Below are 56,445 nucleotides of genomic sequence, written 5' to 3'. Positions count from 1 at the left end.
CAGGTAGATGCCCGGTTCGATCGAGAAGCCCACGCCCGGTATCAGCAGACGATCATCACGTGATTCCAGGTTGTCGATCTGCGGACCCGAGCCGTGCAGTTCGCGCGAGTCGATGCTGTGCCCCGTGCGATGCCAGAACTGCGGGCCGAAGCCGCGCGCTTCGATCACCGCGCGCGCTGCATCGTCGGCTTCACCGCCGCGGACCGGCAGGCCGGCCGTGATGCGGCTCTGCAGCAGCGACAGCGCGGCATCACGCGCATCGCGCACCGCTTCCCACACCGTCACCACGCGCTCCGTCGGTGCGCCCATCGACGCCATCCACGTTTGGTCGGCGTACACTCCGCCGTGCTTCTCGCGCGCCCACAAGTCGATCAGCAGCGTATCGCCGCGCTGAATGAGACGGGGCGAGGCGGCCGACGGCATGTAGTGCGGATTGGCCGCGTTCTCGCTAGCGGCGACATCGGGGCCGTGATGCGTCTCGAGGCCGGCGCGCTCGAACGCTTCGAGAATGCGCGCCTGCAGCTCATGCTCAGCCACCGGTGTGCCCAGCGCGACCATGTCGCCAGCATACACGATCGCGCCGTGCGCGATGTGCATGATGCGTTCGGCGGCCCGCTCGTGCGACAGCAGCTGGTCTGGAGTCCACGTGGCGTAGATCTGCGACACGAGATCACCAGAGCAGACCACCGTTGCGCCCGCCGCACGCACCATCTCCAGCACACCCGCGGGCACACGATCGAGATACGGAATCGCGTCACCCGGCGAGTACTCCATCGCCACCCGCTTGCCCTGCACCAGCGACGCCACTCCCGACTCGAGCGCGCGCCAGCCGCTGTAGGTGCGCAGCGGCCATGCCTTTGGCCACTGCGCCCACGGACCGGGTTCGATCGCATGTGCGATACCGATCGGCAGGCCTTCGCGCGGAATGAGCGCGAACACGCGACGCGATACGAGGCCGTCGAAGCCGAGCAGCCCGGAGGCGATGGCGTTTGTACCGCGGAAGTCGTAAAGCAACCATCCGTCGAGATCGGCGTCGGCAAGCAACTGCTGCAGACGCGGCAGCATTTCGGGGGTCAGCATAGCAGTCGGGAGGTCAGGAGCAGTGCACCATCGACGCCCGCCGACGATTCGGCGGGGCCTGTCATCAAATCAGCGGCGACGCCACTCGGCGCGCCACTGACAGTGGCGATCCCCGCGCGTGCGGCACATCACATGCTCGATCGCTCCATCGGCGTCGGCGAGCAGGAGCAGGGCTTCCCGGAAGGCCGCCTCGTAGAGACCGCAGCCGACGGCACGCGCCGCCGCATCGGCAGACACGGGCGATTCCACGTCGAGCAGCAACGTGCTGCCCTGGCGCACGAGCACGCCATTCATGTACCGACGCGAGAGGTTGCGGAGCAAGCGTAACGCGATCGGACGTCCGATCAGCGACGGCAGCGATCGGGCCCCTCCGCGCTGCAGCCCGCTGATCGTCATCACGTAGGAGCGCGCCCAGCGTCGTCCGGCTTCGCGGAACGCCAAGTCGGCATCGGGACGGCGGCCGATGAGCCGCGCGAGGGCGAGCACCTCATCGAAGCCCACGCGCTGACGAGCCCGGACGGCGTCGCTGTAGCGACGGATCTGCTGGTAGACCGTGTCGCTGAGGCCGAGTCGCTTGTTGCGCAGCTCATGCACCAGCTCGGCATCGAGCTCCGCCTCCGGCGTGTCGATCGCCTTGACGGCCTCGAGCAGCGCCAGCGGGAGCCGCGCGTCGAGCGGCTTGCCGGACAGCACCAGCGTGAGATCAGCGGGGACAGTGGCGCGGGCGGGCCGGCCGTCAATCAGAGAGGACACAGGGAGGATGCTAACGTGTCCCCGGTCACGATTACAAGCGCACACGGTCGCAAAGAGACGGCGAACATGACGAGATCGATGCGACCGACCGTTCCATAGTTCGGCTCGTCATCTTGCGCGCCGGCGATGCGACAAGCAGCGTGTTCCGTAGATGGCTCAGCACCTCCCGCCCGACGCCCCCGCGGCGCCTCTCATCGACTGCGCGCACATCCGGCTGCATCTGGATGCCTTCGTGGATGGTGAGCTCACCGCCTTCGATGATCGCGACCGCCCGCTGACGCAGGTAGTGGGCGCGCATCTGCGCGAGTGCGTGTCCTGTGCGCGCCTCGAACGTCAGCTGCAGGCGCTGCGCACCGCGTTGCACGCCTTTGGGCAACGGGAGCAGGCGACGATGCGCGCGAGCGACGAGCTGCGACAGCGCGCAGAACAGATCCTCTCGTCACGCAGAGCGAGATCACGCTGACCGACATCACGCTGACCCAGATCGTGCCGGCGGCCGTGCCCGCGTGGTTGAGCGTGGCCGGTCCGTCCGCGTCGGTAGCGCTGGGCCTCGCGATACTCATCGCCGGAGCCGCGTGGCGCTCCGGCAGCCTGCGAACCAGCGGGGCGCTCGCCGCGTCGGCGGTGGGAGCGATCGCCCTTCGCGCCGGCTGGCCATGGGGCGGCTTTCTGATCTGCTGGTTCGCGTGGGCCACACTTGGCTCACGTTTGGGACGCGCCCGGAAGGAGCAACGCACGGCCGGTGTGGTGGAGAAAGGCGCGCAACGCGACGCCGTCCAGGTGCTGGCCAACGGCGGCGTCTTCGCGATCGCGGCAGCAGTGGCCCTTTTTCGCGGAGATCCTGCCTCACAGGCGGCACTATGGGGCACAGCCGCCCTCGCCGCGGCCGGTGCCGACACGCTCGGTACGGAAATCGGCACCTGGATCGGCGGCACGCCGCGCTCCGTTCGCAACTGGCGTCAGGTGCCCACCGGTACTTCCGGTGCGGTGAGCGCGGCGGGAAGCGCGGCCACGGTGGTGAGCGCGCTCGTGCTGACCGCCATCGCGGTGGCCATCGGACTCGTACCGGCGGCGCGGTGGTGGATCGTGGCCGTGGCGGCAGTGTTCGGGGCGATCGTCGACACCGTCGCCGGTGCCCTCGTGCAGCAGAGACGCTGGTGTCCCTCGTGCGAGACGGCCACCGAGCAGGCGCGCCACTCGTGCGGCACGGACACCCGGCACCGGGGTGGCTGGCGATGGCTTGGCAACGACGAGGTGAACTTCGTGTGCACGGCGTCGGCGGCCCTGTTGGCCTGGCTGACCGCGGGCGCGTCCGCATAGCGACGCCCGGCTGGCCCTTCGCTTGCACACGGGATCTGTGTGCCCGCTCGGGGAGTTAGGTTCTCAGGATTCCTCTGGTTTTGCGATGCCTCCTTCCGAGCCCCATGTCCGACTACTCGCGCGCCTGGCAGGTGATCGTCGTGGGCGGAGGCCCCGCCGGCAGTTCGGCGGCCTGGCATCTCGCCACGGCGGGGCTCGAGGTGTGCCTGCTCGACCGGGCTCGGTTTCCACGGGCCAAGCCGTGTGCTGAGTACGTCAGCCCGGAGGCCAGCCGCATTCTCGACGCGATGGGCGCGCTGGGCCATCTTGAGCAGGGTGGCGCGGCGGCGTTGACCGGCATGGTGGTGCACGCGCCATCGGGCGACCGCATTCATGGCGAGTTCGTGGCGCGTCACGGTTTTCGCGGCTTCCGCGATCGCGGGCTCGGCGTGCGACGCGAAATTCTCGACACCCTGCTCGTCGAGCGCGCGCGAGCCGCCGGCGTGTGCGTGCTCGAAGACGCCAAAGTCGAGGGCGTGACGCTCGACGCGAGCGGTACCGTGTGCGGTGTGGACGTGCGTACGCCCGACGGCATGCGCGCGATGCGCGCGTCGTTGGTGATCGGTGCCGACGGCTTGCGTTCGATCGTGTCGCGCCGACTGGAACTGGCGCATCAATCGCGGTGGCCTCGGCGCGTAGCGCTGGTGGCGCACTACCGCGACGTGGAGGGCATTGGCACGCTTGGCGAGATGCATGTGACGCGAAACGGCTATGTGGGGCTCGCCGCAGTGTCCGGTGGACTCACCAACGTGGCCTTAGTCGTGCCGCGACGCGCGGCGCAGGGGATGGCCGGCGATCCGACGGCGTTTCTCGAGGCATGGATTGCCGAACAGCCCGCGTTGCATCCGCGCTTTCGCGATGCGGTGCGGGAAACACCCGTGCGCGCGACCGGACCGTTTGCGTCGCACGCCACCCGTGCTTGGGCGCCGGGCGCGATGCTCACGGGCGACGCGGCCGACTTCTACGATCCGTTCACCGGTGAAGGCATCTATGCCGCCCTGCGCGGTGGCGAGCTGCTGGCCCCGTACGCGGTCGACGCGGTGCATGCCCGCGAACAGGCTGACTCGCGCGGAATGCGTCGTGCCCTGCGGGCCTACGAGCAGGCGCGGAAGCACACCTTTGCCGGAAAGTGGCGCGTCGAAAAGCTCATTGGAGCCGCCGTGGCTTTTCCGACGTTGATGAATCACGCCGCGCGGGTGCTGACGCGCGATCGCGATCTCGCTGACCTGTTGATCGGGGTCACGGGCGACTTCGTGCCGCCGTCGGCGGTGCTGCGCCCGCGCACCCTGCTCCGATTCCTTTCCTGATGATCGATCAAGATTTGTTCCGCGCCGTTCTGGGCCGCTTCGCTTCCGGCATCACCGTCATCACCACGCATGATGTGAACGGGACGCCGCACGGCATGACGGTGAGTGCGTTTTCCTCGCTCAGCCTCGATCCGCCGCTGGTGCTAGTGTGCATCGGCAACGACGCCACGATGGCGCCGGTGATGGCAGATGCCACGAGCTTCGCGGTCAATGTGCTCGCCGATTCGCAGGAAGCGCTCTCCCGCCGCTTTGCCGGCAAGGTGGACGATCGCTTTGCGGGCGTGGGATACGTGGACGGTGAGCTGGGCGATGCCGTGCTCGATGATGTGTTGGCATCAATGCAGTGCCGTATCGTGGCCCGCCATCCGGCCGGCGACCATGTCATTGTGGTCGGACATGTGGAACAGGCCGCGGCGCGCGATGCGAAGCCGCTGCTCTACTATCGCGGTGGCTACGCGCAGTTGGAACGATAGACTCGCGCCTCGCCTCCATGTTCACGCCGGCGCGCCGACGCGGCAGTGAGATCCTCGACGACCCCGGAGAGGATCCCGCGCTCGCGTTGCGCTCGCTGCGTGATGTCGCTTTGGCGAATCGTTTCTTTGGCGGGCGCCGCGTCGTGTTGGTCGAGGTGCGACGGGTACTGCACGCACAGCGCGCCATCGGCTCGGCGACGGGCACGCTCACCTTGCTCGACATCGGCACCGGGTTAGGCGACATCCCCCGTGCCGCGGAGCGTATGGCACAACGCATGAACGCGGACAGCGCCGTCGCACTCACCACCATCGGTGCCGAGCTCGTTCCCGCACTGGCCCGTGCAGCCAGCGCCTCGTGTACGCACGCGCTCGCTACCGACGCCATGGCGCTGCCATTTGCCGACGGCAGCATTGATATCGTGACCTGTTCGCAGGTGTTGCACCACTTCGACGGCCCGGAGGCCGATCGCCTGCTTCAGGAATGCACGCGTGTCGCACGCTCAGCGGTGATCATCGGCGACCTGCGTCGCAGCTGGTTTGCGGTGGCTGGCCTCTGGGCGGCATCGTTCCTGCTCCGGTTTCACCCCGTGAGCCGGCACGATGGCATCGTGTCGATCCTGCGCGGATTCACGCGCGACGAATTACAGTCGCTTGTGGAACGGGCCACCGGTTGCGCCGTACAGGCCCACCGAGCCCCCGGGTTCCGGGTCGTCGCCGTGTGGGCGCCGTCGCCGCGTGCCGGCGCCTGCCCGTAAATGTCCATGCCTTTTTCCTCAGCCTCGCCCATGCACGCGAACTACGAACTGGGTCCGCCACCAGCGGACCAACTGGTGACACAGATCGACGAGCGGATCGTGCGCGCCCCGGTGGCGCGCATTTTCGAGATTGCGCGCGAGGTCGAGCATTGGCCGGCGTATCTACCGCACTACCGGCTCGTACGGTTTCGTCATCGTACGCCCGATGGCGGTGGCATGGTGGAGATGGCGGCCAATCGCCCGTTCGGTCAGTTCAACTGGCCCACGTGGTGGCTGTCGGAGATGGCGGTGAATCATGACGTACCGTGGGTGCGGTTCAAGCACGTCGGTGGCGTGACCACGCGGATGGACGTGGAGTGGAGTTTCACGCCGGTCGAAGGCGGCACCCTCACGCGCATCGTGCACGTGTGGAACGGCCCGCTATGGCCGTTGATCGGACGGTTCGCGGCCACGCAGGTGATCGCTCCGGTATTCGTGCACGGCATCGCGTCGCGCACCCTGGCGGGTCTGGCCGCCGTCGCTGAACGGAATCCTTCATGACCAATCCGCCGCCGTCCTACACGACGCCCGAATCCTCCCCATCCCGACGTCGGGTGGCGATCACCGGCATCGGGTGCGTCACACCGATCGGCACAGGCGTCGAAGCGCTGTGGCAAGGGCTGCGCGCCGAGCGCTCGGCGGTGGTGCCGGCCACGCGGTTCGACGCGTCGATTTACCGTTCGCAGTGCGCGGCGCAGATCGACGACTTCGACGCTACCAAATGGATCGACGCGAAGCGCGTGAAGCGTCTCGACCGCTTCAGCGAGTTCGCGGTCGTCAGTTCGATACTGGCCCTTGAAGACGGAAAGCTCGATCTGGCCAACGAAGATCGTGATCGCGTGGGCGCGATGATGGGTACCGCACTGGGCGGCGTCGGCTACGCCGAGGAACAGGCCGCCCGCTTTTTGCACGGCGGACTGCGCGCCGTCGATGCCACGCTCGCTCTCGCCGTATTCGGCGGCTCGGCCAGCTGCAACATGGCCATCGAGTTCGGCGTGTCGGGTCCCAACTCCACCAACGCGATGAGCTGTGCGTCGGGCTCCATGGCGATCGGTGAAGCGTTCCGACAGATCCGCGACGGCTACGCCGACGTGATGCTGGCCGGCGGATCGGAAGCGCCACTGGCCACCCTATGCTTCGGTGCCTTCGCGCTCATTCGCGCGATGTCTACGCGCAACGACGATCCGGCGCGCGCGTCGCGGCCGTTCGACAAACACCGCGATGGATTCGTGATGGGCGAAGGCGGCGCCGTACTGTTGCTGGAGGAGTGGTCACACGCGGAAGCGCGTGGCGCCCGCATTTATGCGGAGCTGAGCGGCTACGGCACCACCAACGACGCGCATCACATGACCGCCCCGCGCCCCGACGGCGCGCAGGCCGCGCGATGCATGCGCAACGCGCTGCGCGATGCGTCGGTGAGCGTGGAACAGATCGACTACATCAATGCTCACGGCAGCAGCACACCGCTGAACGATCCCACTGAAACCATGGCCATCAAGCAGGTGTTCGGCGAGCACGCGTACCGTGTTCCGGTGTCGAGCACCAAGGGTTACTACGGCCACGCCCTCGGTGCTTCCGGCGCGTTCGAAGCGGCGATCAGCGCGCTCACGATTTCACGCGGCTGGATCCCGCCCACGCTCAATCTGGAAACGCCCGACGACGGCTGCGATCTGGACTACGTGCCGCAGCACGGCCGCGAGCTGAGTCCCAAGGTGGTGCTGTCGAACAGTTTTGGATTTGGCGGGATTAATGCGGCGTTGGTGATGAAGCGGGCGGCGGCCTTCTGAACTGCAAACTCCCAAGTGAGCAGGGGGGAGGGTATCAGGATGGAGGAAGCAGGTGAACAGCGCGCGGTTTACCTCCCTCCTGCCCCCTGATACCCTCCCCCCTGCTCACCTGGGAGCTTACCGTCCCCATCACGCACCCTTCAAGTACACCTCTGCATACCGCTCAATGGATCTCTGAATCACCTTGAACGCCACCTCACTTTTCTCCCATCCCTGAATCTCGACGCGCTTGCCCTCGAGATCCTTGTAGATGCCGAAGAAGTGTTCGATCTCCTTCAGGTAGTGCGCCGGCATGTCGGCGATGTCGTAGATGTCGTTGTGGTACGGATCATCGCTGGGCACGGCGAGGATCTTCTCGTCGGGCTCACCCTTGTCCAGCATCTTCAGCACGCCGATCGGGCGGCAGGTGATCTGGCACCCCGGAAACGTGGGCTCGTTGATGCGCACGAGAATGTCGAGCGGATCATTGTCCTCGTGCAGTGTGCGCGGAATGAAGCCGTAGTCGCCCGGATAGTGTACGGCCGAATACAGCACGCGATCGAGCTTGAACTGTCCGGATTCCTTGTCGAGCTCGTACTTGTTGCGCGAGCCCGCGGGAATCTCGATGATCGCGGTAACCAGCTCCGGCACATGCGGACCGGGGGGCATGTCACGCCAGGGATTGTGCATCGACGATGGGCTGTTAAAAGAAGGCAGGTCAGCGGTTGCGCAGAGCAGCGGCCGCTTCGAGTGCGAAATAGGTGATCGTCATGTCGGCACCAGCGCGTGCGATGGCCACCAGAGACTCCATCATGGCGCGATCGCCGTCGATCCAGCCGCGTTCGGCCGCGGCCTTGATCATCGAGTACTCGCCACTCACCTGATAGGCCGCGAGCGGCATCTGTGTCTCACGCTTCACGGCCGCAATGATGTCGAGATACGCGCCGGCCGGCTTCACCATCAGAATGTCGGCCCCCTCCTCCACGTCGAGCTTCACTTCGCGCAGCGCTTCGCGGCCGTTGGCCGGATCCATCTGATAGCTGCGACGATCGCCGAATGCCGGCGTCGATTCCGCCGCCTCGCGAAACGGGCCATAGAACGCCGACGCGTACTTGGCGGCGTAGCTCATGATTGGCGTCTGCGTGAAGCCACCCATGTCGAGGGCTCGGCGCATATGACCGATGCGCAGGTCCATCATGTCACTGGGCGCCACGATATCGGCACCGGCCTCGGCGTGCGCCAACGCTTCACGGGACAACAGTTCGAGCGTGGCGTCGTTGTCCACCTCGCCCGAGGGCGTGAGCAATCCGCAGTGCCCGTGATCGGTGTACTCGCACATGCATACGTCGGTCACGACCACGAGATTCGGGAACTCGCGCTTCACGGCGCGTACAGCGGCCGGCACCGGACCCTGCGGGTCCCACGCCGACGAGCCAGTCGCGTCCTTCGAGTCAGGGATACCGAATAACAGAATGCCGCCGATCTGCGCCGCGACCGCTTTCTCGGCGTCTCGCAGCATCTCATCAACCGACGTCTGCGACACACCCGGCATCGACCCGATCGGCGCACGAACGCCGGTGCCCGACCGCACGAACAGCGGCCAGATAAACTGCGCGGGATCGAGGCGCGTTTCGCGCACCATGCGACGGAGCGCCTCGGTACGCCGCAAACGACGCATGCGCATCGGCATCAGCTGGCTCCCTGCGCGGCAACCTTCTCGGCCGCCTTGGCCGCGGCCGCTTCGGCCAGCTCTTCGCGCAGCTCTTCCAGAATGCCGGCACCACCCGCGGCGTGCAGCTGCCGGGCGAGTTCGCGCCCGCTCGACGCCGGATCCTCGGCGTTGATCGGCAATCCGCCGCGCACTACGGACACGCCGTCGATCGACGCGATGATGCCGTGCAGCATCGGGCCGTATTTCGCTTCGTACGTGGTGCACGCGCCGATCGGCACCTGACAACCGCCCTCGAGCGCGGCCAGCAGCGCGCGTTCCGCCGTCACCGCCGCACGCGTGTGCGCGTGATCGAGCACGGCGAGAATCGCCGTCATGCGCTCGTCGTTCGCGCGCGCCTGCACGGCGATGGCCCCCTGCCCTGGCGCCGAGATCCAGTCGGGTGGATCCATGAACGCGACAATGCGATCGCCGAGTCCGAGGCGGCGCAATCCGGCGGCCGCGAGCAGCGCGGCGTCGACTTCACCGGCGTCGATCTTCCGCAACCGCGTGCCCACGTTGCCACGCAGTTCGCGCACGTCGAAGTCGGGACGCAGCGCGCGCAGTTGGGCGCGACGACGCAGCGACGACGTACCCACCTTGGCACCTTTCGGCAGATCCAGCAGCGTGCGCGCCGTCGTGTTCGGACCGACGACCAGCGCGTCACGCGGATCTTCCCGCTCGAGCAACGCCACGATGGTCAGCCCTTCGGGATCGGCCGTGGGCAGATCCTTCAGCGAGTGTACCGCGCAATCGGTGCGACCGGCGATGAGGTCCGCTTCGAGTTCGGCGGTAAACAGCCCCTTCTCACCGATCGCGTTGAGCGGGCGATCGAGAATGCGATCGCCGATGGTGGTGTACTCCACCAGTTCACTCGCCACGCCACGCACGGCCAGCGCAGCAGCAACTTGGCGCGCCTGACGCAGCGCCAACTCAGAGGAACGGGTTCCGATGCGGACGACAAGATCAGTCATCCTACAACTTATTGGGGCAACCGCTGGTTCAGTTAGCCCCGCAGGCCTTCACGATGCTGATCACCCACCCCTCCATCGTGGCAGCCCCCGATTCGACCTTCACGGGAAAGCCGGCCACCTTCGCGGCGCGCGCGGTCACGGGGCCGATACAGGCCACCGGCAGTCGGCCAGCATGCTCGGCCGGAAGGGCATCGAGTAACGCATCAACGGCGCTTGGCGCCGCCACCGTGACTAGATCGATCTCCCCCGATTTCACGAGCTCGCGTACCCGGGCCTGCCCCTCGGGATCGGGGGCGCTGCGATAGGCCGGCACGCTCTCCACCACGGCGCCCAGCGCCCGCAGACCGTCGGGGAGCACATCGCGGGCGGTGGCCGCGCACGGGTACAGCATGCGGGCGCCCTCGATGTCCGATCGCGACGCCATGGCATCCAACATCCCGACCGCCTGCGCGTTGTCGGGCTGCACGGTGGGAGTTCGCCAGCCGCACTTCTCCGTCGCGACCGCCGTGGCGGTGCCCACAACGGCCAAGCGCCGCGTGGCCATGGCCGCCTCGGCTCCCCGCTCGGTCACCACCCGCGCTAGGTGTTCGACGGCGTTCACACTGGTAAGCAATACCCAGTCGAATTCGGCCAATCGCCGCACGGCATCGTGCAACGGCGCGAGCTCCAGAGTTTCGATGCGGGTGAGCGGCACTTCGTACACGGTCGCTCCCTTGGCCCTCAGCGCATCGGCCAACGGCGATCCACGCTCACCGGCGCGCGTAACCGCGATGCGCACCCCCTCGAGCGGCCGCGGCTCGGGCGCGCGCGCCACCTTGATCATCGGCCGACTACCGGTTCATCATCGACCGTGCTTTGCCCGCGCCATGCGACGCAGCAGCAGCACGATGTATCCGCCGTAGGCCACCGCCGTGATCGCGTAGCCGGCCCACATATAGCCGCTGCTGTCGGGCGGGCCACCGGCCTTGGGCACATAGGCCACCTTCCCGGCCGTGTCCTGTACGGTGGCATCGGTCAACCTCGGCGCCGCGGACATCAGCGCACTGACATGCACGATCACGCCGCCTCCATCGCCGCACGCGCGTCTCGCAGCGTGGCCCAGCGGAAGCGCAACCGCAGCAACGCGAGGAACAGCAACAGGAACGCCGCCATCGACAGCCCGAACGACATCAGCATCTCGGGGGGCATCTTGGGCTTCTCCGGCGCGAGCACGACAGCCTCCGGATGCATACCGCGAAACAACTTCACCGTGAGGTGAATGAACGGCACCAACAACGCGGCCAGTGTGCCCATCACCGCCGACAGCCGCGCGCGCACTTCGACCGACTCCACGCCGCTGCGCAGCACGAGATAACCCACGACCAGCAACCAAAGGAACAGCGTGCTCGTGATGCGCGCTTCCCACACCCACCACGTGCCCCAGCTTGTGCGTGCCCACACCGGTCCCGTCACCAGCACGATGCCCATGAACACCAAGCCGACTTCGGCCGACGACTCCGCCAGGCGATCGAGGCGCTCATCCTTGATCCACAGGTACATGATGCTGCTGATGAACAGCAGGCCGCAGGCGAAGTACAACCCGATGATCGCCGCCGGCACGTGCACATAGAAGATCTTCTGCGCCGCGCCAAGCATCGCATCGATGGGCGTGAAGAAGAGCGCACGCGCACACGCCGCGATCACCGCCACGATCGCGATGGCGAGGAACGCATCGAATCCCTTCGGCGCCGGCAAGGTGGCCGAACGCGGGGCAGCAGACGACACCGACGACATACCTACTCCTCGATCGTAAACGGAAATACCACGATGCACGCGGAGACGAAGACGAGATCGAAGGCGACCAACACCTTGAGCCACGCCATGCCATCGGCGATCGGCTGACCACGCAACACCACCGCCGTGGCTTGCGCCGCGGGAATCACGAGCGGCACGAAGAAAGGCAGCGTCATCATCGGCAACAGCAACTCGGCCAGGCGCGTGTTTGAGGCGATCGCCGCGAACAACGTACCAACCGCCGACAACCCGAGGGACGCCAGCACCACGATCCCCACGATGATCCCCCACGACGGGCCGACCGAAAGATCGAAGAAGAGCGCCACGGCGGGAAGCGCCAACGCTTGAACGCACATCACGAAGACGAAGTTCGCGATCACCTTGCCCGTAAAGATGGCCTCGCGCGACACCTGCGACGCGAGCAGGCCGTCATAGGCCCGTTCCGCCAGCTCCAGTCCGAAGGAGCGGTTGAGCCCGAGCAGTCCGGAAAAAGTGAAGATGACCCAGAGCACACCGGGGGCGAGATCCATGGCCGGAATGGCCGTGGGATCCCACGTGAAACGGAAGATCACGACAGCCAGCACCGCAAAGACGGTCGCCGCCAGAAACGCGCTCCGGGTCCGGAACTCGATCAGCAGGTCTTTCCGGGCAATGCGCCAGGCGTCGGCCAGATACGACGGCGCCTTGTGGGTGGGGTCGCGATGAGTCGAACCAGCGCGCACAGCGCTCACGCCAGCCCCTCGTGCACGAGGGCGCGATACTTCGCCTGATACCCCGGCACGTCGAAGCCGGACGGCGACACCGTCTGTTCATCCACGAACTTCCCGCTCTGCATGATCGCCGAGTGGGTGGCCAGCGCGAGTCCTTCGCTGAGGTTGTGCGTGACCAGCACGAGCGTGGCCCCATCGGCCTTGAGTGCGCCCAGCGCATCGGTGAGCGCCTGCGCGCCGGTTTCGTCGAGTCCCGTGTACGGCTCGTCGAGCAGCACCAACTGCGGCCCATGCACCAGCGCGCGCGCGATCGAGACACGCTGCTGCAGTCCGCGACTGAGATAGCGCACCGCGGTGTCGGCCCGATCGAGGACACGCAACTGAGTGAGCACGCGCGTGGTGGCCCCGTCGGCGTCGATCACGCCCTGACACTCGGCGGCGAAGCGCACGTTCTCGCGCACCGACAGCGCCGGGTACAGCATGGCGTGATGTGAGATCAATCCGACCAGTCGACGCGTCTCGGCATCACCGGGTAGCGGCTGACCATGCAAACGGGTGGTCCCGGTGGTGGGCTTGAGCAGCCCACCCAGCAGGCGCAGCAGTGTGGTCTTGCCCGCGCCGTTCGGGCCAAAGAGCGCCAGACACGCGCCTTCGTGCAGCGTGATCGACACCCCATTCACGGCGCGGCGGCCGCCAAAGGCGCGCACCAGCGCCTCGGCCGTGAGCGCCGGCCCCGCGGCATTCGCGGACGCGACACCTGTCGCACCTGTTTCGTGGGGTGACTGCATCGCTCTACATTAGCAGGACGCCCGCGATCCGCGCACTCCCCCGTCGGACACCCCACCGCGCCGGTTCGTACCGGACACCAGGTCTCCATGAGCGATATCGACGTTCTCCTGCAGGAAACGCGCTCCTTTCCGCCGCCGAGCGCCTTTCGCGCCACGGCCCGTGTCCACGATTCGCGCGTACAAGAAGACGCGGCGATGGACCCGCTCAGCTTCTGGGCGCGCGAAGCCGGCGAACTGACCTGGAGCAAGCCGTGGGATTCGGTGCTGGAGTGGACGCCGCCCCACGCCAAGTGGTTCCAGGGCGGGCAGCTCAACGCCTCGGTGAATTGCGTCGATCGCCACATCCACGGGCCGCGCCGCAACAAGGCCGCGATCATCTGGGAAGGCGAACCGGGCGACCGTCGCACGTTCACGTATTGGGACATGTACCGCGAAGTCAATCTCGCGGCGAACATGCTCAAGAAGCTCGGCGTCGTGAAGGGCGATCGCGTGGCGATCTATCTGCCCATGATTCCTGAAGCGATCTTCGCGATGCTGGCCTGCGCGCGCATTGGCGCCGTGCATACGGTGGTCTTCGGTGGCTTCTCACCGGAATCGCTGCGCGACCGCATCAACGATTGCGGGTGCAAGGTGCTGATCACCGCTGACGGCGGCTATCGTCGCGGACAGATGCTGCCGCTCAAGCGCAACGCTGACGAAGCGATCAAGGAGTGCCCCACCATCGAGCATGTACTGGTGGTGATGCGTCGTCGCAGTGGTGTGGGCGACGAAACGTTCGCCGAGATGGAGGAAGGTCGCGATCACTGGTGGCATCGCATGAAGCGGCAGGTGCCGAAGTATTGCGAACCCGAAGTGATGGACGCCGAAGACCTGCTGTTCATTCTCTACACGTCGGGCACCACGGGCAAACCGAAGGGCATCGTACACACGACCGGCGGCTACATGACCGGCGTGGCCAGCACCACCAAGTACGTGTTCGATTTAAAGGAAGAAGACGTGTACTGGTGCACCGCCGACATCGGCTGGATCACCGGGCACTCCTACATGGTGTACGGTCCGCTCGCCAACGGCGCCACGCAGATCGTGTACGAAGGCGCGCCCGACTGGCCTGACAAGGATCGCTTCTGGCAGATCTGCGAACGGTATGGCGTTTCCATTTTCTACACCGCCCCCACGGCGATTCGCGCGTTCATGAAGTGGGGTACGCCGTACGTCGAGAAACACGATCTGTCGGAGCTGCGCCTACTGGGATCGGTGGGCGAACCGATCAATCCGGAAGCGTGGATGTGGTACCACAAGCACATCGGGCAGGAGCGTTGTCCGATCGTGGACACGTGGTGGCAAACGGAAACCGGCGCGATCATGATCACGCCGCTGCCGGGTGTGACGGCGACCAAACCCGGCTCGGCGACCACACCATTCCCTGGCATCAAGACGGCGCTACTCGACAGCGCCGGCAACGAGATCGGCGTCGGTGGTGGTTTGCTGGCGATCACGCATCCGTGGCCGAGCATGCTGCGCACGATCTGGGGCGACGACGCGCGCTATGTCGACACGTATTTCACCAAGTGGCCGAACCGTCCCGACGTGTACTTCCCGGGCGACGGTGCCAAGCGCGACGAGGACGGCTATCTCTGGATTCTCGGTCGCGTGGACGACGTGTTGAACGTGGCCGGTCATCGCATCGGCACGATGGAAGTGGAGAGCGCGCTGGTGGATCACCCGGCGGTGGCGGAAGCCGCGGTGGTGGGCAAGGCGCACGAGATCAAGGGTCAGGCGATCGCGGCGTTCGTGTCGCTGCGCGCCGGGTTCACACCGAGCGGCAGTTTGCGCGACGAACTGCGCGAGCATGTGGCGATGAAGATCGGCGCGCTCGCTCGGCCTGACGACATTCTGTTCAGCGCGGATTTGCCGAAAACGCGCTCAGGCAAGATCATGCGTCGCCTGCTGCGGGACATCGCTGAGGGTCGCGCGCTTGGTGACACCACGACGCTGGCCGATCCTTCCGTGGTGGCCTCGCTGAAAGATCAGTATGAGGCGCAGGAGTCCTGAGTAACTGCACTTGAACTGCGCGGGTGTGCGGGAACGCCCGGGCCGCTCCGGGTCGATCCCGTTCGCCGCTTGGCTAGCGGGGGGACGGGCTTGGGTTTGCCGCGCCGGTGAGGGGCGGCCCCCCGCAGAGATCGGCTCACGGGACGCCCGTCGCGCCCGTGCTCGCGCCGGCGCGGGGGGCGGGCGGACTCCTGACCCGCGGGGTGGGCTTCGCGACGCATTTGGGTTGGAGCGGCGCTTGTGGTGCACGGCCCGCGCGGGTCTTGGCGGATGCACTACGATCTGTGCGGAAAACGCCTCAGGCACGAGATTCGCACGGGGAGTGATCGTGGTCACAGGGTTCGAAACACGCGCCCCCTCAAATTCGTCAGTAGCCATATGTCTATTCTGAACAAACTTTTTCCCGAAACGCTGTTCCCCCGCAAGCTGTCGGCCGATACCGAGCAGCGGTTGCGGCTGGTGCAGGCGCGCGCGGAAGAGGCGCTGATTCGAACGCATGTTGAGAACGCGCTGCTCTTCGTCGACACGCTGTCCACCGACGTGGGCTATGAGCGCGCGCTCGACATTTACGTGCGAGAGATGGGTGTGCCCGATCCGCTGGCGTCCGTGGTGGCTACCCGCGCGCTGGTGGCGTTGGGCGAAGCGCTCGTACCGGCGGCCACTTTCAATGCCGTGAACGACGAAGGCACCGCTGACGCGATGCCTATTCCGAGATTGCGACTCGATGAAGCGGCGGCGCGACGGCGGGCGTAACCCGCGCGTCGGGCCGTTCCGCGCCTCGCGTTACTTCTTCGCCGTGTCCGTCACGGGAACGACAGCCGGTGCCGCCGCGCGGAGGCTGTCCACCAGCTGCTTGAGCTGATCGAACGTCAGGCCGCCTGCGTACACCTTGTTTCCCACCACCAGCGTCGGGGTGCTGCTCACGCCACGCTCCGTGCCGGCGGCCGCATTCGCCTGAATCTTGGGCAGATTCTTCTGGGTGTCGAAGCAGCTGTTATAGGCCGTCATGTCGAGACCGAGCTGGCCCGCGTACGAGTCGAACACCTTGCGCGGGTTCGTGGTCGCCTGCGAGTTCCAGTCCATTTGGCCGGCGAACAACGCGTCGTGCATTTCCCAGAACTTGCCCTGATCGGCCGCGCATGACGCCGCGAGGTGCGCGGCCATGGTGTTCTGGTGAATCGACGTGAGCGGAAAATCGTAGAAGCGGAAGTTGGCGAGGCCCGCGTCGACGATGCGCGTCTTGATGTCGGGGCCCTGCAGGGCGGCGAACTGACCACAGCCCGGGCATTCGAAGTCCGCGAACTCCATGATCGTCACGGGCGCGTTCGGATCGCCACGCAGCTGACCCTCCGCCGTCGGCAACGCCGTACCCGGCGCGAGCTCGATCGGCTTCGGCTTGTTCTGCACTTTGTAGTAGATGGCGGCGCCGCCGACGGCGAGTACCACCAGCACGATGGGCAGGAACGCGTTGTTGGACTTCTTCTTCGTTGCCTTTACCACTCGATCTCCTCGTCGTCTTCCGGCGTCCAGCCGGTCGGTTCCCATGCGCTCTCGTCGGGACGACGGGCTTCGTCGACCAGACGGCGATGTTCAGCAACTTCAGGGGTGTCGTACGTGCAGCGCACTTCGTAGTGAAAGAGCTCACTGCGCACGTCACCGATCAGCTTCATCAGTTCGCCGGCATGCGGTAACATGGCGTCGTCGGCATCGAGTGCTCGGATGCGATCGGCGAGCGCCCGAAGCATGGCTTTCAGGATCTCGGTGCGTCCGTCATCGTACGTCTGATCTTCCGCCATCGCCTCTCCTCGTCCTCCGGCTACGGACCACTGCGGCCGCGGCGGTAAGCTATCTGTCGCACCATCATCGGCGCTATCCTGCACGGGCGCTCCGACTCCCGTTGCCCTGAGGCCATGTACACCGAACATCTCCGAATTCCTGTTGGTGCCGGATCGCTGCACGTGGAGCGGGTGGGACGGGCCGGGCCAGCCGTCGCGCTGCTGCACGGCTTCGGCAGCTGCAGCTTTCTCTGGCGCGCGGTGGCGCCGCGGTTGGCTGATGCGGGGTATACGGCCCTCTCCATCGATCTGATGGGGCACGGCGAGTCGGACCGGCCCGTCGACGGGTCCTACGGCCTCGGCGCGCAGGCCGAGTACGTAGAGCGGGCGCTCACCGCGCTCCGCTTGGCTGAGGTCACCATCGTCGGACAAGACATGGGCGCCTTGGTGGGTCTGCTGGTGGCCGCCCAACGCCCCGAGCGTTCGGCCAGGCTGGCCCTGCTCGAGCCGCTCGACCCCGACGACCTGCCGGGGCTGGCCATCCGCTCGCTGCAACGCACCTCGGCGCTGTCGGCCCTGACCGCCAACGCGCTGTTCGGTGCCCGACCGCTGCTGGAGCCGTTCCTGCGCGACGCCGTGGTCGATCCGGCCCATATGCCTGATCTGCTGGTGGCGCGCTATCTGGCCCCCTTCGTAGGCAGTGGTGGCGCGGCGCAGCTTCTGCAGCGCGCCAGTGCCGTCACGCTGAGCAGCGACGAACGCCAGCGCCTGGGCGACGTGCGCGGCGACGTCCTGCTCTGGACCGGCGCGCAGGAGGCCGACGACGATCTCGCGGCGCGCATCGAGCATTGGCGCGGCGTACTCCCCTTGGCATCGGTGCGTCCGATCGCCGTACGCCCCTGTGGAACGCTGGTAGCGGAGGACGCGCCGGCCGCGCTCGTCTCAGCGTTAGTGGCGTGGATCGCGTAATAGGGGTGAGACGCCACTAGGAAGCCGGTGTCTCATCGGTTAGGTTTATACAGCTGATCCGGAGTTCCCCGGCAGCGATGTTCGACGCACTACCCAGAGGAAATGGCCAAGCCCAAGCTTCGTCCGCGTCGTGACGCCATGGTGCCCTCTCCGTATCAGGAGGCCCGTGACGAGCTCTTCCAGCAGATCATGCAGTGTGGTGTGATCGGGTGTCACCCCGACGACCAGAAGGAGTGGTTCGACAGCACGATGGAGTATCTCACGGGTCGCTATCCCGAGATCAAGGCTCCTGAAATTGCCGAGCTACGCACGTTGGGTGAGCGTTTCGCCCAGCCGACCAGAAAGCAGGCGCAGGAAGCGGCTGCAGTCTGATCGCTTCATCCGGCGCCGGATCCCACGGGCCTCTGGCGTCTAGATCACGCTGACATATCTGACCAGCCTTAGCTGGCGCGATATACGAAATACATCGAACGCCTCCTCCGGGAGGCGTTCGTCGTTTGAGGGTGTGGCTCGGTCACCAGGGCGCCCCAGAACAGATCACACAGAGTCAAAGAGAAAAAGAGACAAGGAGAACCAAACTTCCATGCCTTAAACCGCTGTTCTCCTCGTCTCCTTTTCTCTGTGTGATCTTTTCTACGGTCTCAGCCTTCGCGCAAAGGCTCACCGCACCCGCTCCCGCCATAGCATCAGCGTGTAGTCCACCGTCGCCACCAGACCGAGCACGCCGACCGCGATCACCAGGCCATCAACCGTGGCCGGTGCCAGCAGCACGGCGATGAAGGTGAGCAGCTGCAGCCCCGTCACGACCTTGCCCACGGGGCGCGCGCGGAACCGGATGGGGCGCAGCCAGCTCACGTTGCGGGCCACGAACCAGCCGATCAGCGACATGATGTCGCGAAAAAAGATCGCGACGGCCTGCCACACCGTGAGCTGATCGCCCAACACATACGCGATGACCACACAGAGCACGAAGAAGCGGTCGGCCACCGGATCGATCAGCGCACCGAATCGCGACGCCACCTTCGTGCGTCGGGCGATCCACCCGTCCAGGAAATCGGTGAGCGACGCCACCGCAATCAACGCGAGGCGAACCGGCACGGCATCCATCGCCAGAAAACCCACCGCCAGCGCCACGCGCGATGTGGACACCAGGTTGGGCACCGTCAGTACGGTCGGAGTCTCTGTGTGGGCCATGCTGGAAACTACCGACGTCGAGGGGCGGGGTGCCAGCGACGACGCGCGCCGTTTATCGTGCCCCCATGACTGATCCGCTTGCACTGTTGGTGCTCGGCGTAGCGATGGCGGTGCTGGCGTGGGATATCGCGCTCGCCGGATGGATCGCGGCCCGACGGGAAGCACCGCGGGTCTTCACCAATCTCACCGCCTTCTGCGGTCTGCTGGTCGCGCCGGCGCTGCTCGTGGCCGTCGCCACCGGCACCGAGACCGGCGCACGAACGATCTCAGGCATAACGTGGCTGATGCCGATGATCGCCTGCGCTTTCGTACTGCAGGTGCTCTACTCGCTGCTCACACGCCTCGTGTCGGTGGTCGTCGCGCTGCCGATCCTGCTGTACAACGTCGTCATCGCCGTGATCGCCATCGGCGACTACCTCGCGTCGCAACAGGGCGTGGCTCCGCTTCAATTGCAGGCGGCGGTCTCGGCGCGCGATGTCATACTGGGCATGACGGCCGGACGTGCGGCACTGGTATCGCCGCTCGCAATGCTGGTGCCGATGATCGCGCCCGCGTATCCGGCCCGCTGGCGCCTGTCCGGTGCCGTGCGCGCGCTGCTCGTGCTCGCGGCCACGGCGCTCACCACCCTGTTGGTGCTCGAGTGGCCACGCGGCATCGCCGCCGTGCGCAGCTACGAAGCCGCGTTCGCCGAACCGATGCAGGCCCGACCGGCCGGTGACTTCGCGATCGGCATGCGCATCTTCCCGGTCCTTGACGGTGCGCCGCCGGCGCGCGCGGTGCAGGCCGACCGTCGACTCATCGAGCAGCTCGCGCCCGAAGTCGTGCTCGTGGTGGTCGACGAAGACGGCTGGCGCGGCGGTGCACTCGATTCGCTCTCGCGGGTGTTGCAACCGCTGCGCGATGACAGTGTGCAGATCGCGGTGGCGTTACGCATCGCGCGTGGTGTCGCGGCGCCCGACGATGCGGAGCGTCAGGCGGCGTTGGAGCGCGTGCTGCTGCGCATTCGCCCCGATGTGATCTTCCCCGGGCTGATCGATCCGCTGCCGTCGATCCTCGGCACGACGCCTCGGTCGTCCGACTGGTGGCGCGCCCTCCTGCTGCGGAGTGCCCTCACCGTGCAGCGTGTGCGCCCGCGCACGCGGATGGGCTGGAGCGCGTCGCGGCTCGATGCCACCGACAGCGCGGTGTATGCGTGGGCCTCAACACCGTTATCGCCGGTATCGTTGATCGGTGCGGTCTCGTTTCCGTCATTCTCCGGATTGCCCGCGGTCGACGCACGCCTGCGAGCTTTCGACCGCTGGCATCAGCGCGCGGTCGTACGAGGCGGCGGCGCGAAGCCGCACTGGCTGGTCACGGTGGGCGGACTGCCGCACGCGCACGGGGACGCCGCACAGTTGGCGGCGATCCGTCATGCGCTCGCGTGGGGGTCACGCCACGCATGGGTCACGGCAGCGATTATCGGCGAGCCGGCCGACTACGACGGCTGGGTTGGACTGCGCGCCGCCAACGGGCGCATTCGCAGCGGCATGGCAGCGCTGTCGCTCGCGGCGCGTCAGATGCGTGACGTGCGACCTGTGTCGACGCCTTGACGATACGCCGCCTCGGTTAACCGGTGCGGCTAACCGAGCGAGCCGCGCACGACGCCTTCGGCCACACGCGACGGATCGAATGACGCGCGCGCCATCCGCAGCACATCGGCACCCTGCACAGCGGCCAGGCGATCCACCACTTCGTGGCGCTCGTGCAGCCCCTCGCCGAACAGCCAGGCATCGACCATCTCGGCCAACACACTGCCGCCCGACTGCTGCGCGATGGCATGCGTGCCGATGAGATAGCGACGCGCCCGCTCCATTTCGTCGTCGGTCGGTGCAGCCTCGCGAAGCTTGGCGAATTCGCCCAGCAATCCATCGCGTGCTTCCTCTTCGCGTGACGGCGACGTGGCGATGTACGCCGCGAACACACCCCCCGCCCGCCGTTCGATGGGGAACGCACTCACGGTGTACGCCAGCGATTGCTTGTCACGCAGTTGCTCGAAGAAGCGGCCGCCCAACCCACTCGCGACCGCCGACAACACGCGCGCCGCGAACCGATCATCATGGAGCCGCGACGGCCCGGGGAAGAGCATCGCCAGTGCCGTCTGCTTCTTGGCGCGCTCCTCGCGCAACACGTGCGCCTCGCGCGGCCATTGTACCGGCGGCGGGGCGACTTCCTCCTGCCATCGCAGTTGCGGGAACGCGCGATCGATCACGCTGGCCACGTCGTCGGGCGTGACGTCACCGACCACCGCAATCACCGACGCGCCACGCGCGATGTTCTCGGCGTGGAAGGCGCGCACGCTGTCCGTATCGACCAGTGTCAGTGATGCCTCGGTACCGATCACCGATCGCGCGTACGGGTGCGTACCGTAGGCCGCCATCGCCGCGAGTCGCATGGGCCAGCGCGACATGTCGTCGCGGGCCCGCGTGGCCTCGGCCAGCGCGAGCGCCCGTTCGGTGTTCACGCCTTCGTCGGGGAACGCCGGATGCTGCAACACATCCGCCAACAGTTCGGTGGCCGCCGAGAAATGCCGCACCGGTACCGACATCGTCCAACCCATGCTCTCGAGTGCCGCGCTCACGCCGATGCTGCTGCCCAACTCCTCCGCAAGCTCGGCTATGCGCGCTCCGCTGCGCCGCTCAGTGCCTTTGAGCATGGCCTGCGCCGTGATGCGAGATAGGCCTTCATGCGCTTCCGGCTCCACGCACGAGCCGCCACGCTGGATCACCCCCACGTTCACCAGCGGCGATCCGGGCCGCGGCAGCACCAGCACCGGCACTCCCTGCGCGGTCCGATACACGTGCACGTCGTTCTCCACGCGCTCGGCCCGAACACCCACATGCACGGCCGGCGCACCAATGGCCTCACTCGACAACGGTGTGAGGATGTCGGGGTCGACGAGCACGCTGCTGCCCTGCCCTTCCTCGGCGCGCAGCAGGTCGCGCAGCGCCGCTTCGTGCTCTGCCAACGGCTCGGCACCATTCGGGCGATACGAAATCACCGCCACCTGTTCCGGGTCGAGATGCGTCGCCAAGGCGTCCTGCAAGTCCCGCGGCGACAGCGACAACAGCGCATCGTAGTAGCGACTCGCGAGATCGAGGCCACCCTCCGCTTCCCACGACGCGAGATAGGTGGCTTGCCCGTCCATGCTCTCGAGCCGACGCAGCCAGCGCGCCTCGATGATGCTCTGCGCACGCGCCACTTCACTACGGCGAAACCCGACGGTACGTGCGGCCTGCAGCTCGCGCCAGAGATAGCGCGTCGCTTCGCGCGCATGCGCGGCCGGCGATTCGGCGTGCGCCACGAACACGCCGATGTCTCCGGCGGTGTAGTCCCAGGCCGAAACCGCCGAGGCCAGCTGACGCTCACGGACCGCGCGATAGAAGCGGGAGGCGCGTCCGGAGCCAAGCGCGAGGCCAGCCAGGTCGAGCGCCGGCGTGTCGATGTGTTCCAGCGACGGGGTACGCCAACCGAACGCGACGTGCTGCTGCGCGATGTCACCACTCCACTCTCGCAAGCGGAATCCCGGCGGTGCCACTTCGATGGGACCACGGTCGCGCGACGGTGTGCCGTTCTCGAGCTGTCCATGTCGCGATGCGACCTCGCGCCGCACTTCGTCGATATCGACATCGCCCACGATCGACAGCACCGTGTTATCAGGACGATACCAGCGCTTGTAGAACGACATGAGCTGCTCGCGCGTGAGCGCCCGCAGCTCCGGTTCATCACCCATGCGCCAGCGTCGGATGCGATGTTGGTCGAAGAGCGTCGCGTAGAGTGTTTCGATGGCCATCGCTGACGCGGTGTCGCGCTTGCGCTTGGTCTCCTCGATGATCACTTCGAGTTCGCGCGCCAGCTCCTCGGCGTCGATGATCGAGCGGGCGTACGCGTCGAACTGGATCTCGAGTCCCTGCACGAACGACGACGACGGCAGCACCGTGTAGTACGTGGTGTGGTCGTAGATCGTGTGCGCGTTGAGGTAGCCACCGTTCGCTTTCGTCTCACGGGCGATCTGTCCGACGCCGCGCGTCGGGGTGCCCTTGAAGAACATGTGTTCGAGCACGTGCGCGATGCCGACGATGTCGTCGGTTTCGTCGAAGTAGCCGACCTTCACATGCGTGACGATCGCCACCACCGGTGCCGACGGATCCCGACGCACGAGCAACGTCAAGCCGTTCGGAAGGACGTCGCGAACGGTTTCATGGTGCAGCGCGAGCGCATCGCTCGGCCGCTGAATACGTGAGGTCATCGAGGGGGCAAAGTCGGATAGCCGGGAGCCGGCAGAGGAGAAGGCATCTGGCCCGGCAGAGGCATCGGGGCGCTACAGCGGGACCAATCTCCCGGTCCGGCGCGATCGGTCCACCGACGTGCTTCGTCAAAACGGTTCAAGCGAAACAGCGCGCAGCCGAGAAACCCCTGCGCCACGCGATCGGCGGGGTCGAGCTGCAGCGCACGGACGTAGAACCGACGGGCGATTTCCGGCTGTCCATCGGCTAGCATCACCGAGCCGAGTTCGCGATTGGCCAGCGCACTGTTCGGCGCAATGCGCACCGCCGTCGTGAGGAAGCGACGCGCGCGCGGCAGATCGCCCTCTTCGCGCGACATGCGCCCGAGGAAGACGAGGGGCCCGGCATCGTCAGGATGCTGCAGCGCGGCCTTCGCGAATGCCGTGCGCGCCACTTCGCGCGCGCCGCGTCCGTAGGCGGCTACGCCGTCCTGGTAGGCGCGATCAGCACGCTGCGAGAGCACCCACCATCCGATTGCGGTCAGCGCGCCGACCGCCAGCAACGCGATCACGATGCCACGTGCAGAGAGCCATCGCGGGGCGGTCCGCGCATCGATACCGTCGCCATCGAAGGACGGCGAGGCGGACGACAATGGCGCTTTAGAATCGGGTGGTGGCGCGTAACCGATCGCCGGCATGTCGTTCACCGTGGGGCGAAGCGGAGCATCGGAGACCGCTGCGCGGTTCATGCTCACCGCGTGATCGAGCGCCAGCCAGGCTTCACGCAACAGCGTGCGCTCCGACTCACTCTCGGCGGGACGATCCGAGGCATCAGCCCACGTCACCAGTGCCACGAGGGCATGGGCGTCAGTCAACGTGAGCGCGCCCATGCGGCGCGCTTCCCCGATGAGCGCTTGGCCGCTGAGCTCAGGGCGCGCCGTCACGGCCCGCAGCACTTGCTGGGCGCCTGCCCAAACCGCCGGGGCCGGTGACGTGCTTTCAGGGCTCAAGACGAAACGCGCCGCGTTGAGCGCGGCGCGTGCGTCGGACGTGTTCGGTTCGAATCCGGTAGTCATGCTAGGTGATACCCACTAGCGGTCGATCCGGAGCATCCCGGCATCAGCACCGCCACGGAGAAAAGCCTCGGGCGCGTCGGACGCGACCTGCTTGCCGGTGGCGCCATAAAAACGACGCGCTTCGGCGGCCATGTATTCGTTGAGGGGGCGACCGGCGTCACGCGCGTCACGCAGCGCCCGCACGATCTCCTCCCACGTGCCCTCGAACACACTTCCGTCACGCATGATCACGCGGTGGGAAGTCTCCGCCGCGATCACGTCGGTAGAAGCCGGCTCGGCCTGCTCACCCTGGTGTTGGTTCACCAGTCCGGTGAGCAGGCTGCCCAGTGCCTCGAGCTGTCCCTGCGCCTCGGGCATGCCCTCGGCGTCCTGCTCCATCATCGACTGCTCCACTTCTTCGAGCAGATCATCGATGTCATCCGTTTCGTCGGCCAACTCGATGAGACGCGCTTCCCACGGCTTCAGCTCGCCGTCGGTGTCGTCGAGCTTATAGACCGACTTTTTGAGTTCGACCAGACGCCAGATGCCCAGTTCGTCCCAGTGGTCTTCGGGCTTGGTCTTCTCGAACTCGATGAGCGCCTGATCGAGGTCGCCGGCGTCGTACATGAGGTTGCCGAGATACACCCGTGCCTCGACCAGCTGCGGATCGAGATCGAGGGCGCGCGTGAGCGACTCGATCGCGTCGGTGTCACGTCCCATGCGATGCTGGGCGTAGCCCACGCACGCGACGGCCTCCGCCGAGTCGTCGGCGTGCGCCACGGCACGGTCGAAGTACGTGAGCGCCGTATCGACGAATCCTTCGCGAAAGAGCGCGCGGCCGATCTGCAACATGAGATCGACATCATCGTCATAGCCCAGCGTGACCGTCTTCTCGAAGGCGCGCAGGCCGGCGTCGACCTGACCGAACTTGAGCAGCACTTCACCGAGACCGGCGAGGGCGTCCTCATGTTCGGGGTCGAGCACCAACGCTTCCTCGAAGCTGCGTCGGGCCCAGGCGTACTCCTCCCGGGCCAGTCGCGCGTACCCAAAGCCGACGTGGAGCTCGACGGCATTCGGGTACAGAGCGACTGCTTCGCGCAGCAAGGCGAGCGCGTCGTCGTACTTGCCCTCGTTGTAGAGGGCGTGAGCGCGCTCGTCGTACTCCTCGGAACTCAGGAACGGGGTGGGCATTGTCTGTCAGACCTCCGGAGCGAGCGGGTTACCGGATAGTACCGTGCGCTTCGTGCTTCGTTCACGCGTGTTCCCTCGACGTACGCTTCGCCGTGCACTGCGTCCTGCGGCTGCCTCCTCAAGACGTCGACTCATATCGGGGCGGATTCGAAACGCGCGGCGGCCAACGCCACCGCGATACGTCCAGCCAACGTGGCGTTGTTTTCGAGCAACGCCAGGTTCGCCACCACCGATTTCCCCTGCGTGCGCTGCTGAATGTCGGCCAGGAGGAACGGCGTGACGGCCGCGCCGCGCACACCAGCGGCGCTCGCGGCGGCCAGTGCCGCGCTGGTGGCGTCGTTCACCAGCTCCGCCGACAGCGCGCTGTCGACCGGAGGAGGCTGCACGACCAGCATGGCGCTACGCCCCCCGATCGCGCGATGGGCCAGCCACGCGGCGGCGATCTGATCGGGCGTGTCGAGTGACGCGGTGAGGGCGAGTCCGGTGTTCATCGAGAAGAATCCCGGCAACTCACGCGTGCGATAACCGACGACCGGTACGCCCAGCGTTTCGAGACGTTCCAGGGTGGCCGGCAAATCCAGAATGGACTTGGCGCCGGCGCACACCACGATGACCGGGGTGTGCGACAGCGCGACCAGATCGGCCGACTCGTCGTACGGGGCATCGCGGTGCACACCGCCGATGCCGCCCGTCGCGAAGACTTCGATGCCCGCCAGCATGCACATGGCGAGCGTTCCGGCCACCGTGGTCGCGCCGTCGGCGTGCTGCGCGATCGCGATGCCCAGATCGCGCGACGACACCTTGCGCACGCCGTCGCGGGCCAGGAAGCGTTCCAGATCGGCGGGCTCGAGCCCGAACGACGGGACGCCCTTCACGATGGACGTGATCGCCGGGATCGCTCCAGTGGCCTCGACCGCGGCGAGCATACGCTCGGCCGCGTCGCGATTGTGCGGCGGCAACAGTCCCTGCGCGAGTACCGAGCTCTCGAGGGCGACGACAGCGCCGCCGCGGGCAAAGGCGGCTTCGATAACTACGGTGCTGCGCGTGCGCACTCGGCTCTCATGCACAACTCGATTGTACAGCGCAAACCTCGGGGTCGCAACGTGGCGAGCGCGACGAAATGCGTCAGGCGGACGCGTCGTCGAAGGCGTCGCTCTTCTTCGACTCCACCAGCTCCCACTCCTTCGACGTGGGATCATACACGGCCATCACTTTGATCGTCTCACCCGACCAGACATCGAACACCTTGCCCGTGTTCTGGTAGATCTTGATCTCGTGTCCGTCTTCGAACTTGAGCACCACCATCGGATACGCGGTGTTCGTGTACTGCTTGCGTAGCTTCTTGGGCGGGTGATTGGTCGGCGAATTCATCGTCTCTGGGTCAGGGGGCGTGAATGATCCGAAAAACTTGGTCAGCTGAGTCGCTTGGCGCCAGTTCAGGTGACGGTGCTGTGCACGCCGGCAAACGCCTTCCAGACACCCGTCGCGAGGATGTCATCCATCGCCGCCACACAGGCCTCGAGTTCGCCATCGGTCGTGTAGAAATGGGGGGCCACCCGAATGCCCGCGCCCGGGCGATAGTCGATCACGACATCGCGCGCGAGCAGCGTCTTGGCAACTTCAGCGGCGTGCGGTACGTCGAAGGCCACGGTACCGCCGCGGCGCTCCGCCTCGCGCGGGGCGTGCACCCGCCAGCCACGCGCGTCCGCCATCGCGATCAAGCGCGACGTCTGCCGCGTGCTCTTGGCGCGAATGGCGTCCAATCCGGCTTCGGCGATAATGCGCGGCCCCTCGAGCCCCGCGAACAACGCCGGCACCACCGGTGTGCCGCCGAGCCAACGCCACGCCCCCTGGGCGTAGTCCATCTGTTCGGCAAAGGCGAACGGCGCGCGATGCGCCTGCCAGCCGGTCAACGCCGGGGCCAACTGCTCGCTCGCCTGAGGCGACGCATACAGGAAGCAACCGCCGGGGCCACCACACAGCCACTTCAACACGCCACCACACAGAAAATCGGCACCGAGTGCCTGCACATCGACCGGGATGACGCCCACGCTGTGATACGCGTCGAGCGCGATCAGCGCGCCCACCGATTTCGCCTTCGCGCAGATCGCCGCCGCGTCCATGATGTACGCCGAACGGAAGAGCACGTGGGAGATCGCCACGAGTCGCGTGCGCTCGGTGATCGCGGCGAGAATCCGGCCGAGATCGATGGCGATGCCGTCGTCGCTGGGCACGACCGTTACGCGGGCGCCGAGACGCGGCGCGAGCGCGTCGTAGGAATAGCGCACCGACGGAAAGTCGAGCGCGGTCATCACGACCTCGTTGCGCTCGGGCGGGAAGTCGATGGCCGACAGAATCGCGCTCATTGCCTGCGTGACCGTAGGCATCATGACCACGGTGCCGGGCGCGGCGCCGATGAGCGGCGCGATCTCGTTTCCCATCTTCACCGGCAATTCCCACCACCCTTCCGCCCACGCCCGCACGCCGCGCGTTTGCCACTGCCGCGCATAGTCGGCCAGATGATCGGTCACCGCGGCGGGCATGGCGCCGAGCGAATTCGAGACCAGGTAGGTGGACGTCCCTAAGATCGGGAAGGCGTCGCGGAATCGCAGCAGGGTATCGGGAGAGGTAGTCACGACTCAACGATAACGCGGGGAAAGGCGCTGTGCAGGCATTCCCGCTGCCCATGCAGCCTCATCGCTGCGCTTCCGCTCGGGACCGCTGGGCACGATCGTTGCTGCGTAGGGTGCTGCAGTCTTCTCACTCAGAACATTGGAGATTCCATGGTCCATCGCTCCCGTACTACCATCTTGGCGGCCCTCGCCGCGGCCCTGATGCTGCCTTCGATCGGCAGCGCTCAGGACATCGCGCCAGTGATCGCCCCGGCCGCGCCCACGCTCGTCATGGCGCCCGCCACCGTGAGCGTGCCGGCTGCCACGCCGTCGACCTTGACGCTCGACAGCGCCATCGGCCCGCTCACCACGACGCGCGCCGTGGGTCTGCAGCGGTACGTGGCCGACTCGGCCACGGCGCCGATGATGCACATGAAGAAGAGCCGCAGCAGCAGCGTCACGCTAATGGTGTTCGGTCTGGCCACGCTGCTCGTCGGTACCGTCGTGGACGGCGACACCGGCACCGTGATCGTGTTGACCGGCGCCGGCATCGGCCTCGTGGGCCTGTACCGCTATCTCAACCAGTAACTGGCACTGGTGAGGCGTGTGCCTGGCGTGCCGCCGTCCGGCGCGCCAGGCGAGCTTCACGACGTTCTTCCAGCCAGCCGTACAGCACGGGCAACACGAATAACGTGAGCACCGTGCTCGTGATCAACCCACCGATCACCACGCTGGCCAATGGTCGCTGCACTTCGCTGCCCGGGCTCGTGCTGAGCGCCATCGGCACGAAGCCAAGGCTCGCCACCAGCGCCGTCATCAGCACCGGCCGCAACCGGTCCGCCGCACCCAGCAGTATGCGATCGAGCACACTCAGCGTGTGCGCATCAGGCGACTGGCGCAGATGATTGAGGTGCTCCACCATGACCACGCCGTTCAGCACCGCAATGCCGAACAGCGCAATGAAGCCAATGCTGGCCGACAGATTGAGATTGAGCTGGCGCACCCACAGTGCGGCGACGCCTCCGACCAATGCGAAGGGCACGTTCGCCAACACCAGCAGCGCCTGCGGGATGGATCGGAACGACAGGTAGAGGAGTCCGAAAATCAGGAACAGGGCACCCGGCACGACCAGCCTGAGCCGCGACATCGCCCGCTGCTGATTCTCGTACTGGCCACCCCATTCGAGAAAGACCCCGGCCGGCAGAACGACGTCACGCGCGATCCGCGCCCGCACTTCCTGCGCGAAGCTTCCCAGGTCACGTCCACGCACATTGCTGAGCACCAGCGATCGGCGTTGCGCATCTTCATGACCGATCATCTCGGGACCCGTGGTCGTCTGCACATCCGCGACCGCCGACAGCGGCACGAGCTCTCCGCCCGGCGCGCGAATCGTCAGCCGCGAGAGCGACGCCGCATCGGCGCGCGACGCTTCCGGCAATCGCACCACGATGCCTACGCGTCGGAACCCATCGATCAACTCGGCGGCAACCTGCGAGCCCATGGCCAGTTCGATGGCATCGCGCACATCGGCCACGGACAAGCCGTATTGGGCGAGCGCTTCACGCTTGATCTCCATCCGTACCTGTCCACTGCCATCGGCAATTTCCACGGCCACGTCGGCACTGCCCTGCACCGACGCCACGATCGCCCGGAGCCGCTCGGCGATCGTCTCGTTTTGATTGAGATCGGGCCCGACCACCTTGATGCCGAGGTCGGTTTTGATGCCGCTCTCCGCTTCGTCGAGTCGCATGGCAAGGGGTTGGGTGAACGACACCCACAGTCCAGGCACCACGCGCAGCGCGGAATCGAGCGCCGCCACCAGCCCTTCCGAACTCTTCGCGGTCGTCCACTCGCTGCGCGGCTTGAGAATGACGTACATGTCGCCTTCGAACAGGCCCATCGCCTCAGTAGCGAGATCGGGCCTGCCCTCCTTCGTTACCACGGTGACCACTTCGGGGAACTGCTTCACGATGCGTTCGGCCGCCATCGACAGCTTGGTGGCATCCTGCAGACCCACGCTCGGCAGTCGACGCGTCGTAATGAGAATCGATCCCTCGTCGAGCTTGGGCATGAACTCGGTGCCGATCTTGGTCAGCGACCCCACGGCGACGACCACCAGAATGACCGCGGTGATCAGCAGTGGCTGCGGGCGCTTCATCACGCCGGCCAGCACGCGACGATAGCGCTCCGTGAGCTTCGTGAGCCACGGCGCTTGCGTGGCTTCGCCATCCCGCAGCGCCCATGATGCCACGGCCGGTACGTACGTGAGGGCCAGGAACAGCGAACCGAGCACCGCACACACCACGGTAAACGCCATCGGCTTGAACATGCGACCTTCCATCCCGTCGAGCGTGAAGATCGGGATATACACAGCCACGATGATCGCGATGCCGAACAGGATCGGACGCCCCACTTCTACCGCCGCGCGCTCGAACAGCCCCAGTCGGTGCGTGTCACGATGCGACTCGATCCGTCGGATGAAACTTTCGATCATCACGATCGACGCGTCCACGATGAGTCCGAAGTCGAGCGCGCCGAGGCTCATCAAGTTGGCCGAGTATCCGAACAGGCCCATTCCGATGAAAGCGATCAACATCGAGATCGGAATCACCGACGCCACGATCAGCGCCGCCCGCACGTTGCGCAGGAACAAAAAGAGCACGGCGATCACGAGTAGGCCGCCCTCGACCAGGTTCTTGACGATCGTCCCGGTCGTCCGCCCGACGAGCTCCGTCTGATCGTAGAACGGGGTCACCGTCACACTGGGCGGCAGCGCCTTTTGAATCTCGGCCATCCGCTCGCGCACCAGCTTGATCACTTCGCGTGAATCGGCGCCCTTGAGCTTGAGCACCATGCCGCTCACGACCTCTTCCTTGCCGTCGTGCGTCACCGCGCCGTTCCGTGGCAGGGCTCCGATCACCACCGTGCCGATATCACTCACCCGCACCGGGGCGCCGAGATAGGCGCCGACCTGTACGCGCAGCACGTCGTTCGTGTTCTCGACGCGTCCGAGCCCTCGCAACGTGTAGCGCTCGCCGCCCTGTTCGAGGTAGCTGCCACCAAAGGCCAGCGTGTTGCGGGCCAGCGCATCGTGCACGTCGGTGATGGTCAAGCGGCGCGCCGCGAGTTTGACCGGATCGACGATCACTTCCACGCGCTCGGTGAGTCCGCCCCACGAGTTCACTTCCGACACGCCCGGCACCGTGCGCAAGCGCGGACGCACCGTGTAGTCGTGCAGCGTCTTCAGTTCGGTCAGCGACAGTGAGTCGCTGGTGAGCACGTACTGATAGAGCTCGCCCATTGGCGTCGACACCGGTCCCAATGCGGACTCCACGCCCGCCGGTAGCGCGCCCTTCGCATCGTTCAGCCGTTGCTGCACCAGCTGGCGCGCGAAGTACACATCCACATTGTCGGGGAACGGCACCGTGACCAGCGACAATCCGAACTTGGACACCGAGCGCACGCCTTCCGCATCGGGGACGCCCATGAGCGACGATTCGATCGGATACGTGACGAGTCGCTCCACCTCTTCCGGTGCCATCCCGGGAGCGACCGTGATGACTTCCACGCGTGTGCCGGTAAGATCCGGAAACGCGTCGAACGCGATGTGCTGCAGCGCGTACAACCCGGCCGCCATCAGTCCGAGCGTAAAGCCGATGACGATACCGCGACGATGCAGCGCAAAATGAATCAGGGCGTTCACCGCGTCATTCTCCGTCGGGTGAACGCCGCTTGATCAGCTCTGCTTTCGCGATCGCCGCACTCCCAGAAATCACGCGACGACCGGGCGAGACGCCCGACAGGATCTCGGTGCGATCGCCTGCGCGTCGGCCCGTGCGCACGCGCACCGCTTCGATGTGTAGTCCTTCGCCACGCTGATCGGCCACGATCACCACCGTATCACCCTCGAGCGCCTGTACCGCCGACGACGGCACCATAAGCGCCTGCGAACCACCACGCCCCGAAATCTCGGCCTGCACAAACGACTCAGCGCGCCCACTGCGCACACCGCTCTTCGGCACCGCGATCACTTCGATCGTACGGGTCACGGTATCTACCGTGGGCGCCACGCGCGTCACGGTGGCCGACATCGTAACCGCCGGCGACTCCGTCAAGGCGAAGCGCACCGTGGCGCCGACTTGCACGCCGGCGGCCGCGTCGGCACTGACGTGCATCTGCAACTGCAACCGCTCGGGATTGCCCACCGCTATCAGGGGCGAACCCGGAAGCACGACCGTGCCGGGCTGCGCATCGCGCGACGTCACGACACCGCCGATCGGTGTGCGTATCAGCACGTCATGTTCGTCGGCGAGCGCCGGCACATTGCCCGAACCCACAAGGTGGTCGATCATGGCCAACGCGCGCTCACGCTCGGCCAGCGCCTGCTGGTACGTAGCCGCGGCCACGCGCTTGCCGACATCGGCCCGCTCGACTTCGGCCTTGGACATCGCCTTCGCCTCGAGCAAGCGCGTGGCGCGATCGGCGGCGCTGATGGCGAGATCCCGCTCGGCCTCCGCCGCCGCCAGCTTGGCGGTGGCGCTGGCCAGCGCGCTGCGGGCGTCCATGATCTCGTGACTGTGAATAAGCACCAGCACTTGTCCAGCTTGCACGCGGTCGCCCACGCGCGCCAGTACGTGCGTGATGCGACCCTCGGTGATCGACCCGATGGTCTCGAGAGCACTGGGGTCGAGCATGAGTCGACCGGGTACCGTCACCGACGACTGCCACGGCACCATGCGCGCGGTGTCGTAGGTGAACCCGCCGATCGCAACCGTTTTGGCGGACAGCGTCGCCGTGTCGGCCGTCGGTAACGCCGGGGCCTCAGGCGCCGCGTTGGCCGCGTCGGAACCACCGCCGCAGGCGACGGCCAATGCGCTGCCGAGAAGCAGACCGGCAGCACCGAATCGACGAGGGAGCGGGGAGCAGAACGTCGAGGGCATGATCACGATCCGGTCGTCAGCAGGGTGGAGAGCAAAGGCAGATCCAGTGGGCTGGTGTCATCCAGCCGCGCGCCGAGGGCACGCTCGAACTCGAGTCGGGACAGCCAGGCGTCGGCGGCCCAGCGGAGATGCGTATGCATGGCGTCGGTGGCGGCGCGCTCCGCGTCGAGCAGTTCCGTGAGCGTGACGTGGCCTTCGCGATAGGCCACGCGGGCGATGCGGGCGATTTCGCGTCCGCGCGCATCGAACGTGGAGGCCGCCTGGGCCGCGTCGCGCGACGCGACGTAGGCCCGCCACGCCGCGCCGACGCTGCCCTCGATCTGATTGAGCATGTCGTCGCGTAGCGCTTGCGCTTCGGCGTATTCGCCGCGCGAGCGCTGACGGGCGGCGTCATTACGATTGAACAGCGGGAACGGCATGGCGAGCCCAATCTGTCCGGTCATGAAGCCACTGGTCTGCTTCGAACCACCCTGCAGCTGTACATCGCCGAACAGTCCACGGCGTTCGGCGGTGTAGCGCCGCTGCGCTTCACGCAGCGCCGATTCGCGGGCCCGGACTTCGGGACGCGCACGGAGGGCGACCGACGTCACCACGCTGCTGTCCGGGGCGGCCGGCATCACCGGCGCGGCGAGCGCGGCGATCGCCGGCATTGCGTCGGGGCGCACGCCGATTGCGCGGGCCAGTTGAGCCCGGGCGCGGGCGGCGTCACCGGTGGCCGTGACCAGCGCCACCCGCGCGCGATCCGCTTCGAGTTGTGTGCGCAGTCCCACCGCTTCCGATACCAGCCCTTCACGAAAACGGATGGCGTCGACGCCGGCGATCTCGGCGAGTGCCTCCATCTGTCTCGTGGCGACCGCCAGCGCGCCGTCGGTGGCCGCGGCGTGGAGCCAGGCGCGGGCCACTTCGACCTCTGCTTCGCGACGTTCGGCGACGGCGTCGGCCTGGACGCGCTGGCGACCCGCGCCCGTCGCCTGCCGCAGGGCGAGCCGCCGACCCGTGAGGTCGAGCGGGATGTACGCGGTCGCAAAAATGTCGGGCTGCAGTGAACTCCCGAGATTCTCGCGGCGCCATTCAATGGTGGGGTTGGGCCACTGGCCCGTTTCGCCGACTCGTCCCGTACCGGCCACCTCGCGCGCGTCGGCGAGTTTGCGGAGCGGGCCGCTCGCGCGCGCCACCTGCAACGCCGCGGCCAGGTCCAGCGGCGCGGCTTGCGCGCGCACGGGCGCCGGGCTCGCCGATACGAGACCCCAAAGCGCCAGCCCGCGGAGGGCCGCTCGGGGCACGGGTAGGGACACTGTTCGGAAAGGGGCAAAGACGCTCATGCGCCAACCTATCGAGCCATGATGAACGTTCCGTGAATGGCCCAAGCGTCACGTGTCGAAGCCTGTCGGCCCGGGATGTGACGTTCGTTCCACTTCGGCTTCGGATTTCCTCAAGTCGAAACGCGCCGGAGCCGATGTACCAAGTGTGGCGCAGCAGTCCCGCGCCCAGCGAATCGCCCTGCGAATGACCTCAGCTCTCCGCACAGTGCCCGTACCCACGCCTGCCTTCTCACACGCGGTGATCGACGTCGATCACCAGGCGCCTGATCCCCTCACCTGTCTGGTTCGTGCCTACGACCGCGCTATCCGCGCGTGCGAAGCGTTCGACCACGACGGCTCGCGGGAAGCGATCAGTGTGCTGCGATGCGCACTGGAGCTCGACTCCCCCGCGTCAAAGAGCTTCGACGCGCTCTATGCGTGGTGCGAAGAGTCGGTGGACTGTCGCGATTACGTCGGCGCCGCGCAGTGCCTTCGCTCGCTCCGTGACGCCTGGCGTCGCGCCGCGCGGCCCACGCCCACTACCTTCGCGCGTTTCCGGGCCGGACAGCAGATCTGCTGATCGCGAGCGGTAGGCGCACCTGCACCAGCGTTCCACCGAGCTCGCCCGCGGTTACCGCAAGAGTGCCACGGTGCTGCTGCACAATCCAGGCAGCGATCGCGAGTCCGAGTCCGCTGCCATCGGGACGTTTCAGTCGCGCGGTATCACCACGAAAGAACCGGTCGAAGATCCGCGCGCGATCCTGCTCGGGAATGCCGATGCCGTCATCTTCGACGTCGAGCACCGCCGCGCCGTCGGCCGGACGGACCCGAACCTGCACCCGGCCACCATCGTGTCCGTAGCGGATGGCGTTGTCGACCAGAATGCTGATCAAGCGCGGCAAGAGTGACGCGTCGCCGAGTACCGGCGACTCCTCCAGTGCAATGTAGTCAAGCGTCATCTGGCGACGCTGCGCCTCGGGTTGCCAACGCGGCAGCTCGTCCATGACCACATCATCCAAAAACAGCGACTCGGCACGTATCGGCGCGTCCTCACCCGCGGCATCGGCGCGCGCGAGCTGGAGCAGTTCGTCCACGTGCTGCGACACGGCACGCAGCTCCTGATCGATCGACGGCAGTACGCTGCGGTCACCGGAGATTGACGGCTCGAGCATCGCCACCTCTACGCGCGCACGCAGCCGCGCAATCGGCGTGCGCAGCTCGTGCGCCGCATCGGCGAGAAAATCGCGTTGTTGCGCGAGGGCGCCGTCGAGCCGGTCGAGCAGCGCATTGAAGCGCAGGCCTAGTCGCCCGAGCTCGTCGGTGGGATCATCGATCGGCAGCCGCGCGCCGCTGGCGGGCGCGATGCGCGACGCCGCATCGGCCATGCGTCCGACCGGGCGCAGGGTGCGTCCGGTGAGCCACCAGCCGGCCACCGCCGCACACAGCACGAGCAACGGAATGCCGACCCCGAACCACCGGTCGATCTGCGCCTGCAACGCGAGCACGTTGGCTTCGCTGGCATCGACTTCGATGTCCCACTTGGGTGCCAGATCCGCGTCGAGAGGAAAGCGTACCGTGCGCACCGGCCCCGACAGCGGGCGTCGGGCACGACGCACCGGAGCGCCGACGATTTTGAACAGCGAGCCATCCGGCGTGCGAATGCGGATCGCGCGCTCCTCAAACACCAATTCGCCGGCGATATGCGCCAGCGTGGCTTCCACCGTCACGTACTCCTCGATCTCAGCCCGGAAGAACTGCTGCACGAGTCCCGCCGACGCGAGCACCGACTTGTCGAACTCGCGCTGCAAGGCGCCGTGCAGGGCGTAGCGCAGCGTACCCGCCGCGCCCAGCAGCACGACCAACAGCGTGACCGCATACAGCGCCGTGAAGCGCAGCCGGATGCGGGGGCGACTCTGCTCCATTACGAGGGCTTGGCCAGCGCGAGCCGATAGCCCGCGCCCCGCACAGTGGAGAGCAACGGCGTCTCGTCGGGTCCGTCGACTTTCTTGCGCAACCGGGCGATGTACACATCGATCACGTTGCTCATCGGATCGAAGTTGTCATCCCAGGCATGCTCGCCGATGTACTCGCGCGTCAGCACGCGGCCACTGGCGCGCATGAGCACTTCGAGCACGGCGAACTCCTTCGTGGTCAGCGCAATGGTCCGCGCGCCGCGGTGCCCCTCGCGAGTGGCCGGATCGAGCACGAGGTCACCGACCTGCAGCAGCGTGGGCGCGGCATGGTCCGGACGCCGCAGCAGAGCGCGCACGCGGGCCACCAGTTCACCCAGCGCGTACGGCTTCACGAGGTAGTCGTCGGCCCCGAGATCGAGGCCGGCAATCCGATCCGACACCCCATCGCGGGCGGTCGCCATCAGCACACGGGGGGCGGGAACCTTGGCGCGGAACGCGGTGCATAAGGCGAATCCGTCGTCGTCGGGCAGCCGGATATCGAGGATCACGGCATCGTAGGGGCTGACGGCCGCGAGTTCACGGGCCATCTTCCCTGTTGCCGCCGCATCCACCGCAAAACCGGACGCGCGCAGAAAGGCCGTTGCGCTCTCCCGCAGCGTATCGTCGTCCTCTACCAGCAGCACTCGCATACCGGAGAATGTACCGCGTGGATGACGGCAGCATGAACACGAATCCGCATGGCGACGGAACGGCGCACGAGATCGATCGAGGAGGCCCTGCGATCGCGTCCACCGGCACGTTCACGTCCGTGTTCCCGGCCACCGGAACCGGCAGCGGTAGCGGCCCGCGCATCCGGCCCCGAATCGGCGTGGTGTTCGGTGGCGGCGCCCTGAAAGGCATGGCCCACGTCGGCGCGCTCAAGGCCATTCGCGAGGCCGGTATCAAACCCCGACTGTATGCCGGCTCCAGCATTGGCGCCATGATCGCCGCCGCCGCCGCCAGTGGCCGCAGCGTGGACGAGCTCACTGAGCGGGCGCTCCGGTTCCGCCGTCGCGACCTGTTCCGCATCAACCACGTGGGCATGCTCATGGATCGCATGCTGTCGCGGTCCATCTACCTCGAGTCCCCGCTGCGCAGTCTGTGCGACGATCTGGTGGCGGAAGGTACGTTCGAGGAGCTCGAGACACCGTTGCTGGTCACGGCCGTCGACATCGAGCGTGGCATTCCGCTGGTGTTCGGACGTCCGGGGTTTCGCGATGTGCGCGTACGCGACGCCGTGTATGCGTCGTGCGCGCTGCCGGGTTTCTTCCCGCCCGGCGTGGTGGGCAATCGCGTCTGCATCGATGGCGGCACCACCGACAATCTGCCGGTGTCGATTGCGTCGATGGGCATGGACGCCCTGATCGCGGTGGACGTGGGGATCGCCGATGTCCCGCTGGCCACCGGCATCGCCGAGCAGGGATTCGCGTCGATATTTATGCGGGCGGCCACCATGATGATGCACGAGCAGCAGCAGGCCACGCTCGACCATTGGACCACACCGCCATTGCTGCTCGTGCGGCCCAAGGTGTCGCACATCGGATGGTTCAGCTTCTCGCACGTGGAAGAGCTGTTGCAGATGGGCTACGACGCGATGAACGCGGCGCTGGTGCATCTGGACACCATGCTGTCGGCCCCTGGCGGCATCTTCCCTCGCACCGCGGTGGAGATCGTGGTCGATCGCGCCAAGTGCACCGGCTGCGCGCTGTGCGTGGCGCGCTCACCGGGGCTGATGGCGCTCGACGCCCAGCGCAAGGCGTACGCCCTGGTGCGGGTGCATGAGTTCTCGCCGGCCGATGGCTCGGTGGCAAACTGCTGTCCGACGGGCGCGATCTCGGTGGTGCCGGTGAGTGCGGACCGGGATCCGGTGGAAGAGGTGCTGGAGATCAGCGCGTAGGACGGCGGGTGCGCGGCGCGTACCCCCGTGACGCAGCCGTTACGTAACGGCTTCAGTCCGACGAGTGCGGCGAGCGAGCGGCGCGACGATACCTCAACGCATCCTCGCACTCCGCCAACATGCCGCTGCCACACACCACATCGTCCTCCTTTCGCGCCATTGTCCTTCCGGCCGCCCGTCAAGCGCGCGCGACCGCGCTGGCGTTCCTCGGCGGCGCCTTGGTGTTCTTCATTTTCGAGGCGAGCAAGTCAGCCGTCTTCCCGAAGCTGACCATCTGGGAGTCGCACAGCATCACGATTGTGTTCGGGTCGTGCATCGCCGCCGGCGCTGCGTTCCTGGCGATGAAGCGACAGGCGTCGATGCTGAGCAAAATCGCCGCCGAGGCGGCGCTGCGGGAGCGCCTCGAAATGCGTCAGCGCGTCCTGCAGGAGAGCGAAGCACGATATCGGCTCTTGGTAGACAACTCCCCGGAGGCCATCGCCGTTCATCGCAACGGCCACCTCGTCTACGTAAACGCGGCCGGCGCCGCGCTCATCGGCTCGGCGCCAGGCGACGATCTGGTAGGGCGGCGCACCATCGATTTCGTACATCGCGACGACCTGTCGTTGGTGCGTCAGCGGGCGAGGCCCGATGCGTCGCGCGTGCAGTACCGACTGATTCGTGTTGACGGAGCCATCCGCGAAGTCGACGCGGCATCCGTCGAGATCCCGTACGAAGGCACGTCGGCGATTCAAACCGTGTTTCGCGACGTCACCGAACGCAAGCAGCTCGAAGCGCGCCTCATGCACGAGGCATTTCACGATGCGCTCACCGGCCTCCCGAACCGTTCGTTGTTTCGGGATCGCCTGGAACACGCGGTGGCCGTGCAGATGCGCCAACCCACGCTGCGCGTGGTCGTCATGTTTCTCGATCTCGACGATTTCAAGGCCGTCAATGACAGTCTTGGCCACGAAGCGGGCGATCAGCTGCTCCAGGTGGTCGCCGAACGCATCCGTGAGGAGATTCGGGCGGCCGACACCGTGGCACGCTTTGGTGGTGACGAGTTCGCGATCCTGATGGAGCAGGTCTCCGCCCCCGCTGAAGTCCTCTCGATCGTCAACCGCATTAAAGTGTCCTTGCGACGCCCCCTGCTGCTGCAGGGACGCCTCATGTCGGTCTCTGCGAGCGTCGGCGTGGCCTTCGCGGAATCCGGCGAAGACGTCGATACCCTGCTGCGCAACGCCGACGTGGCCATGTACGAGGCCAAGGAAGCGGGCAAGGCGCGTCACGCCGTGTTCGAACCCGCGATGTACACGGCGATCATGCACCGCCTGCAGCTGGAGTCCGACTTACGCGCGGCGACGGTGGCGCCGGAGTCGGCCGGGCTCTTCCTCACCTACCAGCCCATTGTTGACCTGCGAAGCGGTGAGATGCGGGGCGTCGAGGCACTGCTGCGGTGGCATCACGCAACACGCGGCCCGATTCCGCCCATGGTCTTCGTTCCTGTCGCCGAGCATACCGGCACGATCATCCCTCTTGGGAATTGGGTGCTGGAGACGGCGTGCCGCCAGCTGGTCGCGTGGCGCACCCTCTGGTGGACAGAGCGCTGGGACCCCGCCTCGATGCCGTCGGTGGCCGTGAATATTTCCGGCAAGCAACTGCAAGAGCCCGACTTCGTGGCGACCGTCGCCGACATTCTTGCGCGCACGAATGCTCCGGCCCATTGCATCACGCTCGAGATCACCGAGAGCGTGATCATGCGCGACACAGAGTCGTCGTTGCAGACCCTTCGCGCGCTCAAGACGCTCGGCGTTCGCCTCGCGATCGACGATTTCGGCACGGGATATTCCAGCCTCAGCTACCTCCAACGCTTTCCGGTGGACGTGCTCAAAATCGACCGGGCATTCGTGGAAGGTGTCTCGCGAGGGGGTTCTGACGCCGCCCTCGCGCGCACGATTCTCACACTGGGTGAAACGCTCGGGTTGCAGACGGTGGCCGAGGGCGTGGAAGACGAGTCGCAGCGGGTGCAGTTGGAGCGCATGGGTTGCGTGCTGGCTCAGGGCTATCTCTTCTCACGCCCGAAGCCTGCCGACGAGCTGACCGCGTGGATTCGCAGCCGAGCCGAGGCGTTGCCGGATGCGTGGAAGGCGGCGGTGTAGCACGACGGCGCCTTGTCCGTCGGCGTATCGCTGGGCAGAGTCGCAGAATCGGCAGATCTCCGGCCGCCCGGCCCGTCCCCTCGCCTTCCCGCCCTCCCCGCCCGATATTCCACGGTAGCCTCGTCGGAACCGGTTGCCATCTGCATTTCGGCATCACGGCGCGATGAGTGGCTCCGTCCAGCAACGCGTGCGGTCGACCCCTGGGGAAAGGCCCGCGCAGGACCAACCCTTCCATGTCGCATCCCAATTCGTTCGGCAGCCGCTCCACCTTGGTCGTGGGCGACCGTCAGTACGCGTACTTCAACCTCGGCGCCCTCGATGCGCTTTCGGGGAGTACGGCCCCCACCCTCCCGTTCTCGCTGCGCGTGCTGCTCGAGAACCTGCTCCGCGGTGAAGACGGCGCCTTCGTGAAGCGCGCCGATGTCGAGGCGCTGGCCCGCTGGAATGTGAAGGCCGCCGTCGACAAGGAGATCGCGTTCCGCACCGCCCGCGTGCTGCTGCAGGACTTCACCGGCGTCCCCTGCGTCGTCGACCTGGCCGCCATGCGCGACGCCATGGTTGCCCTCGGCGGCGACCCGACCAAGATCAACCCGCTCCAGCCCGTCGACCTCGTGATCGACCACTCGGTGCAGGTCGACGAGTACGGCACCGAAGCCTCGCTGCTGATCAACACGGAACTCGAGTTCGAGCGCAATCTCGAGCGCTATCAGTTCCTGAAATGGGGCCAGACCGCGCTCCACAATTTCCGCGTGGTTCCGCCGGGCACGGGCATCTGCCACCAGGTCAATCTCGAGTACCTGGGCCAGGTGGTGTTCACGGCGAAGGATGGCACCGAGACGCTGGCCTACTGCGACTCGCTGGTGGGCACCGACTCGCACACCACGATGATCAACGGCCTGGGCGTGATGGGCTGGGGCGTGGGTGGCATCGAAGCCGAGGCCGCCATGCTGGGGCAGCCGGTGAGCATGCTGATTCCGGAAGTGGTGGGCTTCAAGCTGCACGGCAAGCTGCCGGCCGGCGCCACCGCCACCGACCTGGTGCTCACCTGCACCGAAATGCTCCGCAAGAAGAAAGTCGTGGGCAAGTTCGTGGAGTTCTACGGCACCGGTCTCTCCAGCCTCGCGCTGGCCGACCGCGCCACGATCGCCAACATGGCTCCGGAGTACGGCGCCACGATGGGCTTCTTCCCGGTGGACGAAGAGACGCTCAAGTATCTGCGCCTCTCGGGACGCAGCGACGAGCAGGTCGCGCTGGTGGAAGCGTACACGAAGGCGCAGGGTCTTTTCCGCACCGACGCCACGCCGGATCCCGTGTTCACCGATACGCTCGAGCTCGACCTGAGCACGGTGGTGCCCAGCCTAGCCGGTCCGAAGCGTCCGCAGGATCGTGTGCCGCTCTCGCAGAGCAAGGCGATGTATCGTGAGGCGCTCGCCGCGCAGCGCGCTGCCAATGGCGCCGCGAGCGCGACGGCCGCCGCAACCATGGTGGCCGAAGGCGGTCCGGTCGAGTCAGCAGGCGTGGTGGTTGAGTATCGCGACCAGACGTTCACGCTGTCCGATGGGCATGTGGTGATCGCCGCCATCACGAGCTGCACCAACACGTCCAACCCGAGCGTGATGCTCGCCGCCGGCTTGCTGGCGCAGAAGGCCGTGAAGCTCGGCCTCAAGACCAAGCCGTGGGTGAAGACGTCGCTGGCGCCGGGCTCCAAGGTGGCCACCGATTACTTCGTCAAGGCCGGCGTGATGGAGTCGCTCAACGCGCTCGGCTTCAACGTGGTCGGCTACGGCTGCACGACGTGTATCGGCAACTCCGGTCCGCTGCCGACGGTGATCAGCGAAGCGATCGACGAGGGCAAGCTGAATGTTGCCGCCGTGCTGTCGGGCAACCGCAACTTCGAAGGTCGCGTGAATCCGCAGACGCGCTTCAACTATCTCGCGTCGCCGCCGCTGGTCGTAGCGTTCGCGCTGGCCGGCCGCATGGATATCGACATGGCCACCGAGCCGCTCGGTGTCGGCACCGATGGTCCGGTGTTCCTGCGCGACATCTGGCCGTCGGCACAGGAAGTGGAAGACACGATTCTCTCCAGTGTGAAGCGTGAGCAGTTCACCACGCAGTACGCCAACGCGTTCCTCGGTGACAAGTACTGGCAGGCGATCGAAGCCAGCACCGGCGCGCGCTACGGTTGGCAGGCCGACTCCACGTACGTGCAGAACCCGCCGTACTTCGAGGGCATGACGATGACGCCGCCGGGCATTCGCCCGATCAACAGCGCGCGCGTGCTCGGCATGTTCGGCGACTCGATCACTACGGACCACATCTCGCCGGCCGGTTCGATTGCCGGTGCGAGCCCGGCCGGCAAGTATTTGCTGTCGCTCGGCGTGGAGAAGAAGGATTTCAATTCGTACGGCGCACGTCGCGGCAATCACCAGGTGATGATGCGCGGCACGTTCGCGAACATCCGTCTCAAGAACGAACTCACCGGCGGCAAGGAAGGCTGGTGGACGACCGATGCGCCGGGCGCCGAGCCGGAAGCGCTATACGATGTGGCGATGGCGCGTCAGGAAGCGGGCGTCGCGCAGATCGTGATCGCCGGCAAGGAGTACGGCACCGGTTCGTCGCGCGACTGGGCGGCCAAGGGCACGATGCTCTTGGGCGTGCGGTCGGTGATCGCCGAGAGCTTCGAGCGCATTCATCGCAGCAACCTGGTGGGCATGGGTGTGCTGCCGCTCGAATTCGTGAACGGCGAAACGCGTCAGTCGCTGGGGCTCACGGGCTTCGAGACGTACGACATCGTGGGACTCGACGACACGCTCACGCCGCGGGCCACGCTCACGGTGAAGGCCACCTCGGCGGATGGCTCGGTGAAGACGTTCAGCGCGCGTTGCCGCATCGATACGCCGGAAGAAATGCAGTACTACAAGAACGGCGGGATCCTGCCGTATGTGCTGCGGAGCCTCATCGGGAAGTGAAAAACAGTACGGGGTAGGGAGTAGGGGGTAGGGAGTCGTGAAGGACGACGGGCTGCGGAGAGACTCTCTCTGCAGCCCGTTTCACTACTCCGTACCCCCTACTCCATACCCCCTACTCCCTACCCCTTACTTCGCCCTCAGCGATCTTCGCGCCCATCTTTGTTCTTGTCCTTGAACGCCCGGAATGCATTCCGGATGTTGTTCTGCACCTGCGCCCGCGTCTGCCCCGGCGTGTTCGCGGCGGCCGGCGAGTACAAGCCGCCCGATGCGCGCAGGAACCAGGTGCTCAGGTCGATCGTGACCGTGACATCATCACCACCGGTGCCGATCACGAGCGGTTCGGCGAGCGGCACGGTGAGCTTCGCGTTCACATCGTTCACGAAGATGAACGGCGTGCCGTTGAAGGTGCCTTCGAGACGCAGGCTGATGTCGCGGAAATCCGGATTGGCCCGACGGAAGGCGAGGTCGGCGGAGTCGCTGCTCGTGACCTTGTGCAACCACAGACGGATGGACGAATAGGTGCCGGCCGGCACTTCAACGGCAACGCGCGCACCGTCAGCGCCGCTCACGGGAACGTCCACCAGATACGGACCGACGCGGAACGTCGGGCACGCGTCGTCATCGTCGTCCGAGCTGGCGGAGGCCGATGCGTTGGCCACGGTGGCGCCAATACCGAGCGCGACGCTGTTCGACGACGACTCGTCGTCATCGTCGTCCGAGCATACGGCCGACGCCGACTTGAGCTTCACGTTGCGCACCACGAGCTGCGCCTTCGTCACCAGCAACACGTCGCCATCGCGCGTGATGCTCATGCCCGCCGGCGACGTGGTAATGGTGGGCATGGTGCCCGGCACGCTGGGCGCGCTGCCGTCGACGCTGGCGGCCATGACCGAGGCGGCCGACGACGTGCGCGCCAGCTGGAAGCCGACGCCAACCTTGTTTGCCGATGACGGGCTCGTGCCATCGCTGCAGGCCGACAGCGCGAACGCCGCAACGGCGGCGGTGAATACAGACGGAATAGACTTCATGGTGCTTGCTCTCCTTGAGGTGCATCATCAGAGGCGCCGACCGGACTGCAATCCAGCGGGCCGAGCGGGTACGGGGGTAAGTTGGCGACAGCGGATCGCACACTCCGTGACGTATCGCACGAGATCGCCAGAAACCCCGTTACGCCGCTGGCATGCTTCATTTCGCCTCGCCCGGATGACCGCACCCATCGTGTTGTTGGTGAATCCTGCCGCCGGCCGCGGACGCGCGGCGCGTGTCGCGCGCGCCGCATCCGACGCGCTGCACACGGCTGGTCTTCGCGTGGAACTGCGCGAAACCCGCGCTCGTGGCGACGAAGCACGCATCGCCGCCGACGCGAGTATTGCCGGCGCCCGCGCCCTCGCCGTGGTAGGTGGCGACGGCGCGGTCAGTCATGCAGTGCGCGGGTTGCTCGCGGGCGAAGCAGGTGGCGGCGGGCGCGTGCCGCTGGCCATCTTCGCCGCCGGTACGGGCAATGATTTCGCGAAGTCGCTCGCCGTGCCGGTGCACCACGTGGCGCGCATGGCCGCGCACATCGCCGCCGGCGCCACGCATACGGTAGACGTGGGCTTCGTGAATGACGTCCCGTTCGTGAATGCCGCCGGTTTCGGATTCGACGTGGAAGTGCTGGAACGCATGCGCACACCGGGCGTACTGCGCGGCACCGCGGCGTACGTCAGCACCGCGCTCGGCGCATTGTTCGGCTACCGCGGCTTCCGCGCCAACATGGCGAGCGACTCGGCCATCATGAGCCGAACGCTCATGACGGTGTTCGCCAACGGCCGCTGTTTCGGCGGTGCGTTCCGTATCGCGCCCGACGCGGAACTCGATGACGGCGCGCTCGATTGCGTCACCATTCGCGATGTTGCGCCCTGGGCGAGGGTGCCGTTGTTCGCCCGCGCGATCCGTGGTACGCATCTCACGTCGCCGCATGTGTCATTCCATCGCGACCGTCACTTTCTCCTGCACTTCGAGAAGCCGCCGATGTTCGAGACTGACGGAGAATTGCAGCAGGCGGCGACCTGCGACATCACCGTGAACGTCCGCGCCGGCGCACTCACCGTCATTGCCTAGCGCGGAGCATATACGCAGAACACGCCGCCACCGGAATCCCGGTGACGGCGTGTGCGCGCCCCTCCACGAAGCACGTCCTGCAACTCCCCCTCACCTACGCACTACGGCTTCTTGATCTGATGACCAATGATGCCGCCCAACACGGCGCCCCCCAAGGCACCGATCGCTCCACCCTTCACCTTGTCACGCGACGTGGCAACACCGATCGCCGCACCCGTGGCCGCGCCAATGATGGCGCCCTTCTGTGTATTGGCCGGCTGCGTACCCGACCGCGTTCCCGAACTTCCGGTCGAGCCACCACCGCTCCCGGTGCTACTCGTCCGTCGAACCGACGACTGCTGCGGCACATAAACCACCCGCGTCTGCGGCTGCGGCGCGGGATACTGCGGCGGATACGCTGCCGGCGGGTAGCCCTGCGGGTACCCAGGCTGCGGATAGCCATACTGCGCTGGATACTGACCTGGATACTGTGGAGCATACCCTTGCGGATAGCCCAACTCCGCCGGACTCGCGAACTGACCTCGCGCGCCAGGCGCCTGCGCGGCGGCGGCCAGATCGGCCTTCAGTTGCTCGTCGAGCCGCTGGTCGGCTCCACCGCAGGCCGTCAGCACGCCAAAGGCGAGTGGGGCGAGCAGCAACGAGACGTGACGCATGCGCGTACGGATTTGAGTCATGGATCCTCCTGAGATGATCGTGCTTGCACCACCATCATCAGGCAGGGGTCGTGCCACGCCGAATCGACCGATTTCCGGTCAAAATGGGCCGGAAACGTTACTTTGGAGTAGAACGTTGTCCCCACGCGTGGTCAGCGACCGTCTCCGTTCAGCGACACCCGCCCGATCCCCGTCCATACTTTCCCGGAGTTCTTGATGTCCATTCGCTCACGTGCCGCTCGTTTCGTCGCACTGCTCGCTCTCGCCGCACTCGCTCCGTCCATCGCTGATGCGCAGGCTGCGCCCGCCGCTGCACTCACGCCGCTCAAGGTCGGCGAGATGGCGCCTGACTTTACGGTGACCGTCGTCACGGCGGACGGCGTCGCCAAGAAGCCGTTCAAGCTTTCCGAGCACAAGGGCGAGACCGTCGTGCTGGCCTTCTTCCCGAAGGCGCGCACCAGCGGCTGCACGGTGCAGATGGAATCGTATCGCGACAAGTACGCGCAGACGTTTCAGAGCGGTAAGAAGGTCACGCTCGTGGGCGTCAGCATCGATACGGACACGGCACTCATCGCGTGGGCCAAGGACGCGAAGTTTCAGTTCCATTTCGCGGCGGACACCGATCGCAAGGTTGGCGTGGCGTACAGCGCCAACACGGGCACCGGCTACCACAAGCGCACGCTGTACGTGATCGATCCGTCGGGCAAGATCTCGTACGTGACCGCGTCGTTCAACCAGATGTCGGCTGATGCCTACACCGAGCTCGGCGCCGCGATCTCGCACGCCGGCGGCTCGCACTGAGGCGAACGCGCAGAGGCATCTGCCTGCGCACGCCGCGATATTCCGTTTGTGAATTCTTCGCAGCATCCCCGCGCCCTGCTGGCGGCACTCTATCGTGCCGCGGTGCAGGGCGCGGCGCCGTTTCCGCGTACACGCGACGCGGTGGGCGCGTGGTTCGACGCCCGTCCGTCACTGTCCGCACAGGCCCCGGTGTACGTGATTGCGCTGGGGAAAGCCGCACCGGCGATGATGGCCGGCGCCCTCGACGCGCTCGATCAGCGCGGGCGCACGGTACACGGCGGCCTCGTGGTCGCCGCGCACGAACCGAAGCGCAATGATGTGGGTGGTGACCTGCCGGCCCGCATCCGGCTCATGGTCGGTGATCATCCGGTTCCCGGTCCTGCGTCGCTCGACGCCGCCGACGCGATCGATGATCTCGCCCACAGCATCGACGACGGCAGTATCGTACTCGTGTTGCTATCCGGTGGCACCACCGCCCTCTGTGCCGCGCCGATCGCGACCCTGTCGCAGGAAGTGGGCGATGCCGATCGCGCGCAGTCGCATCTGGCCAACCTCGCCGAGACCCTGCTCGAGTCGGGGCTCGCCATTCACGAGATGAACGCGATCCGACGTCGGGTGCTGCGATGGGGTGCCGGCCGTCTTGCGGTCAGTCTCGTGCAGCACGGGGCCGAACATGTGCCGGTGTTCGCGATCTCCGATGTGATCGGCGACGATCCGGCCGTGATCGGCTCGGGTCCCTGCACCGCCGATCCGCTGGACGACGCCACATTCCTGGCGCTGCTCGACGCGCACGATATGCGTTCGCGCGTGGAGCGTGTGATGGGCACAGTGTTGGGCCTTGAAGGCGCCAGCAATCCACCCCGCGTGCCGGCCACGGATCATGCCGCGTTCACGCGCGTGGGCTACACCTTGGTGGCACGCAACGCCGATGCGGTGCAGGCCCTCGCGCACGAGGCGCGCGCGCTCGGCATCGCGCAGGTGGTGGTCCAACAGGTGCCGCTCGAGGGCGACGCCGCGCAATTGGGCGATCAGCTGGCGCGACTGGCGCTGCAGGCGGCCCCCGACGTGCACGGCGATACGCTGCTCGTGTGCGGCGGCGAGCCGGTAGTGAATTTGCGCGAAACGGCCGATCGGGCGATGTCGCGCAATGAAGACGAATCGCTGGAGGTGCCGTGGTCGGACGAACCCCTGCGCGGCGGTCGGATGCAGGTGCTCGCCCTGTCGGCCGCGCTGGCCCTCGAGGAAGCAGCCGCCTACGGCGACCCGCGCTCGTGGAAAATCAGCATCTTGGCGGCCGGCACTGACGGGCGTGACGGTCCGACCGACGCCGCCGGCGCCATTGTCGACGCCGCGGTGCCCGCCCTGGCCCGCCGCGCCGGCCGGGTACCCGAAGACGACCTCAGTACCGGCCGTTCGTGGTTTCCGCTCGATGCGGCCGAGGCGCTGCTTCGCCCCGGCCCCACCGGCACCAACGTCATGGACGTCGTGGCGCTGTATATCCGCGGTTAACGACGGTAACCCAAGGCTACTGGCAGTCCGTATTGTACGCGTCGCGCGTGAATCCGGCATCCTGCGCGTCCTTCATCGAAACGAAGCCGACTTTGTCTTCGGCCTTGATCAGCTTCACCGTGTGGCAGCTCTGCGGATAGTACTTCTTCGTCTTGAGCGAGCCCACGAACGGCGCCGTGCTCGCGTCGATCGCGTTGGCGATCGCCTTCTGCGAGGCACTGGGGACGCTGTTCTGGGTGCCTTCGGTGCGGGCGGCTGCCGAGGCCCCACCCGAGGCGCACGCGGCGAACAGGAACGATGCCGACGCGACGACGACCGCCGTCGCGCGATGACGGAAAGAACGCATGGGACCTCTGGGAAGTGGCGCGTGGAGAACGATGTTCTATTTACCTAACGCTGTTAAATCTTGACGGTCGCGTCGCATTGTCAAGGTCTACCGCACGCGGTATCGTTGGCGATGCCCGTCAAACGTGCGCCCCGTCCCATCGCTCGCATCGCCACCGACGAGTCGTTGCCGGTCGCCAACGCTCCGGTCGCCAAGGCGCCGGTCGCCCCATTACCGATCGTCGACGCCGAAGCGCCCGATGCGTATCGGCGGCGACCTCGACAGTCGCGCGGGCAGGCGCGGGTGGAACTACTACTCGAGGCGGCGGCCTCCGTGATCGCCGAGCACGGTCTGCAAGCCGCGACCGCTGAAGCGATCGCCCTCCGCGCGCGCACCGCGAAGGGTTCGCTGTACCAGTTCTTCCCTAACCGCGATGCCGTGCTGGCGGCGCTCGCACTGCGCTACGCCGACGAAATGCGCGCCATTCATGAGCGCGCCTTTCCCATCGATCCGCACGGCTTGCCCCTCGATCGTCTGATCGATCGCATCGTAAAGCCGCTCGCCGAATTTCACGATACGCACCCCGCGTTTCGTCGCGTCTTCGCCACTGTGGAAGGCCCGGGCGACGACACCCGTTCGGCGCCGACCCGCCTGCGGGCGCAGTTGTTCGAGTCGTTCGTCGACCGGCTCGACGTGCTCTTCGCGGCGCGGAACCCGAAGCTCGCCACCCGTGATCGACGCCGCATTGCGCTTGTGGCCGCTTCGCTGGGGCAGTCGTTGCTGGCCCGTCGTGGACGCGCTGTGGCCGCCGAGAAGAAACCGTTGCTCGACGACTTGCGGCGCATTCTCTTGGCCTACCTGCAGCCGGTGCTCGAGCCCCCCGTGGTCAAGACCAAGCGTGAGCCGAAGGGTGAGGCAAAGCCGGCACCGAAAAAACGGTGATCCCGCCACGTTGCCCCCGGCCCCGGTATCGATGACTTTTCGTGATGGCCAACATCGTGAACATCGGTGTCATTCAGGACACCGCCTCGGATGATCTCGCAGCCAACGTGACGCGTGCGGTCGCGCGTGTGCGCGAAGCCGCCGCACGTGGTGCGCAGATCATCTGTTTGCAGGAGCTCTTCAATGCGCCGTACTTCTGCAAGAGCGTAAAGCCCGAGCGGTTCGACATCGCCGAGCCGGCCGACGGACCGACGGTGCACAAGTTCCAGGCGCTCGCGAAGGAACTCGACGTCGTGATCGTCGTTCCGTTTTACGAGCGCGAGGCGGCCGGGCTGTATCGCAATTCCGCCACGGTGATCGATGCCGACGGCAGCGTGCTCGGGACGTATCGCAAGATGCACATCCCGCACGATCCGCTCTTCGAAGAGAAGTACTACTTCGCCCCCGGCGACGTCACGGCGGATCTGCGCCACGAAGCGCATCCCGGCATCAGTGGCTTCCGCGTATGGCGCACAAAGTATGCGGATATCGGCGTGCTGATCTGCTGGGATCAGTGGTACCCGGAAGCCGCGCGCATCACGGCGTTGCTTGGCGCGCAGGTGCTGTTCTATCCTACGGCCATCGCCTGGCATCCGGGCGAGAAGGCCACGTTTGGCGACGCGCAGGTCGATGCGTGGCGCACGGCGCAGCGCGCGCACGCGATCGCCAACGGCGTGTTCGTGGCGTCGCCGAACCGCGTCGGCTTCGAGCCCGAGCCCGGCACCGACGGTCTCGAGTTCTTCGGCCAGTCATTCATCGCCGATCCGTTCGGTCGGTATCTCGCGCAGGCGGACACGGAGCCGGAGATTCTCGTCGCGACGTGCGACCTCGGCCTGATCGAGGAGACGCGTCGCAATTGGCCATTCCTGCGCGATCGCCGCATCGACGCCTACGGGCCGATCACGCAGCGTTGGCTGGCCGGTCGTTGAGTCGCCGCATCGAGTTGTCCGCACTCGGTCCCGTGCGGATGCCTGCCGAATGGGAGCGTCACGACGCGACGTGGATCGGGTGGCCCACGCACGAACCCGACTGGCCCGGCAAGTTCGCGCCGATCCCGTGGGTGTATGCCGAAATCGTGCGGGCGCTCGCGCCGTACGAGCGTGTGGAGATTCTCTGTCAGAACGACGCGGTGTGCGACGAAGCACGTGCCGCGCTCACAATGCACGGCGTGGATGCCGGGCAGTATCGGTTGCATGTGCAGGCCACGGACCGCGTGTGGCTGCGCGACTCGGGACCGACCGGCGTGCAGCGCGCTGACGGCAGCGTGGCGCTCGTGCACTGGGGCTTCGACGCGTGGAGCAAGTACGACAACTATGCGCTCGACGTGCAGGTGCCGGAGGCGGTGGCGCGAGTGACGTCGCTGCCGCGTGTGGAGGCGATGCGTCACGACAACGGACAGCGCCTGATTCTCGAAGGCGGCGGCATCGAGACCGATGGACTCGGCACGATGCTGGTGACGGAAGAGTGGTTGCTGTCGGATGTGCAGGTGCGCAATCCGGGCTTCACGCGCGCCGACTACGAGCGCGCGTTTCACACGTACCTGGGCATCACGCACACCATCTGGCTGGGCGAGGGATGCGTGGGCGACGATACGCACGGACACGTGGACGACATCGCGCGCTTCGTGTCGCCGGGCGTGGTGGTGCTGGCGCATGAAGACGATCCCGCTGACGAGAATCACGCGCGGTCACTCGACAACCTGCACCGCTTGCAGCGCGCGACGGATGCGCGCGGCGAACCGATTCGGGTGGTCACACTGCCGTATCCGCGCGCCGTCATCATGGACGGGACGCGCTTGCCGGCCAGCTACGCCAACTTCTACATCGCCAACGGCGTATGCATCGTGCCCACATTCAACGATCCGAACGATCGCATCGCGTTGAACATTTTGGCGGCGCTGCTGCCTGATCATCGCATCGTGGGCATTCACGCGGTGGATCTGGTGTGGGGCCTGGGTACGCTGCATTGCCTGAGTCAGCAACAGCCTGCCGCCGCCACGGTGTCGGTGGCCTCGTGACGATGCCGCCGATGCCGTCCGGATCGGACACGCCGCCGGAGGTGCCGCCGGAGATGCCGAAGAACGAGCTGCCGCGCTGGGCGCAGAAGCAGAATCAGCAGCGGTCGCTCGAGCAGCCGAGCGACGGTGAGATGGAAGCCTTCATCGGCCCCAAGTGGGAGAAGGTGTACCGACGGAAGATGGCGCCGTTCTTCGAGGACGCGTCGTTTGTGCCGACGTGGAACTGGAGTGCCGCGATCGCCTTTCCGCCGGCGTGGTTCCTGTACCGTAAGCTGTATCTGCCGTTTGCCTTCTTCTTCCTGATGCCCGGTATCGCGTTCCGACTGCTGACCGGCACCGACAAGCCGCTCACGATGGCCGCCATGCAGCAGCCGGAGAACGAGTGGCTGCTCATGATGAACGCGGCGGTGTTCGTGTCCACGATGCTGGCGTCGGGCGGGACGGCCAATTGGTTCCTGTATCGTCGGGCCCGCGCGGCGAACCGACTGGTGGTACAGCAGCAGTTACCGCAGGCGGACGCGGACCTGTTGCTTCGTCGAGTTGGTGGTGTAAACAAGTTGGCGACCTCGCTGTTCGTCGCGCTGTCGATGATGCTTGCCGTAGCAACGATCGGGGGATGATCGGTGCATGGTGGGCGCGTCGGCTCGGAACCGGGGCTTCTGGTGACGCGCATCGCGGATGGGCTGTTGTACACCGATGACTGACGCGGAGCTGGTCGTTCGGACCCGCGCTGGTGACCCCGACGCCTTTGGGACTCTGGTGTCGAGGTATTACGACGCGTGCTGGCGTTTCGCGTACCACATGCTGGGGGAGCGAGCAGATGCGGAGGACGTGGTTCAGGACTCCTTCTTGCGCGCGTACCTCGCCATCGGTCGGTACGACGAGCGCGATCAGTTCCGCGGGTGGCTCTTTCGCATTCTGACCAACCAGTGCCGCAACGCCCTTACCTCCCGCGGTCGTCGCACGCGTCGGTTCGTGCAAGACGAAATCGCTCTTGAGAACGCGCCGGCCCCTCCCCTTGGGCTCGCGACCGGCGTCGAAGACGCCGCGCTCGTGCATGCACTCGGCCAGCTCGACCCGCTCCAGCGGGAAGCGCTGTTGCTCAAGTACGCCGAGGGGCTGGAGTACGGCGAGATGTCGGCGATGACCGGCGCCGGCGAATCGGCGCTCAAGATGCGCGTGAAGCGAGGCAGCGAGCGGCTGCGCGCCCTGCTCGGGAGGTCGCTTGACTAGCGCGCACTCAGGCGGGCCGAACGAGCCCAACGATCTCGACCTCAGCTCGTTCACGGACGACGCCACCTTGGTGGCCCGCCTCAGGGCGTCGTACGCCCGCGTCCCTGCCACGGATGCCGCCCAGATAGCCCGCTGTACGACCGCGGTACTGGCCGAAGCCATGCACGCTCCCACCCGTCGGTTCGGCGGCGCGCTGCGCCCTCGATGGTGGTGGGGCGCCACGGCGGCGGCGGTGTTGGTCGTGAGCGTCATGCGTCCGTGGCGGCCCGAAGTCGCCGTCCAGCGCGCCGGCAGTGCATTCGCGGGTGCCGCGCCGGCAGCGGGCCCGGTAGGCACGACGGCGGAAAGCGGCGACGCGATCCGCTTCGACCTCACGCTGCCGAGCTCCGCTCAGGGCGTCGCGCTGGTCGGTGACTTCAACGGCTGGGACGAGCACGCCACGCCGATGATCCGCCGTAGTCCCGACGGGGCATGGACGGCGAGGGTACCGTTGCCGCCCGGCCGTCATGTGTATGCCTTCGTGATCGACGGGCGCACCTGGCTCGTTGATCCGCTGGCGCCGCAGGTGCCCGACGAGGGGTATGGCCCGGCCAACGCCGTCGTCGTGGACGGCCCGCAATGAGGCCCCGCGCACGGACCGCATGGTGGCTCACGCTGCGGCTGCTTTCCACCACGATCGCCTCGCCGCTGGCGGCCGCGACTGTGGTGTCCACGAGCCACGCGGACTCGGTACGGTCGGCCGCGTCGCTGGTGGCGTCGATCGACACCGTGTTCTTTCGCGATCCGCAGGGGCAGTTCGACGCCGCCCGGTTCGACACGCTCACCGCCAACGCGCTGCGGCTGCTGCTCGAAGACGCGGCGGCCAAGGGACTGCCCACCGCGCCCCTGATCAATCGCGCGCTGGAGGGTGCCGCCCGCCGGGTGGGTGGCCAACGCATTCTGCTAGTGGTACGCGCCCATGCGGCCGCGCTCGCGGAAGCCAAGGATGCGCTCGGTGACGGCAGTACCGTCGCCGAGCTCGACGCCGGAGCCACCGCACTGCGGGCAGGCATCGACGCCAGAACCCTGATGGTCGTGCGAGGCACGCGTCCGCCCGGCACCGCCGTGACGGCGCTGGTGGTGCTGGCCGATGTGGTCAAACGCGGGGTGCCGGCGGCGACGGCACGCGAGGCGGTCTCCGCGATCGCCCGGATGCCCAAGTCCGACGACGCACTGCTGGGGCTGCAATCCACGGTGGCAAAGAACTCGCAGCGTGGGCCCGGTATGGCTCTCGACGCGTTGAATCGCTATGTTCGAGGTACGGTCTCCGGTGCCGTGTCGCCGTCCACTCCCGCGACGAGCGACCGCAAGCCGGTCCGCCCTCCTGATTCGTGACGCCCGCTCACCTCCCACTCAGCGCGTCGCGCCGCCGCTCGTTCCCGAGCCGCGGATGGGCTTTGCCACGCGCGTTTGCACCGTCAGCGTTGGTGTCGTGGGCGGTGGCGGGTCTGACGATTGCGCCGTCGCTTGCCGCGCAGGTGCGCGGCGACGCGCCGATCGCGCCAGCAGCCACTATTGGTCCAGTCACCGACGCCTCCACGTTGTCGGTCCTGGGCATGGCGGCCCTGCCCGACGGCACCGGGAACACGCTCACGCAGCGCAACGATTTGTGGCTTGGCGCGACGCAGCCGCTCGGCCGCATCGGCCGCGTGCGTCTTTCTGCCTTGGGTACGGGGAATTGGCGCGTGCCGCAAGGCGTGGGTACCGACGGGCAGCTTGAAGGCACGCTCGCCCTTCGCGCGCGAGCCCGTGTGGGCGAGCAGCGGGTGTGGAGCGCCATCAGCTACGGGCACGCGGCGGTGAACGGCGCCAACCTGACGGCCGGCATTCTCGGCAATGCGATGCCCCCCATGTCGGCTGGTGGCCTCGACCTGCGCGCGGCCGACACAACGGTCTCGCGTCGCGTCGACGTGGGCGCCATCAGTCGCGCCGAAGCGGGCATGATGACGAATCTGGCGGGCATGGAGTTCTCGTTCGGTTTCTCGGTCGAGCGTGCGACGCGCACGACCACGCAGACGCTGACGATCGACGAGCCCGACGCGATTACGATGCCGACGGTCGGGGGATCCACGCGACTCGTGAGCAATCGCACCACGCGCTCCCTTCAGCGCCGTGACATTGCCACCGGCATCGCGTCGCTTGGCTTCAACACCGGGCCCACCACGTGGCTGGTGTCAGTGACCTCGCCGGTCGCCACGTGGATTTCCAGCGACGCGCTCGCGCCCAAGCAGAGCATGCTGCCGACGGTCGCATCACTGGCGGTCGTGCAGCCAGTCACCGCGTGGCTGTCGCTCGTCGGCGCCGCCGCGACCAACGCTGCCACGGTTGGCGGCACGGCCCTTCGCGATGATCTCGACAACCACCGCGCGCGTAGCTTTGCGCCCGTGCTCGCGATCGGCGTGCGCATCTCGCGCCTGCCCTTCCGCGGCGCCGACGGCACGCCGGGTGGGATTCTTGCCTTCGAGACGCGCACGCTGGGAGCCGTCGATTCGCTCTCGGTGGAACAGGGTGTGTCGGCGCCCGATGGCGACACGCTGCGCGTGGTGTTGTTGATCGACGCGCCGCGCGCGGAATCGGTCGAGCTGATGGGTGATGCCACCGAGTGGACGATCACGCAGATGCGGCGTGCCACGAACGGACGGTGGCGCGCCGAACTCAAACTCGCACCCGGCATGCATCGCGTCACTGTGCGCGCCGACGGCGGCGCGTGGATCGCGCCACCGGGATTGCCGATGGGGAATGATGACTACGGCAGCCCGGTCGGCATGATCACGGTGCGCGGGAAGCGGCGCTGAGGACTGCGCTTGGATTTGGGCGGATCCAGAGGTCAGTGGTCCGAGTTCTGGTTTCAGACCGTGGCGGATTCAACCAGTGAGTGCAACAGGGCGTAGTTGCACACACTCACTGGAGCAACGAGATGGTGGAGCGAGGTCGACCGGGGCTATCGAGGGCGGAGAAGAACGTGGTGTGGGTGCAGTATCGGGCGGGAGCGTCGT

At 66.7% G+C, this 56,445-nt stretch carries 55 protein-coding genes (1 of these 55 only partly in view); 28 read left to right on the top strand and 27 right to left on the bottom strand.

Features of this window, described 5'->3' with window-relative positions; genetic code table 11:
• Nucleotides 1-1,080, bottom strand: partial view of a M24 family metallopeptidase gene (locus RMP10_RS10080; protein ID WP_310570173.1) — the 5' portion only. The gene continues 102 nt to the left of window position 1, outside the view; 1,080 of the gene's 1,182 nt are visible here — the first part of the coding sequence; it begins with the start codon at nucleotides 1,078-1,080; its stop codon lies beyond the left edge, outside the window.
• Nucleotides 1,081-1,149: 69 nt separating this feature from the next.
• Nucleotides 1,150-1,833: a hypothetical protein gene (locus RMP10_RS10075; RefSeq protein WP_310570172.1), complete on the bottom strand. Its 684-nt coding sequence runs from the start codon at nucleotides 1,831-1,833 to the stop codon at nucleotides 1,150-1,152.
• Between the two features lie 151 nt (nucleotides 1,834-1,984).
• Between RMP10_RS10075 and RMP10_RS10070 the strand changes: the two genes are divergently transcribed.
• The 7 genes from RMP10_RS10070 (at nucleotide 1,985) to fabF (ending at nucleotide 7,553) form a co-directional block, all read left to right on the top strand.
• Nucleotides 1,985-2,296 carry a hypothetical protein gene (locus RMP10_RS10070; protein WP_310570171.1) on the top strand — a complete coding sequence of 104 codons (312 nt, stop codon included), beginning with the start codon at nucleotides 1,985-1,987 and terminating at the stop codon, nucleotides 2,294-2,296.
• A gap of 23 nt (nucleotides 2,297-2,319) precedes the next feature.
• A complete protein-coding gene (locus tag RMP10_RS10065) occupies nucleotides 2,320-3,153 on the top strand; it encodes a DUF92 domain-containing protein (protein WP_310570170.1) in 834 nt (277 codons plus the stop codon).
• Between the two features lie 104 nt (nucleotides 3,154-3,257).
• Complete coding sequence (locus RMP10_RS10060) at nucleotides 3,258-4,499, top strand: FAD-dependent oxidoreductase (RefSeq protein WP_310570169.1); 1,242 nt, start codon at nucleotides 3,258-3,260, stop codon at nucleotides 4,497-4,499.
• Entirely contained in the window at nucleotides 4,499-4,972 is a 474-nt protein-coding gene (locus RMP10_RS10055; RefSeq protein ID WP_309672974.1) for a flavin reductase family protein, read from the top strand. Before RMP10_RS10060 ends, RMP10_RS10055 begins: the two co-directional genes overlap by 1 nt.
• A 17-nt stretch (nucleotides 4,973-4,989) precedes the next feature.
• Nucleotides 4,990-5,727: a methyltransferase domain-containing protein gene (locus RMP10_RS10050; RefSeq protein ID WP_310570168.1), complete on the top strand. Its 738-nt coding sequence runs from the start codon at nucleotides 4,990-4,992 to the stop codon at nucleotides 5,725-5,727.
• A 6-nt stretch (nucleotides 5,728-5,733) separates the two neighbouring features.
• Nucleotides 5,734-6,267, top strand: coding sequence for an SRPBCC family protein (locus RMP10_RS10045; protein WP_310570167.1), 534 nt, complete (start codon nucleotides 5,734-5,736; stop codon nucleotides 6,265-6,267).
• Nucleotides 6,264-7,553, top strand: a complete 1,290-nt coding sequence (gene fabF, locus RMP10_RS10040; protein ID WP_310570166.1) for a beta-ketoacyl-ACP synthase II — start codon at nucleotides 6,264-6,266, stop codon at nucleotides 7,551-7,553. The genes RMP10_RS10045 and fabF overlap by 4 nt, the downstream gene beginning before the upstream one ends.
• Nucleotides 7,554-7,682: 129 nt before the next feature.
• On the opposite strand, the gene RMP10_RS10035 is transcribed toward fabF, so the two are convergent.
• From RMP10_RS10035 to RMP10_RS10000, 8 genes are read right to left on the bottom strand one after another with little or no spacing between them, the layout of a single operon-like run.
• Nucleotides 7,683-8,222, bottom strand: coding sequence for an inorganic diphosphatase (locus RMP10_RS10035; RefSeq protein ID WP_310570165.1), 540 nt, complete (start codon nucleotides 8,220-8,222; stop codon nucleotides 7,683-7,685).
• A 28-nt stretch (nucleotides 8,223-8,250) separates the two neighbouring features.
• A complete protein-coding gene (gene hemB, locus RMP10_RS10030) occupies nucleotides 8,251-9,222 on the bottom strand; it encodes a porphobilinogen synthase (RefSeq protein ID WP_310570164.1) in 972 nt (323 codons plus the stop codon).
• Nucleotides 9,222-10,214, bottom strand: a complete 993-nt coding sequence (gene hemC, locus RMP10_RS10025) for a hydroxymethylbilane synthase (RefSeq protein WP_310570163.1) — start codon at nucleotides 10,212-10,214, stop codon at nucleotides 9,222-9,224. Before hemC ends, hemB begins: the two co-directional genes overlap by 1 nt.
• 28 nt (nucleotides 10,215-10,242) lie before the next feature.
• A complete protein-coding gene (locus RMP10_RS10020; protein ID WP_310570162.1) occupies nucleotides 10,243-11,037 on the bottom strand; it encodes a uroporphyrinogen-III synthase in 795 nt (264 codons plus the stop codon).
• Nucleotides 11,038-11,055: 18 nt separating this feature from the next.
• A complete protein-coding gene (locus RMP10_RS10015; protein WP_310570161.1) occupies nucleotides 11,056-11,274 on the bottom strand; it encodes a hypothetical protein in 219 nt (72 codons plus the stop codon).
• On the bottom strand, nucleotides 11,271-11,987 hold the full coding sequence (ccsA, locus tag RMP10_RS10010; RefSeq protein WP_310570160.1) for a cytochrome c biogenesis protein CcsA: 717 nt from the start codon (nucleotides 11,985-11,987) through the stop codon (nucleotides 11,271-11,273). Before ccsA ends, RMP10_RS10015 begins: the two co-directional genes overlap by 4 nt.
• Before the next feature lie 2 nt (nucleotides 11,988-11,989).
• Nucleotides 11,990-12,718, bottom strand: coding sequence for a heme exporter protein CcmB (locus RMP10_RS10005; protein ID WP_310570159.1), 729 nt, complete (start codon nucleotides 12,716-12,718; stop codon nucleotides 11,990-11,992).
• Entirely contained in the window at nucleotides 12,715-13,485 is a 771-nt protein-coding gene (locus RMP10_RS10000) for an ABC transporter ATP-binding protein (RefSeq protein ID WP_310570158.1), read from the bottom strand. The genes RMP10_RS10005 and RMP10_RS10000 overlap by 4 nt, the downstream gene beginning before the upstream one ends.
• An 87-nt stretch (nucleotides 13,486-13,572) precedes the next feature.
• Here RMP10_RS10000 and acs point away from each other — a divergent pair, with 87 nt between their 5' ends.
• The gene (gene acs, locus RMP10_RS09995) at nucleotides 13,573-15,537 is read left to right on the top strand and encodes an acetate--CoA ligase (protein ID WP_310570157.1); all 1,965 of its coding nucleotides are present in this window, start codon (nucleotides 13,573-13,575) and stop codon (nucleotides 15,535-15,537) included.
• 378 nt (nucleotides 15,538-15,915) lie between these two features.
• Entirely contained in the window at nucleotides 15,916-16,290 is a 375-nt protein-coding gene (locus tag RMP10_RS09990; protein WP_310570156.1) for a hypothetical protein, read from the top strand.
• Between the two features lie 30 nt (nucleotides 16,291-16,320).
• Here RMP10_RS09990 and RMP10_RS09985 read toward each other — a convergent pair whose 3' ends face one another.
• Entirely contained in the window at nucleotides 16,321-17,037 is a 717-nt protein-coding gene (locus RMP10_RS09985) for a thioredoxin domain-containing protein (RefSeq protein WP_309672987.1), read from the bottom strand.
• The gene (locus tag RMP10_RS09980; RefSeq protein WP_309672988.1) at nucleotides 17,031-17,333 is read right to left on the bottom strand and encodes a hypothetical protein; all 303 of its coding nucleotides are present in this window, start codon (nucleotides 17,331-17,333) and stop codon (nucleotides 17,031-17,033) included. Before RMP10_RS09980 ends, RMP10_RS09985 begins: the two co-directional genes overlap by 7 nt.
• 114 nt (nucleotides 17,334-17,447) lie before the next feature.
• On the opposite strand from RMP10_RS09980, the gene RMP10_RS09975 reads away from it, so the two are divergent.
• The gene (locus RMP10_RS09975) at nucleotides 17,448-18,281 is read left to right on the top strand and encodes an alpha/beta hydrolase (RefSeq protein ID WP_310570155.1); all 834 of its coding nucleotides are present in this window, start codon (nucleotides 17,448-17,450) and stop codon (nucleotides 18,279-18,281) included.
• A gap of 102 nt (nucleotides 18,282-18,383) precedes the next feature.
• Nucleotides 18,384-18,653, top strand: coding sequence for a hypothetical protein (locus RMP10_RS09970; RefSeq protein WP_171223645.1), 270 nt, complete (start codon nucleotides 18,384-18,386; stop codon nucleotides 18,651-18,653).
• 288 nt (nucleotides 18,654-18,941) lie between these two features.
• Here RMP10_RS09970 and RMP10_RS09965 read toward each other — a convergent pair whose 3' ends face one another.
• Nucleotides 18,942-19,475 (bottom strand): CDP-alcohol phosphatidyltransferase family protein, encoded by a 534-nt coding sequence (locus RMP10_RS09965; protein WP_310570154.1) that lies wholly within the window; start codon nucleotides 19,473-19,475, stop codon nucleotides 18,942-18,944.
• Nucleotides 19,476-19,540: 65 nt separating this feature from the next.
• Between RMP10_RS09965 and RMP10_RS09960 the strand changes: the two genes are divergently transcribed.
• A complete protein-coding gene (locus tag RMP10_RS09960; RefSeq protein WP_310570153.1) occupies nucleotides 19,541-21,064 on the top strand; it encodes a hypothetical protein in 1,524 nt (507 codons plus the stop codon).
• A 29-nt stretch (nucleotides 21,065-21,093) separates the two neighbouring features.
• On the opposite strand, the gene RMP10_RS09955 is transcribed toward RMP10_RS09960, so the two are convergent.
• From RMP10_RS09955 to RMP10_RS09930, 6 genes are all read right to left on the bottom strand, one after another.
• A complete protein-coding gene (locus RMP10_RS09955) occupies nucleotides 21,094-23,760 on the bottom strand; it encodes a pitrilysin family protein (RefSeq protein WP_310570152.1) in 2,667 nt (888 codons plus the stop codon).
• Nucleotides 23,757-24,812, bottom strand: a complete 1,056-nt coding sequence (locus RMP10_RS09950) for a tetratricopeptide repeat protein (RefSeq protein WP_310570151.1) — start codon at nucleotides 24,810-24,812, stop codon at nucleotides 23,757-23,759. Before RMP10_RS09950 ends, RMP10_RS09955 begins: the two co-directional genes overlap by 4 nt.
• Before the next feature lie 15 nt (nucleotides 24,813-24,827).
• Entirely contained in the window at nucleotides 24,828-25,982 is a 1,155-nt protein-coding gene (locus RMP10_RS09945; RefSeq protein WP_310570150.1) for a tetratricopeptide repeat protein, read from the bottom strand.
• Nucleotides 25,983-26,113: 131 nt separating this feature from the next.
• The gene (locus tag RMP10_RS09940; RefSeq protein ID WP_345785793.1) at nucleotides 26,114-27,010 is read right to left on the bottom strand and encodes a pseudouridine-5'-phosphate glycosidase; all 897 of its coding nucleotides are present in this window, start codon (nucleotides 27,008-27,010) and stop codon (nucleotides 26,114-26,116) included.
• Between the two features lie 97 nt (nucleotides 27,011-27,107).
• Nucleotides 27,108-27,353, bottom strand: a complete 246-nt coding sequence (locus RMP10_RS09935) for a hypothetical protein (protein WP_309672996.1) — start codon at nucleotides 27,351-27,353, stop codon at nucleotides 27,108-27,110.
• A 65-nt stretch (nucleotides 27,354-27,418) separates the two neighbouring features.
• Nucleotides 27,419-28,618 carry an aminotransferase class V-fold PLP-dependent enzyme gene (locus RMP10_RS09930; RefSeq protein ID WP_310570149.1) on the bottom strand — a complete coding sequence of 400 codons (1,200 nt, stop codon included), beginning with the start codon at nucleotides 28,616-28,618 and terminating at the stop codon, nucleotides 27,419-27,421.
• 147 nt (nucleotides 28,619-28,765) lie between these two features.
• Here RMP10_RS09930 and RMP10_RS09925 point away from each other — a divergent pair, with 147 nt between their 5' ends.
• Nucleotides 28,766-29,182: a hypothetical protein gene (locus tag RMP10_RS09925; protein ID WP_310570148.1), complete on the top strand. Its 417-nt coding sequence runs from the start codon at nucleotides 28,766-28,768 to the stop codon at nucleotides 29,180-29,182.
• Here RMP10_RS09925 and RMP10_RS09920 read toward each other — a convergent pair.
• The 3 genes from RMP10_RS09920 to RMP10_RS09910 are packed head-to-tail and all read right to left on the bottom strand — an operon-like array spanning nucleotide 29,172 to nucleotide 34,754.
• On the bottom strand, nucleotides 29,172-32,297 hold the full coding sequence (locus RMP10_RS09920; RefSeq protein WP_310570147.1) for a CusA/CzcA family heavy metal efflux RND transporter: 3,126 nt from the start codon (nucleotides 32,295-32,297) through the stop codon (nucleotides 29,172-29,174). The genes RMP10_RS09925 and RMP10_RS09920 overlap by 11 nt on opposite strands.
• Before the next feature lie 4 nt (nucleotides 32,298-32,301).
• A complete protein-coding gene (locus RMP10_RS09915) occupies nucleotides 32,302-33,534 on the bottom strand; it encodes an efflux RND transporter periplasmic adaptor subunit (RefSeq protein WP_310570146.1) in 1,233 nt (410 codons plus the stop codon).
• Between the two features lie 2 nt (nucleotides 33,535-33,536).
• The gene (locus RMP10_RS09910) at nucleotides 33,537-34,754 is read right to left on the bottom strand and encodes a TolC family protein (RefSeq protein WP_310570145.1); all 1,218 of its coding nucleotides are present in this window, start codon (nucleotides 34,752-34,754) and stop codon (nucleotides 33,537-33,539) included.
• A gap of 286 nt (nucleotides 34,755-35,040) precedes the next feature.
• Here RMP10_RS09910 and RMP10_RS09905 point away from each other — a divergent pair, with 286 nt between their 5' ends.
• Nucleotides 35,041-35,415, top strand: coding sequence for a hypothetical protein (locus RMP10_RS09905; RefSeq protein ID WP_310570144.1), 375 nt, complete (start codon nucleotides 35,041-35,043; stop codon nucleotides 35,413-35,415).
• Here RMP10_RS09905 and RMP10_RS09900 read toward each other — a convergent pair.
• Together RMP10_RS09900 and RMP10_RS09895 are read right to left on the bottom strand one after the other, a co-directional pair.
• Nucleotides 35,375-36,757 carry a HAMP domain-containing sensor histidine kinase gene (locus RMP10_RS09900; RefSeq protein ID WP_310570143.1) on the bottom strand — a complete coding sequence of 461 codons (1,383 nt, stop codon included), beginning with the start codon at nucleotides 36,755-36,757 and terminating at the stop codon, nucleotides 35,375-35,377. The genes RMP10_RS09905 and RMP10_RS09900 overlap by 41 nt on opposite strands.
• Entirely contained in the window at nucleotides 36,757-37,437 is a 681-nt protein-coding gene (locus tag RMP10_RS09895) for a response regulator transcription factor (protein ID WP_309673004.1), read from the bottom strand. The genes RMP10_RS09900 and RMP10_RS09895 overlap by 1 nt, the downstream gene beginning before the upstream one ends.
• An 8-nt stretch (nucleotides 37,438-37,445) precedes the next feature.
• Between RMP10_RS09895 and RMP10_RS09890 the strand changes: the two genes are divergently transcribed.
• The 3 genes from RMP10_RS09890 (at nucleotide 37,446) to acnA (ending at nucleotide 43,791) form a co-directional block, all read left to right on the top strand.
• Complete coding sequence (locus RMP10_RS09890) at nucleotides 37,446-38,684, top strand: patatin-like phospholipase family protein (protein WP_310570142.1); 1,239 nt, start codon at nucleotides 37,446-37,448, stop codon at nucleotides 38,682-38,684.
• 119 nt (nucleotides 38,685-38,803) lie between these two features.
• The gene (locus RMP10_RS09885; protein ID WP_310570141.1) at nucleotides 38,804-40,822 is read left to right on the top strand and encodes an EAL domain-containing protein; all 2,019 of its coding nucleotides are present in this window, start codon (nucleotides 38,804-38,806) and stop codon (nucleotides 40,820-40,822) included.
• Between the two features lie 233 nt (nucleotides 40,823-41,055).
• Entirely contained in the window at nucleotides 41,056-43,791 is a 2,736-nt protein-coding gene (gene acnA / locus RMP10_RS09880; RefSeq protein ID WP_310570140.1) for an aconitate hydratase AcnA, read from the top strand.
• Between the two features lie 137 nt (nucleotides 43,792-43,928).
• Here acnA and RMP10_RS09875 read toward each other — a convergent pair whose 3' ends face one another.
• Nucleotides 43,929-44,819, bottom strand: a complete 891-nt coding sequence (locus tag RMP10_RS09875; protein WP_310570139.1) for a hypothetical protein — start codon at nucleotides 44,817-44,819, stop codon at nucleotides 43,929-43,931.
• A 175-nt stretch (nucleotides 44,820-44,994) separates the two neighbouring features.
• On the opposite strand from RMP10_RS09875, the gene RMP10_RS09870 reads away from it, so the two are divergent.
• Nucleotides 44,995-45,891, top strand: coding sequence for a diacylglycerol kinase family protein (locus RMP10_RS09870; RefSeq protein WP_310570138.1), 897 nt, complete (start codon nucleotides 44,995-44,997; stop codon nucleotides 45,889-45,891).
• 101 nt (nucleotides 45,892-45,992) lie between these two features.
• On the opposite strand, the gene RMP10_RS09865 is transcribed toward RMP10_RS09870, so the two are convergent.
• Nucleotides 45,993-46,565, bottom strand: coding sequence for a glycine zipper domain-containing protein (locus RMP10_RS09865; RefSeq protein ID WP_310570137.1), 573 nt, complete (start codon nucleotides 46,563-46,565; stop codon nucleotides 45,993-45,995).
• A gap of 195 nt (nucleotides 46,566-46,760) precedes the next feature.
• Between RMP10_RS09865 and RMP10_RS09860 the strand changes: the two genes are divergently transcribed.
• Together RMP10_RS09860 and RMP10_RS09855 are read left to right on the top strand one after the other, a co-directional pair.
• Nucleotides 46,761-47,345, top strand: coding sequence for a peroxiredoxin family protein (locus RMP10_RS09860; RefSeq protein ID WP_310570136.1), 585 nt, complete (start codon nucleotides 46,761-46,763; stop codon nucleotides 47,343-47,345).
• 48 nt (nucleotides 47,346-47,393) lie between these two features.
• Complete coding sequence (locus RMP10_RS09855) at nucleotides 47,394-48,854, top strand: DUF4147 domain-containing protein (protein ID WP_310570135.1); 1,461 nt, start codon at nucleotides 47,394-47,396, stop codon at nucleotides 48,852-48,854.
• A gap of 16 nt (nucleotides 48,855-48,870) precedes the next feature.
• On the opposite strand, the gene RMP10_RS09850 is transcribed toward RMP10_RS09855, so the two are convergent.
• Nucleotides 48,871-49,200, bottom strand: coding sequence for a hypothetical protein (locus tag RMP10_RS09850; RefSeq protein ID WP_310570134.1), 330 nt, complete (start codon nucleotides 49,198-49,200; stop codon nucleotides 48,871-48,873).
• A gap of 111 nt (nucleotides 49,201-49,311) precedes the next feature.
• Here RMP10_RS09850 and RMP10_RS09845 point away from each other — a divergent pair, with 111 nt between their 5' ends.
• The 8 genes from RMP10_RS09845 to RMP10_RS09810 all read left to right on the top strand — a co-directional run bounded on the left by RMP10_RS09845 (nucleotide 49,312) and on the right by RMP10_RS09810 (nucleotide 56,244).
• Nucleotides 49,312-50,121 carry a TetR/AcrR family transcriptional regulator gene (locus RMP10_RS09845; protein WP_309671374.1) on the top strand — a complete coding sequence of 270 codons (810 nt, stop codon included), beginning with the start codon at nucleotides 49,312-49,314 and terminating at the stop codon, nucleotides 50,119-50,121.
• A gap of 44 nt (nucleotides 50,122-50,165) precedes the next feature.
• Nucleotides 50,166-51,089, top strand: coding sequence for a carbon-nitrogen hydrolase (locus tag RMP10_RS09840; protein ID WP_310570133.1), 924 nt, complete (start codon nucleotides 50,166-50,168; stop codon nucleotides 51,087-51,089).
• Nucleotides 51,086-52,177, top strand: a complete 1,092-nt coding sequence (locus RMP10_RS09835; protein WP_310570132.1) for an agmatine deiminase family protein — start codon at nucleotides 51,086-51,088, stop codon at nucleotides 52,175-52,177. Before RMP10_RS09840 ends, RMP10_RS09835 begins: the two co-directional genes overlap by 4 nt.
• Nucleotides 52,174-52,797 (top strand): hypothetical protein, encoded by a 624-nt coding sequence (locus tag RMP10_RS09830; protein WP_345785791.1) that lies wholly within the window; start codon nucleotides 52,174-52,176, stop codon nucleotides 52,795-52,797. Before RMP10_RS09835 ends, RMP10_RS09830 begins: the two co-directional genes overlap by 4 nt.
• 58 nt (nucleotides 52,798-52,855) lie before the next feature.
• Complete coding sequence (locus RMP10_RS09825) at nucleotides 52,856-53,410, top strand: RNA polymerase sigma factor (protein WP_310570131.1); 555 nt, start codon at nucleotides 52,856-52,858, stop codon at nucleotides 53,408-53,410.
• The gene (locus tag RMP10_RS09820) at nucleotides 53,403-54,032 is read left to right on the top strand and encodes an isoamylase early set domain-containing protein (protein WP_310570130.1); all 630 of its coding nucleotides are present in this window, start codon (nucleotides 53,403-53,405) and stop codon (nucleotides 54,030-54,032) included. The genes RMP10_RS09825 and RMP10_RS09820 overlap by 8 nt, the downstream gene beginning before the upstream one ends.
• Nucleotides 54,029-54,784 carry a hypothetical protein gene (locus tag RMP10_RS09815; RefSeq protein WP_310570129.1) on the top strand — a complete coding sequence of 252 codons (756 nt, stop codon included), beginning with the start codon at nucleotides 54,029-54,031 and terminating at the stop codon, nucleotides 54,782-54,784. The genes RMP10_RS09820 and RMP10_RS09815 overlap by 4 nt, the downstream gene beginning before the upstream one ends.
• 62 nt (nucleotides 54,785-54,846) lie before the next feature.
• Entirely contained in the window at nucleotides 54,847-56,244 is a 1,398-nt protein-coding gene (locus RMP10_RS09810; RefSeq protein WP_310570128.1) for a glycogen-binding domain-containing protein, read from the top strand.
• The last annotated feature ends 201 nt before the right edge of the window (nucleotides 56,245-56,445 follow it).

The sequence above is a fragment of the Gemmatimonas sp. genome (assembly GCF_031426495.1).
GTDB lineage: Bacteria > Gemmatimonadota > Gemmatimonadetes > Gemmatimonadales > Gemmatimonadaceae > Gemmatimonas.
Note: the sequence above shows the minus strand (reverse complement) of the source record. Positions and strands in the feature narration are given on the sequence as shown.

Coding starts and splice junctions, on each gene's coding strand:
- RMP10_RS10070 (WP_310570171.1), top strand. CDS start 1,985: ATGGCTCAGCACCTCCCGCCCGACGCCCCCGCGGCGCCTCTCATCGAC.
- RMP10_RS10060 (WP_310570169.1), top strand. CDS start 3,258: ATGTCCGACTACTCGCGCGCCTGGCAGGTGATCGTCGTGGGCGGAGGC.
- RMP10_RS10055 (WP_309672974.1), top strand. CDS start 4,499: ATGATCGATCAAGATTTGTTCCGCGCCGTTCTGGGCCGCTTCGCTTCC.
- RMP10_RS10050 (WP_310570168.1), top strand. CDS start 4,990: ATGTTCACGCCGGCGCGCCGACGCGGCAGTGAGATCCTCGACGACCCC.
- RMP10_RS10045 (WP_310570167.1), top strand. CDS start 5,734: ATGCCTTTTTCCTCAGCCTCGCCCATGCACGCGAACTACGAACTGGGT.
- fabF (WP_310570166.1), top strand. CDS start 6,264: ATGACCAATCCGCCGCCGTCCTACACGACGCCCGAATCCTCCCCATCC.
- RMP10_RS10035 (WP_310570165.1), bottom strand. CDS start 8,222: ATGCACAATCCCTGGCGTGACATGCCCCCCGGTCCGCATGTGCCGGAG.
- hemB (WP_310570164.1), bottom strand. CDS start 9,222: ATGCCGATGCGCATGCGTCGTTTGCGGCGTACCGAGGCGCTCCGTCGC.
- hemC (WP_310570163.1), bottom strand. CDS start 10,214: ATGACTGATCTTGTCGTCCGCATCGGAACCCGTTCCTCTGAGTTGGCG.
- RMP10_RS10020 (WP_310570162.1), bottom strand. CDS start 11,037: ATGATCAAGGTGGCGCGCGCGCCCGAGCCGCGGCCGCTCGAGGGGGTG.
- ccsA (WP_310570160.1), bottom strand. CDS start 11,987: ATGTCGTCGGTGTCGTCTGCTGCCCCGCGTTCGGCCACCTTGCCGGCG.
- RMP10_RS10000 (WP_310570158.1), bottom strand. CDS start 13,485: ATGCAGTCACCCCACGAAACAGGTGCGACAGGTGTCGCGTCCGCGAAT.
- acs (WP_310570157.1), top strand. CDS start 13,573: ATGAGCGATATCGACGTTCTCCTGCAGGAAACGCGCTCCTTTCCGCCG.
- RMP10_RS09990 (WP_310570156.1), top strand. CDS start 15,916: ATGTCTATTCTGAACAAACTTTTTCCCGAAACGCTGTTCCCCCGCAAG.
- RMP10_RS09980 (WP_309672988.1), bottom strand. CDS start 17,333: ATGGCGGAAGATCAGACGTACGATGACGGACGCACCGAGATCCTGAAA.
- RMP10_RS09975 (WP_310570155.1), top strand. CDS start 17,448: ATGTACACCGAACATCTCCGAATTCCTGTTGGTGCCGGATCGCTGCAC.
- RMP10_RS09970 (WP_171223645.1), top strand. CDS start 18,384: ATGGCCAAGCCCAAGCTTCGTCCGCGTCGTGACGCCATGGTGCCCTCT.
- RMP10_RS09965 (WP_310570154.1), bottom strand. CDS start 19,475: ATGGCCCACACAGAGACTCCGACCGTACTGACGGTGCCCAACCTGGTG.
- RMP10_RS09960 (WP_310570153.1), top strand. CDS start 19,541: ATGACTGATCCGCTTGCACTGTTGGTGCTCGGCGTAGCGATGGCGGTG.
- RMP10_RS09955 (WP_310570152.1), bottom strand. CDS start 23,760: ATGACCTCACGTATTCAGCGGCCGAGCGATGCGCTCGCGCTGCACCAT.
- RMP10_RS09950 (WP_310570151.1), bottom strand. CDS start 24,812: ATGACTACCGGATTCGAACCGAACACGTCCGACGCACGCGCCGCGCTC.
- RMP10_RS09945 (WP_310570150.1), bottom strand. CDS start 25,982: ATGCCCACCCCGTTCCTGAGTTCCGAGGAGTACGACGAGCGCGCTCAC.
- RMP10_RS09935 (WP_309672996.1), bottom strand. CDS start 27,353: ATGAATTCGCCGACCAATCACCCGCCCAAGAAGCTACGCAAGCAGTAC.
- RMP10_RS09925 (WP_310570148.1), top strand. CDS start 28,766: ATGGTCCATCGCTCCCGTACTACCATCTTGGCGGCCCTCGCCGCGGCC.
- RMP10_RS09915 (WP_310570146.1), bottom strand. CDS start 33,534: ATGCCCTCGACGTTCTGCTCCCCGCTCCCTCGTCGATTCGGTGCTGCC.
- RMP10_RS09905 (WP_310570144.1), top strand. CDS start 35,041: ATGACCTCAGCTCTCCGCACAGTGCCCGTACCCACGCCTGCCTTCTCA.
- RMP10_RS09900 (WP_310570143.1), bottom strand. CDS start 36,757: ATGGAGCAGAGTCGCCCCCGCATCCGGCTGCGCTTCACGGCGCTGTAT.
- RMP10_RS09895 (WP_309673004.1), bottom strand. CDS start 37,437: ATGCGAGTGCTGCTGGTAGAGGACGACGATACGCTGCGGGAGAGCGCA.
- RMP10_RS09890 (WP_310570142.1), top strand. CDS start 37,446: ATGTACCGCGTGGATGACGGCAGCATGAACACGAATCCGCATGGCGAC.
- RMP10_RS09885 (WP_310570141.1), top strand. CDS start 38,804: ATGCCGCTGCCACACACCACATCGTCCTCCTTTCGCGCCATTGTCCTT.
- acnA (WP_310570140.1), top strand. CDS start 41,056: ATGTCGCATCCCAATTCGTTCGGCAGCCGCTCCACCTTGGTCGTGGGC.
- RMP10_RS09875 (WP_310570139.1), bottom strand. CDS start 44,819: ATGAAGTCTATTCCGTCTGTATTCACCGCCGCCGTTGCGGCGTTCGCG.
- RMP10_RS09870 (WP_310570138.1), top strand. CDS start 44,995: ATGACCGCACCCATCGTGTTGTTGGTGAATCCTGCCGCCGGCCGCGGA.
- RMP10_RS09865 (WP_310570137.1), bottom strand. CDS start 46,565: ATGACTCAAATCCGTACGCGCATGCGTCACGTCTCGTTGCTGCTCGCC.
- RMP10_RS09860 (WP_310570136.1), top strand. CDS start 46,761: ATGTCCATTCGCTCACGTGCCGCTCGTTTCGTCGCACTGCTCGCTCTC.
- RMP10_RS09850 (WP_310570134.1), bottom strand. CDS start 49,200: ATGCGTTCTTTCCGTCATCGCGCGACGGCGGTCGTCGTCGCGTCGGCA.
- RMP10_RS09845 (WP_309671374.1), top strand. CDS start 49,312: ATGCCCGTCAAACGTGCGCCCCGTCCCATCGCTCGCATCGCCACCGAC.
- RMP10_RS09840 (WP_310570133.1), top strand. CDS start 50,166: ATGGCCAACATCGTGAACATCGGTGTCATTCAGGACACCGCCTCGGAT.
- RMP10_RS09825 (WP_310570131.1), top strand. CDS start 52,856: ATGGGCTGTTGTACACCGATGACTGACGCGGAGCTGGTCGTTCGGACC.
- RMP10_RS09815 (WP_310570129.1), top strand. CDS start 54,029: ATGAGGCCCCGCGCACGGACCGCATGGTGGCTCACGCTGCGGCTGCTT.